This window comes from Frankia sp. R43 (genome assembly GCF_001306465.1).
Classification (GTDB): Bacteria; Actinomycetota; Actinomycetes; order Frankiales; family Frankiaceae; genus Parafrankia; species Parafrankia irregularis.
In genome coordinates this window covers 518,828-576,498 of record NZ_LFCW01000007.1, presented here as the reverse complement: position 1 = coordinate 576,498, position 57,671 = coordinate 518,828, and the positions used below count along the sequence as shown (strand labels likewise).

Below are 57,671 nucleotides of genomic sequence, written 5' to 3'. Positions count from 1 at the left end.
AGGATGTCGTCGATATTGGTCACGGCGAACAGGCCCATGGCCTGGCCGATGATGCCCAGATTCACGGACGCACCATTGCGCCCGCCGGAGAGCGGGGCGCGAATGCCGACACGGACAGCCACAGCACGACCGGCGCAGGCAGCTGCATGTTGTCGCGCGGCGGGGCCGTGACGCCGCCAGAATCCAACGCCCACGTCACGTGGCCACGGTACCGGTGCCGCGCATTCAAGGAAGGTGCCGGCCCCAGGCGCTGGGCCCCGGAGCTGGGCCAGGCGCTGGGGCCCCGGCGGTCGTTCTGCGGCGGCCCCGCCAGGCCCCGCCGGCCCCGCCGGGCCTCACCTGCTCCCGGCTGCCCGCCGTCGCAGTCTGCTCATGGCCTCCAGCGCCCGCTCCTGCCACACCGCGTCGCCGTTGTCGCTGAACACCGCGGATGCCGAGAGCAGCAGCGTCTCGGCCGTGGCGTAGTTCCCGCGATCCTCGTGGACCCGTGCGCGGGTCAGGATCACCCGCCCCCGGACCCTTCCGTCCGGCAGCCGCTCGCACAGCTCGGTGACGGTGTCCAGCATCTCGTCGGCGGCGTCCAGGTCGCCGAGGTCGACCAGGACCGCCGCGGTCGCGGCCATCACGTGCGCCTGGCCGACGGGGTCCCCCGCCGTCTGGACGATGTCCAGGGACTTGCTCAGGTAGGCGTGGGCGCCGGTCGAGTCGCCGCGGGCGACGAGGACGTTGCCGAGGCGGTACAGGGCCTGGGATTCCAGGCGCAGGTTCCCGAGGGACTCGGCCAGGTGGAGCGAGTCGGTCGAATACCGCTCCGCGCTCGCCACGTCGCCGACCTCGAGGTAGGTCTGCGCCAGGCCGCTCAGCGCGTGCGCCTCGCCGACCGGGTCGCCGGCGTCCCGGAAGCCGGCCAGGGCTGCGCGGTAGCGCTGGAAGGCGCCGTCGTGACGGCCGTGGACCCGGTCGAGGTGTGCCAGGTTCCGCAGGGTGAGCGCGCGGCCGAGGGTGTCGTCGAGGCTCTCGAACAGCGCCAGGGCGCGCAGCAGGCCGCCCTCGGCCCAGGCGCCGCCGCGGGCGATGCCCAGGGAGCCGAGCGAGCAGAGGACCGCCGCCTCGCCGCGGGTGTCGCCGTGCCGTTGGACTGCCGTCAGTGCCAGTTCGTGCGTGCTCCTCCAGTCGTCGAAGCAGCCCAGCGTCTCGAAGAAGACCACCGAGCCGACCGCGATGTTCCACGCCGCCTGCGGGCGGCCGGTGTTGGCGGCCTGGGCGACCAGGGCCGACAGGGTGGGGCGTTCGTCGGTGAACCAGCCGGTCGGGTCCCGCAGCAGCTTGTCCAGGTCGGCCTCGGCGAGCCCGCAGGGAGGGAGCGGGTCGCCGAGGGTCACGAAATCGCCGCCGTAACCGCGGCGGTGGCTCTCGCGCAGGATCGCCAGGCAGGCCGCGAGCACGTCGTCGACCGCGCGCCGCCGGTCGGCGGCGTCGTCCTCGGTCGCGCAGCGTTCGGCGGCGAACAGCCGGACCAGGCCGTGGACCCTGAACCGGACGCTGTCGGACTGCCGCAGATCGGGTTCCACCAGCCGGCATTCCACCAGCTCGTCCACCAGCGAGGCCGCGTCGTCCGCGCCGGCGCCGAGCGCCGCGGCCGCATGCCAGGCCCCGAAGTCCGGCACGTTGAGCAGGCACAGCAGCCGGAGGGTGCGGCGGGCCGGCGCCGACAACGTCTCGTAGGCGACGGCCAGCAGCGCCCTGATGTCCAGGTCGCCGTGCGTGAGCTGGTCCAGGCGCTGCTTCTCGTCGGCCATGCGCCGCACCAGTTCGGCGGCGCCCCAGTGCGGGTGCGAAGCCAGCCGCGAGCCGGCGATGCGCAGCGCGAACGGCAGGCCGTCGCAGAACCGGACGATCTCCCGCAGCGCCTCCGGGTCGGCGCGCAGCCGGTCGCCGGCCACGATCCGGCCCAGCAGGTCTTCGGCGGCGTCGGCGGGCAGCCGGTCGAGCTCGAACTGCACCACGCCGGGCAGGCCGAACAGCCGGCGCCGGCTGGTGATCACCACGGCGCAGCCGGCCAGCCCGGGCAGCAGCGGCGTCACCTGCGCCTCGGAGGCCGCGTCGTCCAGCACGATGAGGATCCGCCTGCCGCCGAGCAGGCTGCGCAGCATGTCCGCACGGCTGTCGAGGTCGTCCGGGATCTTGCGGGCGTCCACGCCGAGGCCGCGTAGGAAGCGGTCGAGCACGTTGGCCGGCTCGGCCGGCCGGGGGGTGGAGCCGTCCAGCCGGGCGAACAGCTGGCCGTCGGGGAAGTCGTTGCGCAGCAGGTGTCCGACCTCGACGGCCAGCGCCGTCTTCCCGATCCCGCACATGCCGGTGACAAGCGCGAGCGGGGTGCGGTGCGCCCTGGTGTCCCCGCTTTCCAGCAGCGTCTCGCACAGCTGCGCGACGTACTCGTCGCGGCCGGTGAAGTCGGGCGCCGCGCCGGGAAGCTGGTGGGGTACCAGGACGATGCGGTGGACGCCCGGTCCGTGCATCCGTGACAGGCTCAGCGACGAATCCTGGTTCAGGATCGACCGCTCTATCGCCTGGAGCTCGTGTCCCGGCTCGATGCCGAGCTCCTCGCGCAGGATGGAGCGGACGTTCTGGTAGGCCGCCAGCGCGTCGGCCTGCCTCCCGGCGCGATAGAGCGACACCATGAGGAAGCCGTGGAGGCGCTCGCGGAGCGGATGCTCGGCGCACAGCGCCGCGAGCTCGTCGGGGTCCTCCCTGCCGAGCTTCAGCCGGATCTCCGCCCGCTGCTCGACAGCCTTCACCCGGCGCTGCTCCAGCAGGACCGCCATCGACTCGGTGACCGGGCCGGACAGCTTGTCGTAGGCCGGCCCGCGCCACAGCCCGAGCGCCCGCTCCAGCAGCCGCAGCGCCTGCTCCGGCTCCCGACCGTGGTCCAGCGCCTTCACCTCGTCCATCAGCCGCTCGAACAGCCGGCTGTCGACGGATTCGTCCGGCACGTTGAGCGCGTAGCCGACAGGGTGGGTGTGGATGCTGTCCGGATCGCCGAGCACGGAGCGCAGCGCCGAGACGCAGATGTGGACCTGGGCCCGCGCGGTGCGTGGCGGGCTCTCGTCCCACAGCGCTGTGATCAGGCGGTCCAGCGGAACGACGCGGTTCGGCTGCGCCGCCAGCACCGCGAGCATCATCCGGTTGCGCCGCGCCGTGATCGCTATCGGGACTCCGTCGCGGACGACCTCGAAAGGCCCGAGCATGCGAAATCGCAGATCAACCACGGCTGCCCTCAAGAATCGTCCGCCGGACGGGCCGCAGTAAGGCGGTCGAGCTCCGTCGCGCCCGCGGTGCCGGCCGAACCGTCGGAACCGCGCGGCTCCTGCTCCCCATCGTCCACTCCCGTGTTCGATCGCGCGTCGAGTGAAATCCATCGTGTCTCACCCGAATCTGACAAGGGGGGTTCGGACCGAGGCCCCGGAAAGTTTGCCGATGTGTAGACAACTTTGCCGAGGCCCTGGGGTTCGAACGCGCGTCCACATACCAGGACCCTGATGCGAGGGTCGGAACCTGGAGCGTCGAACCGACGTATGCCAGAAGATGCGCTGGTGAATATCGGTGCCATGCCGCGCGGGTGATGTGGAGAACGTACGTATGAACCGCACGGTTGCGCAGGTAGGGCCCCCGGCGCCGTGCCGCGGCGATGTCCCACCGCGACTCGCGGTCTTCGGTCGATAGCGCCCCATCGCGGCGCTATCGGCGCCCGCGCCCGGACGATAGCGGCGGCCGATAGAGCCGCGGAAGCACGGCCTCCTAGCTTTCCGGACGTCAGCTCACCGGGCACCGACGTAGGGGGAATCTCATGAAAGGGCAAGGTCTGCTTCCAGCGCCTGGCCTGGTCGCGGCTCTGATGGTGGGGTCCGTCGGCGCCGCCGCCATGGTGAGCGCCTGGAGCGGGGTGGGCACGCCATGGGACTGACCGCATCGGCAGCCGAGGCCGGCAGGGCCGGCGAGGCGACCGGATCCGAGCCCGGATTCCAGGTGGTCGTGAACAGCGAGGGCCAGTACTCGATCTGGCCGGCCGACAGGGAGTGCCCGGCCGGCTGGTTCCAGGAGGGCACGAGTGGCGGCCGGCAGGAGTGTCTTGACCACATCGAGCAGGTCTGGACCGACATGCGGCCGCGGAGCCTGCGCGAGCACATGGCGCGGGTCACCGGCTCCTGAACCGGCTCTCCGAGCAGCAACGGCTCTCCGAGCAGCGATGGCTCTCCGAGCAGCGATGGCCTGACACAGCGACAGGGGTGGACGATGAGTGTGCCGGTCGGCGTCGCCCGCGGGGGCGCCATGCTGGACGAGGCGGACCAGACCGCCGGATCCGGCCCCGAGGGCGTGGAGACCACGGCCGCGACGACAGCCGCGACGACAGCCGCGACGACAGCCGCGGCGACAGCCGCGGCGTCGGGTGCCTTCCCGGCCGCCGGCCTGGACGAGGCCGCGCTGGCCCGGGTCCTGGCGCCCTTCGACCCGGCGGCGACAGCGGACGTCTATCCCCTGTCCGCCCTGCAGACCGGCATCCTGTTCCACGCCCTGCACCGGCCGGACCGCAACGACTACCTGTCCCAGAACGCCTACCGCATCGAGGGCGACCTCGACGCCGAGGTCTTCGTCCGCGCCTGGGCGCAGGTCCTGGAGCGCCATCCGGCGCTGCGCACCACCTTCGCCTGGGCCGACCTGCCGCATCCGGTCCAGATCGTCCACCGCGGCCTGGCGCCGCGGATCCGCCGGGCCGACTGGCGCGGACGGTTCGCGGACCGGGACGCCGTCGCCGCGGCCCTGGAAGACCTGCTCGCCGCTGAACGCGCACGTCCGCTGGACCTGGAGCACACGCCGCCGATGTGCTTCGACCTGATCCGCACCGGAGCCGCCGAGCACCTGCTGGCCTGGCACCAGCACCACATCCTCTTCGACGGCTGGAGCACCTCCGTCGTCCTCGACGAGGTGTACCAGACGTACGCGGCGCTGCTGCGCGGCGAGCGGCCGCGGCTGGCCGCGCCGGTCCCCTTCCGCCGGCACATCGACTGGCTCGGCGCCCGGGACAGGGAGGCGGAGCATGCCTTCTGGCGCCGCACCATGGCCGGATTCGGCGTCCCGACCCGCCTGCCGTTCGTCGGCGCGGCGGAGCCGGACGGTCTCGGCGCGGTGGTCAAGGATCTTCGCGAGGTGCCCGAGCAGCTGTTCGCCCGGGTGCGCGACTTCGGCCGGGAGCATCGGCTGACCGTCAACACGATCCTGCAGGGCGTCTGGGCACTGGTGCTGAGCCGGCACAGCGGCGGGCGCGACGTGGTGCACGGCGCCGTGATGTCCGGCCGTTCCGGCGGGCAGCCCGGCGTCGAGTCGATGGTCGGCCTGCTGGCCAACTCGGTGCCCGTCCGCGTCGACGTCGACCCCGCGGCGCGGGTCGTGCCGTGGCTGACCGCGCTGCAGCGGCATCTCAACGATCTGCGGAAGCTGGAGCACTCCGGGCTCGCCGACGTCCGGCGCTGCTCGGAGGTGATGGCCGGCGAGCAGCTGTTCGAGACCGTCGTCAACTTCACCTCCTTCGCGGCCCCCGACCCGGAGCCCGTCGCCGGACTGCGCGTGAGCCAGGTCCGGGCCTACGAGCAGGTCGGGTACCCGCTGGGTGTCACCGCTGTCTCCCGGCGCGACGGGCTGCTGCTCCAGTTCGCCTACGAGCCCGGCCGGGTGCCGCGCGCCGACGCCGAGCGCTTCTTCGACCACGTCGAGCAGGCCCTCGCCGACCTGGTGGCGGACCCCCATCGCACGCTGGGGGAGGTCTCGTTCCTCGGCGCCGAGGAGCTGCGGCTGGTGACGCGCGACTGGGCCGGCCACGGCGGCGCCTTCCCGCGCGACGCCACCGTCGGCGGCCTGTTCGAGCAGGCGGCCGACGCCCACCCGGACGCGGTGGCGCTCGCCGTCGGGGACTCCGAGCTGACCTACGCCGAGCTGGACGCCGCCGCCAACCGGATCGCTCGAACGCTGCGGCGCCACGGCGTCACCTGCGACTGCCGGGTCGGCATCGCGCTGCCGAAATCCGAGGCGCTGGCCGTCGCGGTGCTCGGCGTCGTCAAGGCCGGCGGCGCCTGCCTGGCGCTGGACCCGGCCAACCCGCCGGCCCGCAACGCGCTGCTGATCGGCGACGCCGATCCGGCCGTCGTGCTGGCGTGCCGCGAGACGGCCGCCGGGCTCGGCGATGCCGCCGCGGGGCGTACCCTGCTGCTCCTGGACGACCCGGCGACGGCCGCCGCCATCGCGGCCGAATCCGCCGAGCGCGTGCCGGGCGTCGCCTCGCCGCTGTCCTTCGTCCACGTCTGCTACACCTCGGGATCCACCGGCACGCCGAAGGGCGTCGGCCTGAACCACCGGGCCGTCGTCCGGTTCGCGTATCGGCCGGACTACCTGGCGTCCGGCCCGGGCGAGGTCTTCGGCCAGCTCCAGTCGCTGGCCTGGGACGGCTCGCTGATCGAGCTCTACGCCACCTGGCTCAACGGGGGCACGCTGGTGATGCCGCGGCCCGGCCGGCTCGACATCCCGGACATCGCCGCGCTGCTCAAGCGGCACGGCATCACCACGCTCGGGCTGACCACCGCCCTGTTCCACCAGATCGTGCAGCATGACATCGAGGCGCTGGCCAGCGTGCGGCAGATGATCACCGGCGGGGACGTGCTGCAGCCCGAGGCCTTCACCGCCCCGCTGCACAGGTACCCCGGGATCTCGGTCATCGCGTGCTACGGCCCGACCGAGAACACGACCCTCACCACCTCGATCACGGTGACCGCCCCGGAGCAGGTCGGCGCCCGCGTCCCGATCGGACGTCCGGTGCGCGGCTCGACCGTGTACGTCCTGGACGAGTCGCTGCGCCCAGTCCCCGCCGGCGTCGTCGGCGAGCTCTACACCGGCGGCGACGGTGTCGCGCGCGGCTATCTGAACCAGCCCGCCGCGACCGCCGGACGCTTCCTGCCGGATCCGTTCAGCCCGGCCCCCGGCGCGCGCATGTACAAGACCGGCGACCTGGCGCGCTGGCGCGGCGACGGGGTGCTGGACTTCGTCGGCCGCGCCGACAACCAGGTCAAGGTGCGTGGATACCGGATCGAGCTCGGCGAGATCGAGGCCCGGCTGACCCAGCACCCCGGCATCGGCGAGGCGGTGGTGGTCGCGCTGCCGGACGCCTCCGGGCACAAGCGGCTGGTCGCCTATCTGGTGGCCGCGCCCGGTGCGGCGGTCCCGGGCAGCGCGGAGACCAGGCGCTTCATCCAGCAGACGCTGCCCGTGTACATGACGCCGTCCGCGGTCGTCCCCCTGCCGCGGCTGCCGCTGACGTCCAGCGGCAAGGTCGACAGGGCGAAGCTGCCGGATCCGGCGGAGGCCGGGCCGGACGACGCGGCGGCGAGGGTCGCGCCGCGCGACGACGCCGAGCGGGCGCTCGCCGAGCTGTGGGCCCGGATCCTGGGGCGGTCGGAGATCGGCGTCCACGACAACTTCTTCGAGCTCGGCGGCGATTCGATCCTGTCCATCAAGCTCGCGTCGCAGGCGCGCAAAGCGGGGATCGCGCTGTCGTCGGCGGACGTGTTCGCCCATCAGACGATCGCGGAACTCGCGGCGGCGGTGGCCGGCGGCGCCTGCTCCGGGCCGCTCGCCACGGCCGAACAGGGCCCGGTCGTCGGCGAGCCGCCCTTCACCCCGATCCAGCGGGCGTTCCTCTCCGGCCGGGGCCCGCACGACCACTTCAACCAGTCCAGAGCCCTGCGGTGGCGTGGCTCGGCCGACGCCGACGCCCTGCGCGGCGCGCTCGCGGCGCTCGTGGCGCACCACGACGCGCTGCGGACGCGGGTGTCGCCGGACGGCGCCTCGCAGCGGATCGGCGAGCCGGGTTCGGCGGCCGGCCTGCTGGAGGGCCTGCTGGAGGTCGTCGACCTCGCGGACGGCGACCTCGCGGACGGCGACGACGCGGCGGCCGTCGAGGCCGTCGCCCAGCGGGTCCAGGCCGGGCTGAGCCTCGCGGACGGCCCGCTGCTGCGGGCCGCGCTCATGCGCGCGCCGGGACATCACGACCGGGTCCTGATAGCGGTCCACCACATGGCCGTGGACGTCGTCTCCTGGAGCTTCCTGCTGGAGGACCTGGCCACCGCGTACGCGGAACTCGCGGGCGGCGCGGATTCGGCCCTGCTCCCGCCGAAGACGTCCTCGTTCTCGGCGTGGGCGCACGAGCTCGCGGACCGGCCGTCCGTCGGGGTCGAGGAGTCCGCGCCGCTCCCCGTCGACGACGACGGGGCGAACACCTACGCGTCGATCGGCGTCGTCAGCGCCTGCCTCACCGCCCACGAGACGCAAGGCCTCCTCCGCCGGCCGCGCGGCACCGACCTCGGTACGGCGGACGTGCTCCTGGCCGCGCTCGGCCGCACGCTGTTCGGCTGGAGCACCGCGGACAGGATCCTGATCGACGTCGAGACGCACGGGCGCGACCTCCTGGACGGACGGCTCGACGTGTCCCGCACCGTCGGCTGGTTCACCGCGATCCATCCCGTGGCGCTGGCTCGTCCGGACTTCGGCGAGCCCGGCGACGTCGGGGCCGCCGACCTCGGCGCCGGTGTCCGGTCGGTTCGGGAGAGCCTGCGCGAGGCCTCAGCGCGGCGTGCGGCCGCCGAGCCGGGACACGCGCAGGTCGGTTTCAACTACCTGGGCCAACTGGGCGGGCGGTCATCCGACGCGTACGGGCCGTTCGACGTGCTGCCGCGGACCTGGGGCTCCGAGTGCGACGCGCGCATGGAGCGGCCGTACCTGCTCGACGTCGTCGCCGCGGTGCGCGACGGCGTGCTGACCGTGACGTGGATGTACTCCGAGGGGCGGCACCGGCGCGCGACGATCGAAGCCCTCGCGCGGCGCCATCTCAGCAGCCTGCGTGAGCTGGCCGCCCGCCTGGCCGCCGAGCCCGCCGTGACGGCCGAGCCCGCCGTGACGGCCGAGCCCGCCGTGACGGCCGAGGAGCGCTGGCTGGACCGGTTGGGCCCGGATCCGGCACTGCTGTCGGCGCTGATGGCGCGTTACCGCACGCCGGGAGCCGGCGTTGCCATCGCCCGCGACGGCGTGATCCAGGCCTGGGGCCGCGGCACCACCGAGGTGGGCGGGCCGGATCCGGTGACCACGCGCACGGTCTTCCAGCTCGGTTCCATCAGCAAGCACCTCACGGCGTTCGCGGTGTCCGCGCTCGTCCAGTCCGGACGGCTCGATCTCGACACCGACGTGAACCACTACCTGCGCGGCTGGGAGCTGCCGTCGGCGCACGGCCCGGTCACGCTGCGGACGCTGCTCGACCACACCTCGGGACTGAGCCAGGTCGACGTCGACACGTATGCGCCGGACGAACGGCTGCCGGCGATCTCCGACCTGCTGGCCGGGCCGGCGATCGGCCTGGTTCGGGCCCCGGGCTCGGAGTACGAGTACTCCGGTGCCAACTACGCGGTGATCGAGAAGGTCGTCGCCGATGTCACCGGCCTGCCCTACCCGGCGGCGATGGAGCAGCTCGTCCTGGCGCCGCTGGGCATGGTGGACTCGTCCTTCGACCCGGAGTTCCCGAAGCACCGCGGCGCTGACGTCGCCCTCGCGCACTCCGCCACCGGCCGGCGGTACCCGGAGGGCTGGCGGAACTTCCCGTCGATCGCGGCCGGTGGCATGTGGTCGACACCCCGCGACCTCGCCCTGGTGGCCGTCGAGATCCTCGACGCGATGGCCGGCCGGGGCAAGGTCATGACCGGCGACTCCGCGCGCGCCCTGACCGGCGACCTCGCGAACGGATACGGACTGGGCACCGTCGCCAAGACCGCCGACGGCCGCCGCTGGATCGGCCACCCGGGCGACAGCCCCGGCTTCCGCGCCCTGACCGCGCTGGACCCCGACAGCCGTACCGCGGTCGTGGTGGCCGCCAACGGCGACGGAGCGGGACTGCTGCTGGAAGAGCTGTTCGGGCAGTTGCAGCCGAGCCTGCTGATGCGGGTGCAGGGCCCCAGGAAGTTCACCTGACGTCCCGCCCGCCGTGTATCGACCCGTCCCCGACCGTCCCCGACCCGTCCCCGTTTCGTCCTCGTTCCGTCCTCGGCATGGCGGCCGGGGCCTTTCAGGAGGTGCCGATGAGCATCGACGTTCGTGCCGAGGGCCTGGCGGCGACCGGCCCCTCGGCGGCAGAACGCCGCCTCCGTGCGGCGGCCGCCCGCCGCTCCGGTGGCATCCCGTCCCGTCAGTCCGCCGACGCTCCGCTCTCCGCGGCCCAACGGGGCGTCTGGATCGCCGACGCCATGCTCGGCAACTCGGGGGTCTACAACCTGAGCCATCTGGTCTGGCTGCGCGGCGGTCTGGACCCGGTGCGGCTGCGGGCCGCGCTCGGGGCGATCGTCGAACGGCACGAGATCCTGCGCACCGTGTTCGCCGGGGTGGACGATCCGCGGCAGGTCGTGCGCGCCGCCGACGGGTTCGAGCTGCCGCTGCACGATCTCGAGGTGCTCCCGGAGGCACGGCGGCGGGCTGAGGCGATGCGCGTCGCGCAGGCGGAGTCCGGGCGGCCGTTCGATCCCGCCGAGGGCCCGCTGTTCCGCGCGGCGCTGATCCGGGTCGACGCCGGGACGCACCTGCTCGTCCTGAGCATGCACCATCTGCTGGCCGACGAGTGGGCGCTGGGCAACCTCATCGCCGAGGCGAACGCCCTCTACAACGGCGGCACCATCCCGGACCTCGCCATCCAGTACGGCGACTTCGCGGCCTGGCAGGCGGCACGCCTGGCCGACGGGCTGGCCGACCGCCAGCTCGAGTACTGGCGCGAAGCCCTCGCCGATCTGCCGCACACCCTCGACCTGCCCACGGACCGGCCGCGAGGGGCGCGGCCGTCGCATGTGGGCCATCGTCGCGCGCTCCGCCTGACCGCCGAGGAGTCGTCGGCCTTCCGGCGGCTGGCCGCGGACCACGGCGTCACCGCGTTCAGCGCCATGACCGCGGTCTTCGCCCTCGTCCTCGCCCGGCACGCCGGGCAGCGGCGTTTCGCGTTCGGCACCGCGGTGTCCGCGCGCAGCCGGGTGGAGACCGAACCGCTGATCGGGCTGTTCGCCAACACGGTGGCCATCCCGCTCGACGTCGCACCCGAGGCCCCGGCGGACCGGCTGCTGCGCGCGGTCCACGCCTCGGTGGTCGAGGCGCTCGACCACCAGGACGTGGCGTTCGACCGCGTCCTCGGCGAGCTCGGTGTGCCGCGCAGCATGGGCCGCCATCCGGTCTGCCAGGTGCTCGTCCAGTGGGCCGAGGACTCCGGCGGCGGCTGGCGGCTGGCGGACGTCGAAGCGGAGCCGGTGACGCTCGACCACGGATCGGCCAAGGCCGACGTGACGCTCGTCGGCGTCGGCGGCGCGGACGGCATCGAGTTCGAGGTCATCTGCGAGCGGGATCTGTTCGAGCCGGAGACCGCCGAGCTGCTCCTCGGTCACTTCGCCACCGCGCTGCGCCACCTGGTCGCGCGACCCGGGACCCTCGTCGGGGACGTGCCGCTGGCGAGCGCCGAAGAGCAGCGGCGTCTGGAGACCGAATGGCGCGGATCGTTGGGGGACCTCGCCCTCGACGCCACGATTCCGGAGCTCTTCGACGAGATCGTGGCGCGGCAGCCGGACGCGCCAGCTCTGACATCCGGGGATGGTGTCACCACTCTGAGCTACGCCGAGCTCGACGCCGCCGCCGACCAGCTGGCGGACCGGTTGCGGCGCCTCGGCACCACCGTGGACGAGTGCGTCGGCGTGGCCGTGGCGCGCTCGGTCGAGATGGTCGTCGCGATGGTGGCCATCGCCAAGGCCGGCGGCGCCTGCCTGCCCCTCGATCCGGCGAACCCGGTCGAGCGCAACGCGTTGCTGATCGCGGAGCGCGACCCGGCCGTCGTCATCGCCGGCCACGCCTGGCAGGCCGCCCTCGGCGACGCCGCCGCCGGCCGCGCGGTGATCGTCCTCGACGACGAGGGCGGCCGCGGGCGCGTCACCGAGGAGGCACGTCCCGCGGCCCGGACCGCCACCGCCACCGCCACTGTTGCCGGCACCGGCACCGGCACCACCGCCACCGCCACCGCCACCACCACCACCACCACCACCGCCACCACCGCCACCGCCGACACCGACGCCGACGCCGCCACTGCCACCGGCTTGAGCCTGGCCCACGTCTGCTACACCTCCGGATCGACCGGCACCCCGAAGGGCGTCGGCATCACCCACCGGGGCATCGTCCGGCTGACGCGCGGCCACCACCCCGCCGTCTACGGCCCGGGCCAGACCGCGGTGCTGCTCGCCCCGATCGCGTTCGACGTCTCGCTCATCGAGCTCTGGGGCTCACTGCTGAACGGTGCGCGGCTGGTCGTGCCCGAACCCGGGCGCCTGGACATCCCGGTGGTCGCCGACCTGCTGCGCCGCCACGGCATCACCACCCTGATCCTGATCACACCGGTGTTCCACCAGATCGTGCAGTGCGACATCGAAGCCCTCGCCGGAGTGCGCCACCTGCTGGTCGGCGGGGACTCGATGGCCGCCGCGGCCCTCACCGCCGCGCTGCGGGCTCTCCCCGACCTGCAGGTGATCGCCTGCTATGGACCTACGGAGAACACCGGGATCACGACGTCCATCGACTACGTGGACCCGGCGAGTGTCGGCACCCGGGTACCGATCGGTCGTCCGACCCCGCACAGCACCGTCCACGTGCTCGACGAGGCCCTCCGCCCGGTCCCGGCCGGGGTCGTCGGGGAGCTGTACTCCGGCGGCCACGGGCTCGCCAGGGGCTACCTGGGCCACCCGGCCGCGACCGCGCAGCGGTTCCTGCCGGACCCGTTCAGCACGGTGCCCGGCGCCCGCATGTACAAGACCGGCGACCTGGTGCGCTGGCGCACCGACGGCATGCTGGACTTCGTCGGGCGGATCGACGGGCAGGTGAAGATCCGGGGCTTCCGGATCGAGCTCGGCGAGATCGAGACCCGGCTGGCCCTGCACCCCGGCGTCGCCGAGGCCGCCGTGGTGGCCCGCCCGGACGCCGACGGGCACAAGCGGCTGATCGCGTACATCGTCGCGCCGCCCGGCGCCCGGGCGCCGGGAGCGGCCGAGGCCAAGCGCTTCATCCAGCAGGCGCTGCCCGAGTACATGACGCCCTCCGCGATCGTCGTCCTGGACCGGATGCCGCTGACCGCACACGCGAAGCTCGACCGCGACGCCCTGCCGGACCCCGCCGGACTGCCAGACTCCGCGGCCGCGGACCGGACCGCGCCGCGCACCGCGGTCGAGGAGATCCTCGCCGGGATCTGGAGCAGGGTGCTCGGCGTGCCCGAGGTCGGCGTCCACGACGGGTTCTTCGACCTGGGCGGTGACTCGATCCAGTCGATCCGCATCGCCTCCGAGGCCCGCCGGGCCGGACTCGTCCTCGCCTCGGCGGACATCTTCGACCATCCGACGATCGCCGAGCTGGCCGAGATGTCGGTCGGTTCGGGGCCGGCCGGGCCGGCCGGGCCGGCCGTCGACCCGGATCGGGGCCTGGCCGTCGACCCGGAACAGGGCCCGGTCGTCGGCGAGGTCCCGCTGACTCCGGTCCAGCACTGGTTCACCCGCCAGGACTACGTGAACGGCCGCTTCAACCAGGCCGTCCGGCTGGCCTGGGACACCGGGCCCGAGCCCGACCCGGCCGCGCTGGCCGGCGCCCTGGACGCCCTGCTCGCCCACCACGACGCGCTGCGGCTGCGTCTCACCCGTTCCGACGGTGTCTGGCAGCAGCAGGTGGCGGCCGGCGAAACCGAGAACGTGCTGGAGGTGATCGATCTCGACGACACCGCGCCGGGGGATCAGGAGGCCGTGATACTCGCCGCCGCGGCCCGCGCCCAGGACACCATCAGCGCCGCCGACGGACCGCTGGTCCGCGCGGTGCTGTTCCGCGGCGCCGAGGCCGGCCCCCAGCTCGTGCTGGCGATCCACCACCTTGCCGTCGACACGGTGTCGTGGGGGATCCTGCTGGAGGACCTCGCGACCGCCCACGCGGACCTCGCCGCGGGACGGCAGCCGTCGCTGCCCGCCAAGACGACCTCGTTCCAGCGCTGGTCGAAGGCGCTGAGCGCCCATGCCCGCAGCGCCGGTTTCGACGCCGAGGCGGCGTTCTGGGCCGACTACCTCCTCGGCGGCGACGACGAGGGCCGCCTGCCGGCCGACCGCCCGGCGGGCTCGAACACCGTCGCCGACGAGGCGATCGTGGGCGTCGACCTGACCGAGGACGAGACCTCGGCCCTGCTGCGCCGGATGCCGGCGGCGCACGGCGCGCAGGCGGTCGAGGTGCTGCTCGCCGCGCTCGCGACCACGCTGAGCGGCTGGACCGGTGCGGCCGCGCACGTCATCGACCTGGAAGGCCACGGCCGCGAGCCGGTCGTCCCCGACACCGGGCTCGACGTGTCGCGCACCGTCGGCTGGTTCACCGCGCTGCACCCGGTGCGGCTGGAGCCGCCGGCGTCGGACGACCCGGTCGAACGCCTCACCGCGGTCCGCGACCAGCTCCGCTCGATCCCGCACAAGGGCGTCGGCTACGGGATGGCGCGCTACCTGCGTGGTGACGCGGACGGCGGTGACGTGCCGCCGAGCCCGGCACACCTGGTCTTCAACTACCACGGGCAGATCGCCGCCGGCACCGCCGGCGCGGGCGGCGCCGGCGGCGAGATCAGGCGCCTGCGGGCCTCGGCGGGCCCCGAGATCCAGGGCGCCGCGCTGCGTCCCTACCGCCTGGAGGTAACCGCCGCCGTGGTCGCGGGATCCCTGCGCGTGACGTGGACGTACTCCTCGGCGCAGTACGACGCGGCCACGGTCGCGTCACTCGCCGAAGCCTGTCGCACCGAGCTTCGGGCCCTGATAGCCACCACCACGACCACCACCGAGATCAGGCGGTAGCCCCATGCGCGAGCTGCTCCGGAACCGCGAGTTCGCCTTCCTGTTCGTCGGCCAGGTCACCAGCATGATCGGTGAGTCGATCATGCTGATCGTGCTGGCTATCTGGGTCAAGGAGCTGACCGGGTCCAGCGGCCAGGCCGGCGCGGTCGTGCTGGCCGTCGCCGCCCCGGCGCTGGTCGCGCCGCTGCTCGGCTGGGCTGTGGACCGGGTGCGGCGCCGGCCGTTCCTGGTGTGGGTCAACCTCCTGTCGGCTGTCGCCCTGCTGCCGCTGCTCGCGGTGCACGATCGGCACGAAGTCTGGATCGTCTTCGCGGTCTCGGTGGCCTACGGCTTCTCCTTCAGCCTCAACACGGCCGGACTGGCCGGGCTGATCAAGGTGACGGTCGCCGGCGACCGGCTGGTCGAGGCCAACAGCCTGCTGCGCTCGGTGCGCGAGGGCTCACGGCTGCTCGGACCACTGGCCGGCGCCGGACTGTACGCCTGGGCCGGCGTCTCGGCGGTGGTCATCGTGGACGCCGCGACCTTCGTCATCGCGGCGGTGACGCTGACGGCGATGCGCGTCGCCGAGGACCGGCCACGGCCGACCGAGCTGCACTGGGCCACCGAGGCCGGCGCCGGCTTCCGCCACCTGGCGGGCGAGGCGGCGCTGCTGCGCTGCGCGATCGCGATGGGGCTGGCGTTCCTGGTGTTCGGCGCCGTGAACCCGGGGGTCTTCGCGTATGTGGACCAGGGCCTGCACAGGCCCGCCACGTTCGTCGGCGTGCTGATGACGGTGATGGGGCTCGGCGCGGTACTCGGCGCGCTCGCGGCCCCGAAGCTGGTCAAGGTGCTGGGGGAGTCCGCGGCCGTCGCGGTCGGTCTGGGCGCGCTCGGCGCAGGGCTCGCGGCGCTGGTGTATCCGCGACTGTGGCTCGGGCTCGCGGTCGCGCCGGTCGTGGGTTTCGGCGTCTCGGTTGTCGCGATCGCCTTCACGACGCTGATGCAGCGCCGCACTCCCGCGCCGTTGATGGGACGGGTGTCGACGGCCACCGACCTGTTGGTCGGGGCGCCGCAGACGGCGTCGATCGCGGCCGGGGCGGTCCTGGTGTCGATGGTCGACTTCCGGTGGTTGTTCGGCGGAGCGGCGGCGGCACTGCTGATCGCGGCGTCCGGGCTGTGGACGGTGCGCGAGCGGGTATCCGTCGGCGGCGAGGACGGCGACCGCCCGCGGGACGGCGACGGCGCTGAAAAGGGCGACGGCGCTGAAAAGAGCGACGGCGTTCGGAACGGCGACGGCGTTGAGAAAGGCGACGGCGTTGAGAAAGGCGACGACGCTGAGAGCGCCGCCTCGGGGGGCGCCGACTCGGGCTCCGTCGCCGGCAACGGGAATCAGGACCTGATCCTCCAGGACCAGACATGAGGACGGCCGCCGTCCCGGTGACGCACTCGCAGGCCTCGCTGTACTTCGCGGAGGCGATGTGCCCGGAGGAAGGCGCCTACAACATGGCCTTCGCGATCGACGTGGAGGGCCCGGTATCGGACGCGGGCCTGGTCGCGGCCGCGCACCGGGCCTACCGGGCGATCCCGGCGCTGCGGCTGCGGCTCGGTATCGACGACGTCTCCGGGGAGATCGTCTCCTGGTTCCACGACCGGCTGCCGGACGTCGAGGTCGTCGACCTGGACGGTGCCGGACCGGACGCGGTGGCAGACGCGGTGGACGCCGCGACGCGCCGCGCGATCGACATCGACGAGGGCGGGTTGGCGCGGTTCGCAGTGCTGCGGACCGGGCGGACGGCGGCGACGTTGGCGGTGGTGTTCCATCACCTGGTCGCCGACGGCCTGTGCCACGTGCCTTTCGCCGAGCGGCTGGCGCGGTGTGTGGTGGGCGATCTGCCGGAGGACGACGGCCGGGACTACGTCGGTCTCGTCCGGCGGATCCGTGAACGGGAGACGCGCGCCGCCGCCGAGCTGCGCGGTGTCTCGTTCGCGCGACTGCCCGAGGATCTCCTGGCGCGGACCCGCCTGCCGTGCCGAACGGACGGCGCCGTCTCGCGGGGCGGGCGCACGGTGGTGATCGTTGACACGGGGGCGACGCGAGGCCTGCGGGAGCAGGCCCGACGGTTGGAGACCAGCTTGTTCAAGGTTCTGATCGGTGCGGTGCACCATGCGCTGCCGGCCGACGACGGCGGCGCGAGCGTGGTGTGCACGGCGGCGTCCCAGCGTCCGGCGGGTGGGGAGGCCGACTCCCTGATCGGCTGTTTCATCAACGAGGTGCCGCTGCCGGCGGCGCGGTACGGCTCCGACACGGTGGCCGACATCGTGCTGCGGGAGAGCGCCGGCTGGCATGCCGACCTGCGCCGGCGCGACTTCCCGTTCGCCGAGCTGGCACGCCGGGCCGATCCGGCGGGGACGTCGGCGGCCCGCCTGGACAGCGTCATGGTCGGCTACCGGAAGCTGCCCCGGACGATGCGGTGGACGGATGCCGGAGTGACCTGTCGGGCGGTGCTTGAGCAGCCGTTCCCGACGCCGAAGACGGAGATCTCGCTCCGGTTCCTGGACCGGGGCGACACCTTGGAGTGCGAGGTGCAGTGGGGGCGCGGCCTCGTCGAGACGGCGGGCGCGGCGTTCACCGATGAGCTGGGACGGTCGTTGGCCGGTGCCGGTGCCGGTGCCGGTGCCGGTGTGGGCGTGGGTGCCGGTGTGGGTGTGGGTGCCGCCGCGGGTGCGGGTGCTGGTGCCGCCGCGGTCGCGGAGGTCGTGAGATGAGCCATGGGACGGGGTGGGCCCCGCACGCGGCGGGGCCGGTGGGCCGGGTGCCGATCGGTGACGGCTCGCGCTGGGCGTTGTGGGATCTGGTGGAGCTGCGGACCGCCGGGTTTCCGGCGGCCGACATCGCGGTGCTTTTCGATCCCGGACTCGCGGAGCTCGCGGCAGGCGACGATGAGGAGAAGTTCCTGGCCGCGTACGCGCAGGCTGTGGACTCGTTCGCGACGGTCGCCAGGCGCGTGGCCTCCGGTCCCCGTTTCCAGGAGGCCGTGACCTGGCAGAACCCGACGATGTTCCGCGACTGCGTGGCGAAGATCGCCGAGGGTACGCCGAGCCGTCCGGCGCATCGGCGGCGGCGCGAGCTCAAGGTGGTGAGCTATCTCCAGCGCTACGCCCTGAAGAACGACACGATCGGGTTCTTCGGGCCGGTCGGGTTCGCGCGCGTCGCCGAAGACGGACCGGCGCTGCGGCAACAGCCGGGTCCGGCGCTGCTGGCGCGGCGGCGGGTGTACTTCGAGCAGTGGGCGATCGACGCGGTGGCCCGGCGGATCAGCGCCGATCCGGAAGTGCTGCCGTGGCTGCGGCCGCGACGCTCGGCGGCGGTGTCGGTGCGTGACGGACTCGCCCGCCGGCCGCACGGTGCGCCGATCGCCCTGACCCGGCACGAGGCGGAGATCTTCGAGCTTTGCGACGGGTCGCGGACGGCGGCGGAGATCGCCGGCTTCGACGCCGTGGCCGAGGCCTGGCTGGAAGCCGGCCTGATCACGCTCGAGATCGACGCGCGGGTCGAGGACGATCCCGAGGTGCGCCTTCGCGAGGAGGTGCTGCGGATCGGGGACGCGACGGTGCGGGACCGCGTGCTGACCGGCTTGGACGAACTGATCGCCGCCCGTGACGCGGTCGCGGCCTGCGCCGGGGACGCGGCGAGGCTGGCCACGGCGGGGCAGCGGCTCGACGAGGTGTTCGAGCGACTGGCGGGGGAGGCAGCCAGCCGGCGCGGCGGGGAGGCCTATGCCGGACGTCGGGTGATCTACGAGGACACCGTCCGCGACGTGGAGGTGCGGATCGGGCCGGAGTTCCTGGCGGCGGCCGAGGCGCCGCTGGAGTTGCTGTTGGACAGCGCTCGGTGGCTGGTGGCGGAAGCCGCTCAGGCCTACCGGGAGCGTTTCGACAGGGTTTTCGACGCCTGTCTCGCGGCGGGCGGGGACTCCGGGGCCTCGGCCGCGTCCCAGGCCGGGGCCCCGGCCTCGGTCCCGACCTCGGTCGCCTTCGGCGCCTTCCTCGCTGCGGCGACCCCGGACCTGGCCTTCTCCTACCGGGAGCTCCCCGACCTGGTCGCCGCCCTGATTCCCGAGTTCCAGCGCCGCTGGGCCACGATCCTGGCCGTGCCGTCCGGCGTCCGGCGCCACGAGCTCCGGTCGGCCGATCTCCTGGCCGCGGTGCGCGCGGCGTTCCCGCTCCGGGAGCTGCCCTGGTCGTCGGCGGTGCACCACTGCCCGGACATCATGGTCGCCGCCGCGAGCACCGACGCCGTCAACCGCGGCGACTTCCTTCTCGTCCTCGGCGAACTCCACCTGACCGCGAACACCCTGGACGCCCGCGTCGTGCTCCAGCAGCACCCCGAGCCGGAGGAGCTGACCGCCGCCGACGCCCGCGACCGCCGCGGCCCGCGCATCCAGCCGGTGCCCGCGAAGGCCTCCAGCAGCGTCAACTCCCGGGTGTACCCGCCGGCGATGAGATCGTCCGACGACCTGTTCTGGACGCTGCACACCCGCCACACCGGAGCCGCCGGGCAGATCCTGCCCGGCGCCGGGTTGCGCGTGCATCGTGAGCAGGGCGTCCTGCGGGTCCGTTTCGAGGACCGCGCGTGCTGGGATCTCCTCGAGGTGCTCGGAGAGATCATCAGCGCGGCCGTGATGAACGCGTTCAAGCCGATCGGCACAGCCGGCCACCGCCCCCGCGTCACCATCGACCGGATGGTCATCGCCCGGGAGGCGTGGGGGTTCGCGCCGGGCGAGCTGCGCTGGGCGTTCGAGAAGGACGCGGCCCGCTGCTATCGCGGGGCACAGGCGTGGCGGCGTGCGGCCGGCCTGCCGCCGCGGGCGTTCTATCGGGTCGCGGTCGAGGACAAGCCGCTGTTCGTGGACTTCAGCAGCGTGGCGTTGGTGAGACTGCTCGCGACCGCGGTCAGGTCGGCGGCCGAGGAGGAACCCGACAGCCTGGTCGGGTTCACCGAGATGCTGCCGGATCTCGGCGAGCACTGGGTACGGGACGCCGCCGGCGCCGCCTACGCCTCCGAACTCCGCATGGTGGCCGTCGACCTCACCGAACGGCCTTGAAGCCGACTGGCACCGGGTAGGCGCCGGACTCCGGGAGATCGTGCGTCCTCCTCGATGATCTGGAAGCTGATTCCCCGGCCGACCGGGGTGCTGCCCGGGTCGGCGAGCTGACGGTTGAGCGCGTCCACCGCGGGCCAGCCGACCCATTCCGGGGAGAAGGCCACGCAGGCCTGCTCCGGCCCGCCGGCGCGGATCGCGTCCATGGACGCGATCTCGAGGCATTCACCGCCGGCCCCGGAAAGCCCGTCGTAGCCGACGGCCTTGAGCGCCGAGTTGCCGACCTGCTGGAAGAGCGCGTCGTTGAGGAGCTGGCCGGCGTTCGCCGAGGAGTACTTCTGCAGCGCGGCCGCTGCTTGCTTCCAAGTAAGAAAGAAAGATTTCGGCTGCCGCAGCGACCGAAATCCTTCTTTCTTGCGCTCCGCCAAGCGACCCGGCGCCCCGTTTGCCGTTATTGACATGAATTGGCGCCGCGTGGCGCCAAACGGCGCCATGCGGCGGCGTGACGGTTCACCCGGAGAAGGACGTCAGACCAGGGCGGCGGCGAGCCTTTCCACGCCCGCGGCCGCGCCCGCGACCGTCGGGTTCTCGAACAGCAGGCTCAGGGGCACGTCGAGGTCGAACAGGTCGCGCAGCCGGTTGGCGGCGCGGATCAGAAGCAGCGAGTGCCCGCCGAGGACGAAGAAGTCGTCGTCGACACCCACCTCGCCGACGCCCAGCACCTCGGCCCAGACCTCGGCGACCGCCTCCTCGACGGCGTTGCGCGGCGCCACGCGCGCGACGCCGCCTGCTGTCGGTCCCGACGAGGGCTCGGGCAGCTGCGCGCGGTCGATCTTCCCGCTCGGCCCGACCGGCAGGGCCGGCAGCATCACCACCGCGGCCGGCACCATCGCCGCCGGGAGCAGGTCGCGCAGTGCCCGGCGCAGCGCTGCGCCGTCCGCGCCGCCTGACGCGTAGGCGATCAGGCGTTGGTCGCCGGGGGTCGTCTCGCGTACGACGACCACGGCCTCGTCGACGCCCGGCTGACGACGCAGCGCGTGCTCGATCTCGCCGGGTTCGACGCGGACGCCGTTCAGCTTCACCTGGCGGTCGGCGCGGCCCAGGAAGTCGATGACGGCGGGCCTGGGCCCCGGCATCGGCCGCCAGCGGGCGAGGTCGCCGGTCCGGTACATGCGGCTGCCGGGGGTCCCGTGCGGGTCCGGGATGAACCGGTCGGCGGTGAGCCCGGGACGCAGGTGGTAGCCGCGGGCCACCGCGACGCCGCCGATGTACAGGTCGCCGACGGCCCCGGCCGGGACCGGGTTCAGCCATTCGTCGAGCACGTACATCCGCACGTTGTCGATCGGGCCGCCGATGGGGATCGCGGGCAGTGCCGCGACCGCGGCGGGGTCGCAGGTGAAGGCCGTGACCTCGATCGCGGCCTCGGTGGGGCCGTAGAGGTCGTGGACGGCGCAGTGCGGCAGGCGGGCCAGGAACGCGGTGACGGAGGCGAGGGGCAGCTCCTCACCCGAACAGAACACGTCGCGCAGGCCTGCGCAGCGTTCGATGTCCGGCAGCGTCACGAAGGCGGCCAGCATCGACGGCACGAACTGCGTCGCCGTGATCCGCTGCGCGGCGATGACGTCCCGCAGGTACTCGGCGTCCTTGTGGCCACCGGGGCGGGCCAGGACCAGGCGGGCGCCGGTCCACAACGGCCAGAAGAACTCCCAGACCGAGACGTCGAAGCTGGTCGGTGTCTTCTGCAGGACCGCGTCGTCCGGGCCGAGCGGGTGCGTGCCGCGCATCCACTCCAGCCTGTTGACGATGCCGCGGTGCGCGTTGACGACCCCCTTGGGCCGACCGGTGGAGCCGGACGTGTAGATGACGTAGGCGGCGTTGGCGGCGACGACGGGCGGCGTCGGTGTCAGGGGCTCGGCCGGCAGGTCCGCCCAGGCGGCGGCGTCGTCGAGCGGGACGACCGACATGCCGGGATCCGACGATGCGATCAGGTCGCGGAACCGCTGCTGCACGAGCACCACCGGCGGCGCCGCGTCGTGGAGCATGAAGGCCAGCCGGTCGGCCGGATAGTCGGGGTCGAGCGGCACGAAGGCGCCGCCGGCCTTGAGCACCGCGAGCAGCGCGACGACCAGCTCGACCGACCGCTCGGCGCAGATCCCGACGCGCACCTCGGGCCCGACACCGCGCTGCCGCAGCAGCCACGCCAGCCGGTTCGCGGCGGCGTCCAGGTCGGCGTACGTCACCGTGGTCGCGTCCGGCGCCACGACCGCCACCGCGCTCGGCGTCCGTGCGGCCTGCGCCTCGAACGGGCCGTGCAGGGTGGAGGCGGTGGCGGCGACCGCCGTTCCCGCCGCGTAGTCGACCGTCAGCGCCGCGAGCTCCTCGGCATCGACCATGCGCAGCTCGCTGATCCGTGTCGTCGAGCGCGCCGCGACCTCGGCGAGGATCGAGCGCAGGTGCGAGGCCAGACGCTCCATGTACTCGGCCGGGTAGAGCGCCGTGTCCCACACGACCTCGCAGTCCGCCGAGCCGTCCGGGTGGTTCTCGAACCAGACGCTCAGGTCGTACTTCGACGTCGTCCAGGTCACCGGCATCTCCTCGACCTCGACGCCGGCCAGGATCGGCGCCCGACGCGTGCCGCTGCCGGCACCCACGAGCACCTGGAACAGCGGCGTGCGCGAGGCGTCGCGAGGCACGCCGAGCCGTTCGGCCAGCCAGCCGAAGGGGGCCTCGCAGTGTTCGAACGCGTCCAGGCAGACGTCGCGGGTGCGGGCGACGAGCTCCGCGAACGACGGGTTCCCGGCGGTGTCGCAGCGCAGCACGAGCAGGTTGAGGAGCGGGCCGACCACGTGGCGTGCATCGGGCTCGGCCCGCTCGGCCCACGTCGTCCCGACCGTGATGTCGTCCCGCCCCGACCAGCGCCGCAGCAGCGCCTGGACCGCGGCGAACAGGACCATGTTCGTCGAGGCCCCGGCGTCGCGCCCGATCTCCGCCAGCCCGGCCATCACCGACGCCGGGACACCGAACACGGTGGCCGCGCCGACGCCGGCGCGGCGGGCCGGGCGCGGCCGGTCCGCGGTCAGCTCGAACGGTGTCAGGCCGGCCAGCCGCGGACGCCAGAAGCCCAGCAGCCGGTCGGCGTCCTCCGCCAGCTCCTGGTCCCGCCGCTGCGCGTACCGCGCGTAGCCGGAAGCAGGCGGGAGCGCCGCCGGACGCCCGGCACGGTGGCTTTCGTAGAGCTCTGACAACTCGTCGAACAGCAGGTACCGGGACCAGTCGTCGAACGCGGTGTGATGCACCGTCAGGCACAGCACCGCCGTGGCGTCCGGCAGCCGCAGCAGCCGGGCCCGGAACGGGATTCCCGCCGCGAGGTCGAGTGGCGCCGTGGCCTCGGACAGGCGCAGGCCGTCCAGGCCGCCGGCGGCGTCCAGCGCGGCGGCGCCGACCTGGACGACGCCGAGCTCGAACGCGGACGCGGGCCGCAGGATGGCCGCCGGCTCACCGTCCGCCGACATATCCATCGAGGTCCGCAGGGCGGTGTGGCGCCCGACGATGTCGCGCAGCGCATCGCCCAGGGCGGTCTCGTCGACGGCTCCCGTGAGCCGCAGGTGGATCGGGATCAGGTGCCCGACCGGGTTCTCGGCGACCTGCTCGCCGAACCACATGTGCCTCTGGACGCGGGAGACCGGTGCCGACATCGCAGCTTCCTCATCTTCCTTCGGGTTCTGCCGTCCGGCGGACTGCGGACTGGTCCGACTCGCGTTCCCGGGCCTGACGCTCCTCGACCAGGGCCGCCAGCTTCGCGGCGGTGCGGCACCGGTACAGGTCGGGCACGCCGAGCCGGGGGAGACCGGCCTGCGCGATCCCGTTCAGGACCCGGACCGCGGCCAGCGAGTTGCCGCCGTTGTCGAAGAAGTCGTCGTCCAGGCCGACGGGCTGTGCCAGCACCCGCCGCCAGACCCGCACGACGGTGTCCGGGATCCGATCGCCGGCCTCCGGCCGCGCGTCGCCGGGTTTGACGTCGCCGGGTTCGACGGCGCTGGGTTTGACCGCGCCGGGTTCGACGGCGCTGGGTTCCACGGCACGGGGCGGCGGCAGGCGGGTGACGTCGAGCTTCCCGTTCGCGGTCAGCGGCAGTTCGGTCAGCGGCGTGATCGACGCGGGCAGCATGTAGTCGGGGAGCAGCTCGGCGATCCGTCGCCGTACCGCGCGGGCGGCCTCGCGGGCGGCCGGACCGGTCGCGCCGTCGCGCAGGATGACGTAGGCCGCGATCCGCGCCTCGGCCGGGTCGTCGTCCGCGGCCGTCACGCACAGGGCGGCGGTCTGGACGGCATGGTCGTCCTGCAGGACCGAGCGGATCTCGTCGAGCTCGATCCGATAGCCGCGGATCTTGACCTGGCTGTCCAGCCGGCCCAGGTGGTCCAGGGAGCCGTCGGGCCGCAGCCGGCCGCGGTCGCCGGAGCGGTAGATCCGGCCGCAGCCGTACCGGTCCTCGACGAAGCGCGCCGCGGTGAGGTCGTCGCGGCCGTGGTACCCGATGGCCACGCCGGCGCCGCCGACGTGGATCTCGCCGGGGACGCCGGGCGGGACCAGACGCCCGAGGGGATCGCGCACCGACACCGACCAGCCCGGTAGCGCCGGGCCGACGGACCGCGAGCGCAGCTCGACGTCGGCCGGGGTCACGGTCCTGGCGGTGACGTGCACCGTGGTCTCGGTGATGCCGAACATGTTGACCACGCGGCAGTCGGCGGACGGGTGCCGGGCGAACCAGCCCCGCAGCATCCGCACGTCCAGTGGCTCCCCGCCGAAGACGACCAGGCGCAGCGCGAGCCGGTCGCCGCCACGCGCGTCGGCGTCCAACAGGTTGGCGAAGGCCGACGGGGTCTGGCTCAGCACCGTGACCCGCTCCCGGACCAGCAGCTCGCGGAACTCGGCCGGCGAGCGTGCGACCAGGTGGGGCACCACGACGAGCCGGCCGCCGGTGAGCAGGCAGCCCCAGATCTCCCACACCGAGAAGTCGAACGAGCTGGAGTGGAAGAGCGTCCAGACGTCCGTCTCGTCGAGCTCGAAGTCCTCGACCGCCGCGACCAGGGCGGCCACGTTGCGGTGCGGCACCACGACGCCCTTGGGGCGCCCGGTGGAGCCCGACGTGTAGATGACGTAGGCGGGATCGTCGGGTCTCGCGCCGCCGGGACGCGCCACGTAGTCGACGAGAGGCGCCCCTAACGCCAGCGACGACGGCGAGACCACCCTGGCCGGGCCGTCCGACGGGAACGCGTCCTCGTCCGCGACGACCAGGTGCAGGCCAGCGTCCTCGGTGATGAAGCGTAACCGGTCGGCCGGATTGTGCGGGTCCAACGGCACGTAGGCGGCGTCGGCGAGCAGCACCGCGAGCAGGGTGACGACCAGGTCCGAGGTCCGCTCGGCGCACACGCCGACGAAGTGGCCGGGCCGGACGCCGAGCGCGACCAGGCCCAGGGCTCTGCGCTCGGCTTCCAGCACCAGCTCGCGATAGGTCAGGACGCGCTCGGCGTCCGACACCGCCGGCCGGTTCGGGAAGCGGTCGGCGACATCGCGCAGCGCCCGGTGGATCGTGACCGACACGTCGTCCCTCGGCGCGGCCGCGGTGCCGGCGGCCAGGACCGCGGCCACCTCCGCGGCAGGCATCAGCTCGACCTCGGACAGCGGGCGGTCGGGCGCGGCGGCGGCGAGCTGCCCGGCGACGTGCAGCAGATGGCGGGCGAAGCCGCGGGCGATGGGAGTGCAGACCGCCGCCGCGGCGTGGTAGCAGGCGCCTGACACCGCGGTGTCGCCGTCGAGCTCGACGTGGAGCACGATCGGGCGGGGTGTCGTCAGATACGGCCGATAGGCCAGGTCCGGATCGTGGGCGGTGAAGACGACCTCGACGGCGGCCGGCGTGCCGTGGGGTCCGGCGTCGGCCCGCTCCACCCGCTCCAGGAACGCGCCCACCGCTTCGGTTTCATCGACCTCGATGTCGACGGAGCCATCACCGAGGGCCAGGACAGCCGACGTCGCGGCGTCGTAGCGTGCGAGGGTCAGGGCCGCCGCCGCGAGGAGCACGGCGGCGGAGAGCTTCAGCGAACCGTTGACGTCCAGGACGTCCAGCGGGATGCAGCCGTCGGTGCCGACCGGATCGGGCAGGCCCCACTCGACGGCGGTGCGGATCTCGCCGGGGCCGCGTTCGGTGACCGCGTCGACGCGGCGAGGCCCGGCGAGTGCCACGGCCGCGGGGGCCTGGCGATCGTCGCGCAGCCCCCCGCCCTCGTCGCGCAGCCCGCCCTCGTCGCGCAGTCCGGCACTGTCACGCAGTCCGCCCCCATCACGCGGCCCGCCTTCGCGCAGCCCGGCACCGATCCGCAGCATCTCGGCAAGGTCGACGACCGCCCGGTCCGCGACCAGCACCGCGTCTGCCGTGCCGTCGGCATGGCGCACAAACGTCGTCCGCAGCGCGGGCCCGTCGGGGGAAAGCCCGCGGGCGGCCTCGCGCGCGATCAGTGCCCGGGTCCGCTCGTCCGCGCGTGGGCGGCCGGTGGTCTCCTCCCAGATCCGCAGCCCGGATCCGATCCATTCCTCGGCCGACGCGGCCGACGCGGGCGGCAGGCCGACCACCAGACTGTGGCACTCCCGTCGCCGTACCCGTCCGGCGCGGCCGCCGTCCACGGACTCGGACTCCATGGCCCCTGGTGCTCCTCTCGGTTCCCCTCGATGCTCGCGGTCAGCGCGCGGTGAATCCGCCGTCGACGGTGACGACGCTGCCGGTGACCTGCGCCGAGTCGTCGGCGCCGAGCCAGACTGCGGCCCCGGCGACGTCCTCGGCCTCGATCAGCCGGTTCATCGGCTGCGCCTGGACGAACGTGGCCTCGTGGTCGGCCACGTCGGTGTCCAGGGAACGCGCGATCTCCGCGAGCATCCGGCCATCCAGCGTCGGGTCGTCGCGCACCGAGCCCGGGCACAGGGCGTTGACCCGGACCGACATCGGCGCGTAGTCCAGGGCCGTCGCCTTCGTAAGGCCGATCAGGCCGTGCTTGGCCGTGACGTAGGCGGCGAAGTGCCGGTAACCGACCAGGCCCGCCGTCGAGGCGATGTTGATGATGCTGCCCGAGCGCCGCTCCAGCATCGCCGGCACGACCTCGCGGATCATCCGCAGTGCCCCGGTCAGGTCGACGTCCAGCATCACCGCCCACTCGTGCTCGGTGATCTGGTGTGCCGGCCGGCCGGACGGCGCCGCGATGCCCGCGTTGTTCACCAGGATGTCGATGCGGCCGAAGCGGTCAAGGCCGGCGGCCACGGCCTTCGCCAGGGACGCCGCGTCGCGCAGATCGGCGGGGACGGCCAGTGCCGCCGCGCCGCGGTCCCGGCACCGGTCCGCGGTCTGGGCGAGCTGCCGCCTGGAGCCCAGCGGGTAGGGGACGTCGTCGACGTCGCGCGCGATGTCGAGCAGGATCAGGTCCGCGCCTTCCGCGGCGTAACGGACGGCGCACGCACGGCCGATGCCCCGCGCGGCTCCGGTGATGAGCGCGACCTTGTCGTGCAGCCTCAGCGAGTTCACCGCGCCACCGCCCCGGTCGGCTCGGCCAGCCGCTCGCCCATGATCCGCAGCAGCGCGGACGGGTCGTCCGCCAGATACATGTGGCCGCCGGGCAGCTCGACCGTCTCACAGCCGCTCTCCGAGGCCTCCCACCAGCCGGCGGTGTCGGCGGCTGCCACCAGCGCGTCGTCGTGGCCGCGCAGGCAGGTGATCGGCGCCCGCAGGCGCGGCCCGGGCAGCGGGACGTAGGACTCGTGCAGCTCCACGTCGGCCCGGATGGTCGGCAGCAGCATCTCGCGCAGTTCCGGGATGTCGAACGCCTCGTGGCGGAATCCGGCGAACTCCTCGACCCGGGCCAGGAAGTCGTCGTCGCTCAGACCGGTCGCGTGCCGCTCGCGCATGGCGTCCGGCGCGGGCGAGCCGCTGACGAACAGCCGCGTGACGCGGCCGCCCGCGCGGGCCTCGATCCGCCGGGCCACCTCATAGGCGAGGACGGCGCCCAGGCTGTGGCCGAACAGCGCGACCTGGGTACAACGGCCCAGCACACCGCGCACGAGATCGGCGACGACGGTGTCGACGGTCGCGCGCAGGTCGGTGGGCGGCTCCTCGTCGATCCGCTCCTCCCGGCCGGGCAGCTGCACCGGTACCAGGTCCAGGTCCGGGCAGCGGTGCTGCCACGGCCAGAAGAAGCTGGCCCCGGCGCCCGCGTGCGGCAGGCAGATCACCGGCACCGCGCCGGCGGACCCGGCCTTCGGCGCGGCGCCGCTGCGCGCCGGGATGCTCACGGCTGCACCGCCCGGGCCCGCAGAACGTCAGCCAGAGCGCCGGCGCTCCGCGCCCGGAACAGGTCCCTGATGGTGACCTTCACCGGCAGCGCCTGCCGGAGCGACGCGACCAGCTGCGCGCCGAGGACCGAGGTGCCTCCGAGCAGGAAGAAGTCGCTGGCCGGCGTCACGACGGCCCCGGAGTCCGCGAGCGACCGGACGAACGCGTCGATCACTGCTTCCTCGTACACGTCCCGGAATCCCATCGTCGTCACTGAGCTCATCCCTCTCCCTCGGGGCCCGATCCGGCACGACGACTGTGGGCGGCGGCCCTATCGCCGCGTTATCGGGCTCGGCGGCCGCCGAAGGATAGGAGCCGCATAGCCCGCCGGGAGACGTTGCGCTCGCGCCGAACGGCGCCACGGACCGTGGGAAAGGGAGGAGATCGATGGGCGAGGACGAGGCCGTCGCGCTGGTCACGACTCTGATCTGCAGGTTCCGCAAGGTCGAGGCATCGCAGGTGCCGCCGGACGCGGATCTGGCCGACACCCTGGGATTCGACTCGCTGGACGCCGCCGAGATCCTCGCGGCGGTGCACAAGGAGACCGGCCGCGAGGTGGAGGTCTGTTCGATGGCGGACCTGAGCACCGTGGCCGGCATCGCCAGGCATCTCGTCGCGGCGGGAGCGGGTTCATGATGACCACGCCGGGACGCCGTTTCGAGGAGCTGGAACCGGTCTGGGTGCTGAACCAGTACCGCGCCGCGGAGATCCACGGTGCCGGTGCCATCATGCGCATGAGCCGGCTCGCCGACGACCTGGCGCTGAGCACCGATCTGAGTCGCCACCTGCGCGACGAGGCGGTGCACGCCTGGCTGTGGACCAAGGCGCTGCGTGACATCGACGGCGAGATCTTCGATGTCGAGGAGCCCTACCAGACCCGGCTCGGCCTGCATTTCGGCATCCCGCGCACGCTCACCGACCTGTTGGCGCTGACGTGGGTGTCGGAGAGCCGCGGCGTCGAGCAGTACGAGAGCCATCTGGACCTGAAGGACGTCCCGCCGAACATCCGCAGGACGCTGCGCGCCATCCTCAAGGACGAGACCTGGCACGTCGCCTACATTCGCGAGGAGCTTGAGCGCCGCGGCCGCCTCGACCCGTCGGTTCAGTCCGTCATCGACCGGGCCCAGGACGCCGACGCCAGGGCCGTCGCCGAGCTGGCCCTCGAGGGCGACGCCGTCACCCCGCTGACCGCCGGAGCCGCGGTGTGAACGCCGCCCCGCCAAGCCGGGTCCGGCTCACCGGCCCGGCACTGCCGGCCGGCGGGCTGAGCCTGGCCGAGGCCGTACGGCCGTTCGGCGTCGCCACCCGCGGCATCACCTTCCTGGATGGCGGTGACGACCGCCGCTACTCCTACGACGAACTGGCCGGCCTGGCGGCGGCCGTGGCCGTCCGGCTGCGCTCGCACGGTGTGCGGCCGGGATCCCGCGTCGCCATGACGATCAGCAACGACCTCGAGTCGGTGCTGACCGCCATGGGTGTCTGGGCGGCCGGCGCCGCGGTGGTGTCGGTGCCGCCGGCGTCGCGGCGCGCGGTGCCCTGGTACGCCCGGCACTTCGGCGACCTCCTGCGCGCCACCGGCTGCGAGCTGGTGGTCGCGGGCCACGACGACGACCAGGCGAACCCGATCGACGGTCTCGGACTGGCGAGTCTGTCCCGGAGCCGGCTGTGCGCGGACCTGACGGCGCTGCCGGGGTCCGACGTGGCCATCGACGGCACGGCCCTGATCCAGTTCACCTCCGGCAGTGTCTCGGCGCCCAAGGGCGTGGCCGTGGAGAGCCGAACGCTGGCCGGGCACCTGGCCGCGGTCGCCGCGAGCCTGGGGTTCGACCCGGAGACCGACCGCGTCGTCTCCTGGCTGCCGCTTTACCACGACATGGGCCTGCTGGCGATGTTCATGACCGCGCTGGCGACCCGTACCGACCTGGTGCTGATGCCGCCGACCCGGTTCGCCACCGGACCGGCGCGCTGGCTGACGACGCTCGGCCGGCTCGGCGGCACCGTCACCGCCGCGCCCAACTTCGCCTACCGGATGGCCGCCGCGGTGCCGTACGAGGAGGGGCTCGACCTTTCCAGGGTGCGGGTCTCGCTCAGCGGCGGCGAGCGGGTGAACTGGCAGACCCTGACCGCCTTCCACGAGGCAGTCGGGCCGCTCGGCTTCTCCTGGGGTGCGATCATGCCCAGCTACGGCCTGGCCGAGGGCGTCGTCGGAACCACCACCGCGCGGCTGGGCCGCGGCCCGATCCAGGGACCCGGCGGACGCGTCTGCGTCGGCCGCCCGCTGCCCGGCGTCGTCCTGGAAGCCCCCGACGGGCCGCCGGGTGGTCCGGTCGAGCTCGGCGGCTCCTGGGTGTACGAGGGCTACCACACGGTCGACGGCTTCCGGCCGGCGCCGAGCGACGGCTGGTTCGACACCGGCGACGACGGCTTCGTCCACGACGGCGAGCTCTACGTGCTCGGCCGGCGTAACGAGGTGGTCGCGGTGGCGGGCCGGAACGTGTTCGCCGAGGACATCGAGATGATCGTGCTGGACGCGCAGGCCAACGGTGTCAAGGCCTGCGCGGCGTTCCGCCTCAAGGACGCCGACCAGGACTTCGGTCTCATGGTCGAGGTCCCGGTGCGGCCAAGGCGCTCGCCGGAGGAGGTCGCCGTCCTGGGCGCGCAGGTGCGCTCGGCGGTGAGCTCGACGCTCGGCATCCGCCTGAAGACCGTGCTGCTGGTGCGGCCCGGCACCATTCCGCGCACCACGTCCGGGAAGGTGCAGCGGGCCGAGTGCCGGGAGCTGCACGCCGAGGGCGGCCTGAAGCGGCGGCTGCTGACCGCGGTGCACTGACCGGAAGGACCTTCAGACATGACACCCACGCCGACCTCCATCCCGGACGCCTCCATCCCGGACGACTCAGCCCCGGACGCCTCAGCCCCGGATGTCCCCGCGCCGCCGAAGTTCGCCTGGCTGGACGGGGAGCTGGTGGACTGGTCCGACGCGACCGTCCACGTCACCACGCCGGACCGAACCCGCTCCAGGCACCGTTGCGCTGCTCGGTGACCGCGAGCGCGGCGGGCCCGCTGGTCGGGCCGCCGAAGGAGGGCGGCGTGCGGGCCCAGATCAGCGCCTTCCAGCGCTACGGCGCCAACACCCTGCCGCCGGCCGCCAAGGCCAGCGGCCAGTACCTCAACGCGTTCCTGGCGCAGCGGGCCGCGGTCCAGGCCGGCTACGGCGAGGCGATCCTCCTCAATGAGGCGGGCTTCGTCGCGGACGGCTGGGCGCACAACGTGTTCGTCGTCGCCGACGGCGAACTGGTCACACCCCCGGTCTGGAGCGGCGGCCTGCCCGGCATCACCCGCGACACGGTCCTGAAGCTGGCCGCGGAGCGGGGGATCCCGGTCGCCGAGCGTCCGCTGGTGCGCTCCGACCTGTACCTGGCCGACGAGTGCTTCCTCACCGGCACCGCCGCCGGCGTGGTCGCCGTCTCCTCCGTGGACGACCGCGTGCTGACCGGCGGCGCGCCGGGCCCGGTCACCCGCACCGTCGCAGACCTGGTGACCGCGGTCACGGCGGGCGCTACCGAGGCCCACCCCCAGTGGCGGGAGTACCTGCATTGAGCCGCCCGGACCTGCGGACGCCGTCGGCGGCGCAGGACCTCGCAGAGTTCCAGGAAGCGGAGTTCCAGGAAGCCGAGTTCCGGGAACTGGTCCGCGCCGCGGGCACGCGGAGCGTCGACGGCGCCGAGCGATGGGTGCTCGACCGGCACGTGCCGGCCTCGGCGATCGTCGAACTCGCCGACGCCGGCCTGTTCCGGCGGCGGTGGGACGGCGGTGCCACCGGCGGGCTGGCGCATCTCATCGTGCTGTCGCAGGAGCTGTTCCGCTGCGACAGCGGACTCGCGCTGGCCGCGATGGCGCACAGCGAGGCGTTCATCGGCGCGCTGCACCGCCACGCGCGCACCGACGAGCAGAGATCGCTGCTGGAGGCGGCGTTCGACGGCCGGGCGATCGGCTGCTTCGCGGCCACCGAGGCCCACGGCGGTTCGAGCCTCTCCGACCGGCTCACCGTCGCGAGCCGGCTGCCGGACGGCTGGCGGCTCACCGGGACCAAGCGCTACGTCTCCAACGTCGGCAGCGCCTCCCACGCGATCGTGACCGCCCGGGCCTCGGACTCGGCGGACGCCGACGACCTCAGCCTGTTCGTGCTGCCGCTGGACCTGCCCGGGGTGAGCGTCGACGGTTTCTTCGACACCGCCGGCGTGCAGGCCTGCGACGTCGGCCAGATCAGCTTCAACGTCGAGCTGCCGCCCAGCGCCCTGCTCGGCAGCCCCGGCATGGGGCTGCTGTACGCGTCGCACGTGCTGCAGTTCGAGCGGCTCGCGATCTGCGCGCAACTGCACAGCGCGGCGGAGACGGCGCTGAACCTGGCGTCCGCCTACGCCCGGCGGCGAAAGCTGGGCGGTGTCCGGATGATGGACAAGCAGGTGATCCGGCACCGGCTGGCGCACGGCCGCGCCGAGCTCTGGAACCTGCAGAGCCGCCTGGCCGCCCTGGTCGAGATCGCCGTGACCCAGGGACGCATGCCGGGGCACGAGATCGCCGCCCTGAAGCTGACGTCCGGCAAGGCGGTCAGCGAGATCGTCGACATGTGCATGCAGGTGTTCGGTGCTCGTGGCAACACCAGTGCGTACCCGCTGGAGAAGCTGCTGCGCGACACTCGCATCGCGCGCATCGGCGGTGGCACTGACGAAGTGCTCGCGGACGCCGTCGCGGGCGTGCTCGACCGGCCGGACCCGGACGCCGAGTCGGCGCTGGACCGCGCCGCCTCGGCCGACCTGCCGAACCTGGACCGCCGTTAGGCCCAGACTCGGAGACGACGTCGCCTGGCCGGCACCATCGTCCTCGACGGTGCCAGTCGGGGGGGCGCCAACCGCCACATGGCGGTCCTCCCGGTCGCCCCAGGCCGCACATGCTGATTCGCTCCAGAACGTCACGAGGCGGCCCGGCTGGCTCTGCGGCGGCGCCGGTTCCCGCCTGCGTGTCGCAGGGCGCTGGCCGGACACCCGGTCACGCGCCTTCTGGTATGAGTTCGCCCAGCTGCCGCTGGGCGTCGGCGTCACCTGCTTCGGCATGCGGGCGCAGGATGTCCGCGGCTCGGGTGATCTCACCATCCGCCGCCAGCAGGGCGGCCAGCCGGCGTGCGGCCGACCCGTTCCCGCGGTTGGCGCGTTCATGCAGCTCGTTGACATGCCCGCGGTCGGCGAGGACATCGGCCAGGTGCTCGGCCGCGGCCTCGTCCCCGAGATCCGCCCAGGCACGAAGCTGGTCGATCTCGCCGGCCCCCGCCAGCAGGCGGGCATGGGCTCGGCGAGCACCGACGCGTTCCGCGACGGCACGGGCTCGCAGTTCGTCATGGCGGCCGTGGTCGGCCAGCAGATCGGCTAGCGCGATCGAGCACCGGACGTCCCGATCGTGCGCACGGAGCAGCAGTACGGCCTCGTCGATGTCGCCGCGCGCGACGAGCGTGCTCGCGAGCGAACCGACGGCCGGGGCGTAGCCGTAGTTCGTCAGGCCGCGTAGCAGCTCGACCGCTCCGTCGAGGTCGCCCTGCTCGGCGAGCAGATCAGCGAGCCGCAGTCCGGCCGGTGCGCTGCCGCCCTGCGCCAGCGCGCGAAGCTCGCCGGCTTCGCCGCGCCGCGCCAGTAGCCGCGCGAGCGCCTCGGCCGCGGGCTGGTCGCCCTTGTCCGCCTGGCGACGCAGGTCGTCTGCGCGTTCCTCCGCCAGGAGCAGCTCGGCGAGCCGTTGCCGGGCCCGCTCGACCCCGCGGTCGGCGACATCCGTCAGCATGCGGATGGCTTCGTCGGTCTCGCCTCGGGCCACGAACAGATTCGCGAGTCGCAGTGCGGCATAGGGGTCCGGCCGGGGGCCACCCCCCCTCCGGTTCCGGTGTGGCAGTGCGAGCGCGCGCAGCTCCCATTCCATGCCATGCTCAGCCAGGATGTCGATCAGCTCGACGCCGCCGCTGGCCAAGCCGAAGATCGGTCGCGCGGGTCGGGCCCGCAGCATCCGCAGCGCCTCGTGGACGTCGCCATGTTCGGCGAGCAGGCGTGCAAGGCGCACCGTGTTCGGCCATTCGGGGCTGTTCGGGCGGGAACGCAGGAGGGCGAGGGCGTCGTCCGCCCGGCCCTGCCGCGTCCAGATGTCGACCAGGCGTATCGCCGCGCGCCAGTCACCGGCCTCCGCATGGGGGCGTAGCAGGTCGACCGCCTGGCCGGTCTCTCCGCGCCGATCCAGGATGTCGCTGAGCCGTGCTGTCGCGTACCAGTCCCCTGCCTGGGCTCGCGTGCGCAGATCGTCGAGGCGGCCGCACTTCGCGAGGAGGTCGGCCAGAAGCTGTGCGGCAGACCGGCTTCCGGTATCCGCCAGGGCCCGCAGCTCGTCGATCTCGCCGCGCGCGGCGAGCGCGTTGAGTGCGACGGCCGGTACGTCGAGACGCCTGCCCGGGAAGTCGGTGGAGTCGACTGCCAGGGAGCGTAGGAGGGCGCCTGCGCTTTCGGTCTCGCCCCGTGCCAGGAGGGCGGTGGCCAGCGCCACGGTGGCGTACCGGTCACCGGCCTCGCTGCGCTGGCGTAGCTCGTCGGTCCTGCCCTGTTCCGCGAGGAGGGCGACAAGGTTCCGGGAGCGGTACCCGTTATCGTCGCCAGCGCGCTGTCGCTCGCGCCCAAGCAGCACCGCGCGAGCCAGATGATCCTGGAGAACGGCGTGCCGGAACTGGTAGACGGTTCCGGCCTGCCGGAGGACACCTCGGCTGTGGGCGTCCTCCAGGAACGCCCACAGCCGCCACGGCAGCCATCCGCGGGCCGCCAGCCGCAGGTGAGCCGACCGGAAGCGAACCCATCGCCCGAGACCCGCGTCCGCTCCGGCGAGCGCGGCGAAGACGGCCGCTGCGGCGCCACCGCTCAGCGCCGGTCCGGCGCCTTCGGGGAAGATGGCGGCGGCGGCCGCGAAGATCGCCCCACCGGTAACGCCGTGCTCGACGGCGGCGGTGGCACCGGCCATCCAGGTGGCGCGCATCGTCGCGCGGGGAGACGGCCGCCGCCGCCAGGACGGCACCGACGAGCGCGGCAGGACGAGGAATACCAGCTCACTCAGAATCCCCGCCAGCACAGCCCTGTGCACGCCGCCGAGCGCCACGCCCACGAGTGCGCCCACCAGAACGCCGAACACGAGACGCCCCTTCAGCTCGTCGGCCGTCAGCGGGTGCGCTGGCAGGTAGTGCACAGCGTGGGCCGGGCGGGCAGGACGGGCACCGGAGCCGCCGTCGGCATGCTCCGGCACGAGGACCCGCGCGGACTGCAGGCAGAGGACGAGCAGCGCGATGAGAAGTCCGGCAGCGAACCCGGCCAACTCATCACGCGCGAGCGCGACGGTCACACCGGCGGCCGCACCTGGGAAGATCACGGCCGCGGGCGACTCCCGCCAGGATTTCCTGTTCTCCGTCGCGGACGAGGTGAACGCCGGGCCGAGCTGCCACCACCACAGGTCGCGGGTGCCCAGCCGGTCGAGGTGGCACGCGAGACAGCTCAGCCAGCGTGCAGCGCGCTCTGGCCTGATCCGGCGTGTGCGCCGTGCACCGGTTCGGGGCCGGGCGCGCTGCGGGTGACGGCCGCCGGGAACACCGTGGACGTCGTAGACGCTCGCGATGAAACCATCCACCAGTCTGGTCACGACGGCCTCGCGATCGGCCAGCTCGAGCAGTTCCGGTGGCGCGGTATCGGACCGCTGGTAGGCGGTGCGGGCGAGCGTTACCAGCAGCGGCGACGACAGCGCCGCTGCCAACGGGCCGTCCGGATGCTGGCGCAGATTCTCGAAGACCGGCTCCCACCGGTCAGAATCAAGCACGGACCGGGACAGATAGCTGATCACCTGATCGGCGCTGACCGGCTCCAACAGGATGACCGCCGCCCGGGCGAGCGGCTGGTCGAGGTCCCGCACCGCGCGGTCGTAGACCCGGCGCCGACAGGTCAGCACGAACGGTTGCCCGGCCGCGGCGAACCTGTTGATCGCCTCGAGCGCAGGCCCGTGCCAGTGGCCGGGCAGCTCGTCGAGCCCGTCCAGCACAGGTAACACGTGGCTGCTTTCCACCAGGCGTTTCGCGACATCGGCCGGGTGCGGGCCGTGGGCACGCAGGTCCGCTCGGTACTCCTCGACGAGCCGGCGGGCGAGGAATGCGTCCAGCGGCTCGTCGGTCGGGTTCCACGACGCCACCGGCAGCAGCACGGCCAGCGGCTCACCAGGGTCGGGCAGGCCGAGCAGACCGAGAGTGAGCACCATCGCGGCCGTCGTCTTACCCGCGCCGGGCTCACCGATCACGACAAGCTGATGATGACGAAGACCTCGGAAGGCCTCGACGATGCCTTCCACGTCGCCACTCAACGGTGACGACTGCCAGTCGGGTGCATCCCTGTCGCCGAGCACGATCTCACGGGCCGCCGACAGCTCGCCATCCGTCACCCAGTCGACCCGGAGGGGCACTGGGTCGACCTGACGCAACACGGCTTCTTCGCCCCACTGCCCGCGTATCCTGGCGCGCAGCGCGCCGACCGCACCCTCGATATCGAGGTCGCCCGCGCGGACCCGGGCCTTCTCGAACAGACCGAGCGCGAGGCTCAGTGCGCCCAGTGGCAGGCCCAGCAGACTGGCCCAGCCGACCCAGCGATCGAACACAGCGGAGTCGCCGCGGGCGGCGACCGCGAGCAGCGTCACCGCGAGGCCCAGCACGAGAACACCGACGCCGAGCAGCGCTCGGCCCATGTTCCGCACCCGCCCCGTCCAGCCCACGGGAGCATTCTGATCCGGAGGGTGGCCGGCTGGCACCGGAACCTGGAGTGCCGCAACCACCCGAGGTGCCGGGCCGTCGGCGGTTCGTGCCCCGATCTGGCGGCACAGCGCCGAGCGCTGTGCCTCTGTTGCGGTAGCGCTCAGGGCCGACGGGTCGCCCGCCTGCGTTCGTGTCAGCTCTCCCGGACCTGGATGATCTCGGTTGTGAGCGCCCACGATCGCATGCCGTCAGCCGTGGTCGATGCCGAACTCGTCGTTCTGCTCTTCGCGCCGTTGCGAGGGCCTCAGGCCGGGCCGGCCTACGAATACCTGAGAACGCTGTGGGAACGATGCGCGACCATCCTGTCGATGGGCCATGTCGTTGCCGGCCTCGGGCTGAGGGCGGACGCGCCCGTCGCCGTCGACACGACTGGCCCCGGCGGACCGATCGCTGCTCAGGAGCGTCCTGAGCAGGGCGTTTTTCAGGCTCTGCTCCGACAGGAACACGACATGATCACGCTCGCGGTGATGCTCGCGCCGGACCCCGGCAGCAGGACCGGCTGGGCGGACCTGGACGCGCAGTGGAGCGCCGTCGCGGCGGACGTCCCGGCATCACTGCTCGGCGCGGTCCGCGTGTATCAAGGCACGGTGTCGCCCCGGCCGGAGAGCGAGGCGCCTTTGGCCGCGACAGCGGAAGTCGCTGAACTGTACGGCGGGGATCTGCCGGAACTCCCGTTGTCGCGGGGGTGGGAGCGGCGTGGGACCGCAACAGCGTCGGGCTTCGCCTTGTGGGAGCCGGGGAGTTCCGCCGATGACCGTGCCCAGCGACATCTCATGCTGCTCGCACCGGCCGGTCAGGTACGCGCTCTCAGCGCGTTGACCTGGACCGACGGCAGCTTCGGCGCGCCCCCGCTGGCCCGCTATCTCGGTCATTGCGCGGCGCTGCGTCATCTGGTCCGGGCGTGGGACGGCGGTCGGGCGGTGCGCAGGTTCCGCGAGCGGGTCGACGGGCGATCAGCGGCACTCGGCGACGGTCTGGGCCGTGCCGGCCTGATCGACACGGTCGCGAGTGCGGCACACGGATCGGGCACCCGTCCTGATGAGCTCCACGGTCAGGCGAGTGGGCTTCGGGTCGATCAGTTCCACCTGGTGAACATCACGACGACGCTCGTCGACATGCGCCGCTCGGCGCGGATAGCCACGTCGAACATGCGGGCCGCCATGCCGCACGCAGTGACGTCCGGGTCGGCGGCCGCCGCGGGAGCGGGCGCCGGGGGAAGTGAGCCCCATCCCGAGAGCCCGTTCCTCGACGACCGTGCCCTCGCCATACATCTGAGCCGGCAACTGGAGGACGAGCTGGTGTTCCTCGGAACGGTGGCTCGGCGGGCCGACAGCGTCATCGCTGTCGCGGACCGGCTCGGACTCGCCGCCACGGTGACCAGCGACGTGCTCTTCGACCTTCTCGAACGGAAGGCGCTGCGGGACGCCGTCGCCGAGATGTTTCCTCCGGGGCCGAGCGCACATCAGATTCTGGAGGAGATCGGTGTCCCGAGAGGCCGACAACCCGTCGTCGGCCAGGGCACTGCCCAGCAGTGGTGGGGTGAGGTGTTCGCCGCGTTCGATCTGGGCATCGTAGCCACGCCGTACCGGCGGCTGCTGTCCGCCGCGATCGCCAACTACCCGGCGAGCGCCACCCTTGAAGCTCTCGCGGCCCGCCGGGGCATCGCCGACGCGCAGGCACCTCCCGCTGAGCGAGGTGACAAAGAGTGAGTATGGTGACACGCCATGGGGGACGGTGTTCGTGATGGAAGAGCATCCGGCGGCACTGGCGGGCTGAGCCCGGGGCAGTACAGGAGCATTGACCTTCGATCACTCCTGGCCTGGCGGCTTCCGCCCGAGGGATGGGACCTTCTGGACGTCCTCCTCGACAGCGCCACCGTCGAGGGGCGTCGCGCGGACCAGGCGACCATCGACCTGCTGTGGCGAGAACTGACGTCGATCCAGGAGGCCAGACGGCTCGGCGACGACCAGGGCTCGGAGCCTCCGCGCCGGGTACGGGAACGGCTCGGTGTACCGGTCGTCATCCGGATTCCCGAGGGCCGCGACGTACGGTCGGACGGGGACGGCGCGCCGGCACTCCGGCCGGAGCCCGACGAGTTCCGGCGGGTGCTCCCGAGGTCCGCGCGCCAGCTGCTGGGCCGGTTCACCTTCGACCGGGGAACGATCTCCTTCGCCGACACTGACGAGCCGGGCGACCACCAGGACCAGACCGAGGAGTTCGACGTCGGCGGGATTCCCGTCGTGGTCCGGACCGTCGGGCGCCGCGCGGTCTCGGTCGCCGCCGCGACCCAGACCGCCGGTCCGGGTCAGGTGCTCGAGCTTCGGATCGGAGCCGACTCGGACCCCGAGCGCTATTTCCTCCCCGTACACGTCGACCAGCCGGGCGGGCCGTGGACCGCCAGCCTTGAGGTACCGGCCGACGGCGCCGTCCTGGAATACGCCCTCATCGGCCCGTTCCCCGCCGAAGCGCTGACCGAGGCGGACGGCGACGCCGTGCGCGCCTCCGTCCGTGCCGCCACAAAGGCGGCCAAAGACGCCTGGTACCTCATCGCGCAGGCACGGCCGGTGGGAGACCCGATCCGCAATGTCGTCAGGGACGGGCTGCGGTGACGGACCCACGTCGGCGGGCCGCCTGGGCGGAGGCCGACCTGACGTCGCTGCGGGTCCGTCTGACCCGAGCGCCGCAGCAGTGGCTCGCTCTCTGCGCCGCCGGCACCGCAGACCCGGACAGGGCCCGCGCGCTGCTGGCCCCCGGCGACGACGCGACGCGGGCGCTCGCCGACTCGCCGCGCCAGTGGCCCACCAGGGCCACTGGTCGCGTCCCACCAACGGGTCGCGGCGGCGACGTCCTCGACGATCTGGACGACCTGCGACCCCGCGAGTCGTTCGACCTGTCGGCCGCGGCGGCCGTGGCCGCCGTCGCGGCATCGCTCGCCGGCGTCACAACGCCCGCACCCGCGATCCGCGCCGCCAGCACGCACTGGCAGCGTGCCTGTCTGCCGGGCTTCGACAGCAGCGCGGGTCTTCCCGAGGCGGTCGTCGCTCGCATCGCGGGTGCCAGCCCGGGCTGGCCGGACAGTCTGGGTGAGTCCGACGACGTGCCGCTGCGAGGCTTCCTCGCGCTGCTGGCGCTCCAACTGGTCGGCCATCCGCCCGCCGTGCGGCACGAGGTCGAGCTCAGTGTGCTGTTCGACCGCCGCCACGACGGCGGCAGCGGCCTGCTGCGCCTGCGGCTGCGCAGTGGCGGGCCTGCCGGGCTGTACCCGGACCCCGCCCAGATGTGCTTCCTGCTCGCCGACACGTCGTTCACGGAGGCCGTCGGCCGAGCCTGGACGGGGTCTGCGCTGCGCACCGCCGGCCACTGTGTGACATGGTCGATCACGGACATCGACGAGCCCTGCCTTGACCTGGTCGGGGGATCGCTGGGAGCGGCCTTCGCGGTCGCCCTGGACGAGCTGAACCGACGCCACACCTGGGCGCGCCGGCTGCGCCACGCGCTGTCGCGACGCCTGAGCGCCCGGTGCGCTGTCACCGGTGCCGTGGACGCCTACGCCGACCGCCTCGGCGAGGTTCACGGCCACGCCGCGAAGCTCCAGGCGGCCCGCGAGATCAAGGTGCGCCGGGTCGTCGTGCCACAGCCGTCACTCGCGGACTTCGCCAGACACCATCATGACGACGACCCGTTCGAGCTGAGGGCCGCGCAGACTGTTCGCGAAGCCGCCCATCATGCCCGAACGAGGTTGCAGACGCGGCTTGTCGTCATCGCCGCGGTAAGCGTTCTCGTCGTCGTGGCCGGCGCCGCTCTCGGGGCCTACGCCCGTGCCTGGGCCGGGGAACGGCGGGCCAGGCAGGACACCGAGCAGGCCAGGCAGGAGGCGACCAGCAGGAAGCTCCGCGCAGTCGCCGAGGACCTGCTCGCGCAGGCGGACGACCGGCGCGCCGACGACCCGCTCGGGGCGCTGCGGCGGGCCATCGTCGCAGACCGGATCGCGGCCGTTCCGGAGGCACGGGCCAGCATCGTCAACACGGTGCTGGCGACCGGCGTCGCCGGCTTGCTGACCGGGCACGAGGACGCGGTGACGACGGCGGCGTTCGCGCCAGACGGCACCGTCCTGGCGACCGGCGACTCGGACGGCACGGTTCTCCTGTGGGACGTGACCGACCCAGGCGCCGGCGGCGTCCGTCTGAGCGAACCGCTCGCGCACGACAGGTCCGTCGGGGCGATGGCGTTCTCACCCGACAGCAGAACCCTCGCCGTGTCGGACGCCGGCCAAACCGTACTGTGGGACATAACCGACCGAGACGCACCAAGACGGCTCGGTACGCCGCTGGCGAGCGGTGGCGGCTACGCGGTGCCTGTGGTCGAGTTCTCCTCCGACGGCAGGTTTCTCGTGACCGCTGACTTCTGGCCCTCCGTTGTCGGGAACGGCGTCGTCACCCCGCCCCGTTACGGCGTCCAGCTGTGGGACATGACCGACCGGGCGAGCCCCCGGCCGGTCAGTCGCCTCGACAGCGGGCACACCTCGCCTCTGGCGGTGACCGCCTTCGTGGCGGGTGGAGTGCTGCTCACCGTCTCGACCGACGCCGAGATCGTGCGCTGGGACCTGAGCGACCCTGCCAGGCCCCGTAAGCTGTCCGCGGGCCCCATCGGTCCCATCGGACGGAGCGGGATCAGGGACGGCCGGACCGCAGAGCTGGCTCTCTCCCCGGATCGCGCGACCGCCGCCGTGGCAGCCACTGACGACACGGTCACTCTCTGGGACATCAGTGACTCGGCGAATCCGCGTCGGCTGTCCGAGCCGCGAGCCGCTGAGCCGGGCAATGTCGAAACCCTGGCCTTCTCCCCGGACGGCAACACGCTTGCCCTCGGCGCTCTCGGCCGGGCGATGCTGTGGGACGTGTCCGACCCGGCCAAACCGGTCCCCGACCGAGAACTCAGCCCGGGCGCAGAGGCCGGCGTGTGGGCGGTGGTGTTCTCCCCGGACGGCTCTCTTCTCGCCACCGGGCTGGGCGGACACGAAGGGACGACCTACCTGTGGGACGTCACCGGTGGCGCCCCGTCCCGTCTCGGCGAGCCACTCGTCGGTCACACCACGTCGGCCCGGTCGGTCGCCTTCTCGCCCGACGGCACGGCCCTGGCGACTGCGGGCGACGACGGCGCCATCGAGTTGTGGGACATCCACGACCGCATGCGGCCCACGCGCACCGGCGCGCCGTTTCTCGGTCATGGAATTCTCGTCAACGACAACGTGGTTCCACGAGCAGCCGAGGACGTCGCGTTCTCGCCAGACGGCACCACCCTCGCCACCTCGGGCGACGACGGAACGGTCGCGCTGTGGGATCTGACCAGCCAGGAGCAGCCCGCCTTTCTCGGCGAACTGGCGGTGGGCGGCGAGAACTCCGTCGTGTCGGCGGTGGCCTTCTCCCCGACCGGCACCACGATCGCCGCCGCCGGACCGAACGGGCTGTGGGACGTGGCCGATCCCAGCCGTCCCACGTTTCTCGGACGCACTTTTGTGGACCAGCAGGGGCCGCTGGTGGACGTCGAGTTCTCGCCGAACGGCAGACTGCTCGCGACGGGGACCGACGCCGGTACCGGGACGGGGGCTGGCCAGCTGGTGCTGTGGGACCTGGCCGACCCCCGCCACCCCACCATCGTCGGCGAACCGGTCCTCGGCCATCTCGGACCGGTATGGACCGTCGCGTTCGCCCCGGACGGCGCGACCCTTGCCGTCGCGGACGACCTCACGACGGTCGTGCTGTGGGACGTCACCGATCCCGTCCACCCACGCCGGCTAGGGGAGCCGCTGACCGGTCACGCTGACACCGTGCACTCCATGGCGTACTCGCCAGACGGAACAGCGCTGGCCACCGCCAGCGTCGACGGCACCGTCCTGCTGTGGGACGTCACCGATCGAAGCCATCCGGTCCGCCTCGGCGAGTCGCTGCACGGTCACGACGGACCGGTATGGTCGGTGGCTTTCTCCCCAGACGGTGCGACGCTTGCGAGCGCCGGCGACGACGGCGCCACGCTCCTGTGGGACATGACCGAACTCGACGCGATCCGTGCCGGGACGGTCGAGCGGGCATGCCGGATCGTGGGTGGCGGCCTCACCCCCGAGGAATGGGCCGTCTTCGTCCCCGACCTGCCTTACCAGCCGACCTGTAACAGTTGACACACCGACAGGCGCAGGACAGCGGCGTGTGAGGGGTGCGCGGTGGGCGGCCGCGACGCGCAGTGCCTGTTGCAGGTCGTCGCTGGCGACGGCGGTGTGTGCCGATTGAGGCGATGCCGACGAGGTCGCGCCGGCGCGTGTTCGCGGTTCCTCGTTCGGCGGCGGTCGCGAGCTTCTCGGCCGCCTGGTCTATCGGTCCGGCAGGCGAATGTTCGCCCACCCATGGCTGAACGTTTGCGGCAATCGCGATGTGCCCCCAGGTCGGGTCGGGACACTTTCCTCGGCCCGCCGACAGCAGAGTCGCGGGCCAGTTTCGCACGCCGACTCAGAGGGGTTTCTTTTCGATGAAACTCAGGCTCCGCGCGCTCCTGGGGATCTTGGCCGCTGCCGCCGTGACGCTGGCGACGCTTACCATCACCCCGGCGGCGAATGCCGCCTCGGTTCCGTCGCAGGGATCGGCGACACTGCTCGACGTCGGCAACTGGAACGTCGAATGGTTCGGTGCGACGGGCTACGGCCCGACCAACGAGGCGCTTCAACAGCAGAACGTCCGCGACGTCATGGCGGGCGCCGACATGGATGTGTGGGGCCTCTCCGAGGTTGTCAGCACCTCGGCGTTCAACACACTCGTGGCCGGCATGCCCGGGTACACCGGGGTCGTGGCCAACGACCCGATCGTGACGAACGGCGCGCAGTACTACTCGGACTTCAGCAACACCGAGCAGAAGGTCGCCCTGGTCTGGCGCTCCAGCATTGCCACCCTGGTGAGCGCGAAGGTCATCCTGACCAGCCAGAACAGCAACTTCGCCGGCCGCCCGCCGGTGGAGTTCACATTGCGCGGCACGTTCGACGGTGTCACCCGTGACCTCGTCTTCATCGTCCTGCACGCGAAGGCCGGGTCCACCCAGGACGCGTGGAACCTGCGCAACCCCGCGTCGCAGGCTCTCAAGTCCTACCTCGACACGACCTACCCCACCCAGAACGTCTTCGTCATCGGTGACTGGAACGACGACGTCGACACCTCCATCACCTCCGGGAACGCTTCGCCCTACGCCAACTTCGTGAACGACACGGCGCGCTACACGTTCCCGACGCGGGCCCTTTCGCTGGCGGGCGTGGCGTCGACGGCGAGCTACTCGGACTTCATCGACCACCAGCTCAACACCAACGAGGTGCAGGCGAAGTACGTCGCCGGCTCGGCGAAGGCCTTCCAGCCCCAGGCCTATGTCTCGAACTACGCGACGACGACCAGCGACCACTACCCGGTGCTGGCTCGCTACAACTACGTCATCGGCGGTGACGGTGGCGGCGGTGGTGGCACACCCGCCGACGTCATCATCAACGAGGTGCTGGCCAACGAACCGGGCAGCGACACCGCCGGCGAGGCCGTCGAGCTCGTGAACACCGGTGGCACGGCGATCAGCATCGCCGGCTGGACCGTCCGGGACTCGTCGGCACTGCGGCACACGTTCGCCGCCGGTACGACGCTGCAGCCCGGCAAGGCGATCACCGTGTTCGGCGCGAGCTCCGCGATCCCCGGCGGGATCGTGGCGGTGGCGGCCAGCACCGGCGGCCTCAACCTGTCCAACAGCGGTGACCAGGTGATCCTGCGGGATTCGGCCGGAACGACGGTCCAGTCGCTGAGCTACACCTCGAGCCAGGTGAACTCCGACGGTGTGTCCCTCAACCGAAGCCCTGACGGCTCGGCGACCGGCGCCTGGGTCAAGCACAACACCATCAGCTCGCTGTCCAGCTCACCCGGCCAGCGCGCCGACGGAACGGTGTACTGAGCCCGGATTCTCCGGCGTGACCTCGAAATGATCGCTTAGCGGGACTGCGAGGGGCCTCGACAACGTTGTCGAGGCCCCTCTTCATGGTTCCGCTCGATCGGCCCCGTCCTCGGTCAGATCTTCCAGACCTGGCAGGCAACCGGACGCCGTCCGCCCGCCGGGCACGGGGAGCGGACGGCGTCGTTCACCGACCCTGCGGGTCAGCCGCTGACGGAGGTGAACAGGTTCCCGTACCCGAGAAACCCGTAGATGGTGGTGTTCGCCGGCGCCTCGTCGGAACACCATCCCCCGTCGGGGCCGGCCACGATCGTGCTCGTCTGCCCGTACTCGTATCCACTTGGCGTGGCGTAGGCGAAACCGTTCACCGGTGACCGGGGGACGGTGGAGATGTTCCGGAAACGGACCATCTTCGTCCCGCTGGTCGTGTTCTGCAGCACCTGTACCTGGATGCCGGCGTCCAGGACGGGATTCCCGGACCACGACCGCGGGTTCTTGGAGACGGTGACCGACCAGCCGGGGAGGCTGGCAGCCCCCGAACAGGTTCCCGACGCGTGCGCGGGAGATGTGAGCACGACGGACGACAGCGCGAAGAACAGGGCTGCGACGACGACGGCAGCACGTGGACGCATGACTTTTCCCCTCCTGCGGAGATCCTGCGCGTGCAGGGACCGGGAGCTGCGGAAACAGGCCATACGTCCGTCCGACCTCGCCCGAGGCGGCCCCGGAACCGCCTCCTGCCTCGTGGGGTCGAGGTCGCGCGCATGACATCGGATCATCACGATCCGCATCAAGCATGAACGGTCCGGGCGCCCGACGCACGCAAAGCACCACGGGCGGCACCCGCGGCACACCGTGCCCCGGGTTGACGCATTCCGATATGGGAATATGAGGTCGACCGTGGCGCGAGCAGCGACGACGTCGGACGTCTTCAACGCGATCGCCGAGCCGCAGCGCCGGCAGATCCTGGTGCTGCTGCGGGCGGGTGAGCGGCCGGTGACGGAGGTGGCCCAGGAACTGGGGATGACCCAACCGGGAGCGTCCAAGCACCTGAGGGTGCTCCGGGAGGTCGGGCTGGTGCGGGACCGCAGGGTGGGCAAGCAGCGCCTGTACGGCCTCGACGCCCGCGGGCTGCGGCCGGTCCACGAGTGGATCGGCGGGTTCGAGCGGTTCTGGAACGAGAGCTTCGACCGGCTGGACGAATACGTGCAGGACCTCAAGCAGGCAAGGCAGGAGGAGTAGCTGATGAGCACGACGGGACGAGGAGTGCCGGCGCGGTCCGCGACAGCCGACCGCGAGATCGTCATCTCCCGGGTCATCGACGCCCCACGGGAGCTGGTGTTCGAGGCGTTCACCGAGGTGCGGCACCTGTCGCGGTGGTGGGGGCCGGCGGGGTTCACCACGACCACGCGGGCGTTCGAGTTCCGCGTCGGCGCGGAGTGGGACTTCGTGATGCACGGCCCGGACGGGACGGACTACCAGGAGTGGATCTCCTGGACCGAGATCGCCCCGCCGGAGCGGATCGCGCTGCTGCACGGTGAGCGGCGCGGCGACCCGAACGCCTTCGAGTCGGTTCTGACGTTCGAGCCCGCCGGTGCGGCGACCCGGATCGAGATGCGCACGGTGTTCCCCACCAAGGAACTGCGCGACGAGGCGGTCGAGAAGTACCACGCGATCGAGGGCGGCCAGCAGACCCTGGGCAACCTGGCTGCGTACGTCACCGAGATCCTTCGGCAGGGAACGGAGCGCTGATGACCGGGAAGGTGTTCTTCAGCGTTTCGATGTCGCTGGACGGGTTCATCGCGCCCGGGTCCACCGAGGAGCTGATGGGGCAGCAGTGGATGGAACTGCAGCAGTGGGCCTTCCCGTTGCGGTTCTTCCGGGAGAACCTGAAGCTCGGAGACGGTGGTGAGGAAGGCCGCGACAACGACATCGCGCGGGAGACGTTCGAGCGCACCGGCGCGAGCGTCATGGGCAGGCGCATGTTCGATGCCGGCGAGCACGCGTGGCCGGAGGAGGCGCCGTTCCACACGCCGGTCTTCGTCCTGACGCACGAGCGGCGTGACCCCTGGGAGCGGCTGGGTGGGACCACCTTCCACTTCGTCGACGACGGCATCAGGCCCGCGCTCGACCAGGCCCGCGAGGCTGCCGGCGACCGGGATGTCCGCATCGCGGGCGGCGGCGCGGCGATCCTGGAGTATGTGAACGCCGGCCTGGTCGACGAGTTCACGATCGCGCTCTCACCCGTGCTGTTCGGTTCCGGCATCCGCCTGTTCGAGGGCGTGGACGCGGCCCGCGTCGCCCTGGAGCCGGTTCGCGCGGAGACCTCCCCGCGGGTGACGCACCTGACGTACGCAGTCCGGGAGCGGTGACTGCCCCGACCCCATCGCCCTCCCGCCGAGGCCCGCAGCGTTGCTATTGGACGTCGTGCTCGTTTCGCCGCGCCGCATCGACCGTTGGGTCTGGCGCGTGCCGGCTGCCCGCGGGAGCCGGGGTGATGAAGCCGCGGGCGAGTTCGGCCGCCTGCTGTTGCGCCGCCGTTCTCGCCGGCCCCGGGGGAGTCTGGATGACCAGTTCGTGAATGACGGCGAGTACGGCGATCACGAGGGTCCTGGCGCGCAGTTCCGGCGGGCCGGGCGTTTTCCAGCGCCGGAGGTGGATCGCCACTTCGTCGGCAAGCTCGGCGACCAGGGCCTCGGTCATTTCCTGCGTGCGGGGCAGCGGCGGCGCGTTGTTGTAGGTGACGCGGTGTACGGGCGCGTCGTTCACCTCGACCAGCAGCCGGGCGAAGGACGCGGCGAACTCGGCCGGCCCCGGGCGGTCTCGGCGCCAGGCGCGGCACGCGTCTCGAATCATCTCGCCCGCCGCGGCGAGGTGCTCTTCGACCAGCGCGGCGACCAGTGCGTCCTTGTTCGGGAAGTACTGGTACAGCGAGCCGATGGAGACGCCGGCTCGCTCGGCGACGTGGTTGGTCGTCGTCGCCCGGTAGCCCTTTGTGGCCAGAAGCTGAGCAGCGGCTTCCAGAATGGCCTCGACGGTGCGGCGCGAACGTTCCTGCGCGGGGCGTTTTCGCGCCTCCGCGTGCGAGGCCGAATGCGAGTTGTCAGATGTGAGCATTAATCACATTCTAGCTTCATGCCTTCCTCTGGAACCTCCGGAACGACGTCCGCACCCGCGCCCGCAACGGCGTCCTCCTACAGCTCCCGGGTCGTCGCCGTCGGGTACGACGTCCTCAATGGCGTCCTGTGGCTGCCCGGCGGGTCGCGCGTTCTACGACGCCGGTTCGTCGACGACATCGGGGTGAGCGACGGCATGCGTGTGCTCGAACTCGGCTGTGGGTCCGGGCTCGTCACCCGTCACCTGGTCGCCCGAGGTGCCGCGGTGACCGCGATCGACGCCGCCGAGCCGATGCTCGCGCGGGCCCGGCGCCGTGCGTCCGGCGCCGCCTTCGCCACGGCGGACCTTCTCGCCGCGGACGCCCTGCCGGCGGGGCCGTTCGACCGGATCGTGCTGGCGTTCGTGCTGCACGAACTCGACGTCGAGTCCCGGGCGCGGGTTCTGACAAGCGCCCGGGAGAGGCTGGCAGCCGACGGCCTGATCGGGATCCTCGAATGGGGGCTCCCGACGTCCGGACCCGCGGCGGCGGTGTGGCGCACCGTCGTGCGCCGCATCGAGCCTCCGGTCGCCCACGACATGCTGACCGGCGGGCTGGACGGGGCGCTGGAACGGAGCATGCTGCGTACCGTGAGCGACCGGAGATACGCCGGCGGGCGAGCCCGAGGCATCGCGGTGACGCCACACCGCGTCCCGACAGCGGATGCGAGGATCAGCGGTACCGGAGCCGTCGCCGCGATGGCGGCGCCGCCAACTCGTCTGGAGATCGCATGACCGAGACGACTCCCAGCGACAGCCCGATGGACTGGATTGCTGATCACACCCGCCGCTATCTCGACAGCGACGGTGCCGACGGGCACCTCTGGCACGGCATCGACGGCTCGTTCACCCAGGGAGCCCCGACGCTGCTGTTGACGACGCGGGGCCGTCGCAGCGGCAAGCTGCGCCGCACACCCCTGATCTACGGCCGGGACGGGAACGACTACGTCATCGTCGCGTCGAAGGCCGGCTTTCCCGAGCATCCGCTGTGGTATCTGAACCTGCTCGCCCACCCGGAGGTCGAGCTGCAGGTCGGGGCGGAACGGTTCCCAGCGAAGGCACGCGTGGCGGAGCCCGCTGAAAAAGCCCGCTTGTGGCCCACGATGACGGCGCTCTGGCCGGACTACGACGGGTACCAGAGCAGTACGGATCGCGACATCCCGATCGTGCTACTCGAACGGATCTGAGCTGAGCCAAGCCGGGGACGGGGTCCGGGGACGCCTCGACACCAGCCGTCTGGATACCGCGACCTCCGGGCCCGTCAGAGGCCCGGGACATCGACTGGTCAGCCGCAGTCAGTCCAGTCAGTCGCAGACCAGGCAGAACTCGTTGCCTTCTGGATCCGCCATGACCTGGTAGGCGCCCAGATCTGTGGTGACGGTCGTGCCGATCCTGACCGCGCCCTGGCGCACTGCTTCCGTGACGGCGGTGGCGAGTTCGTCGACCTCGATGTCGAGGTGCAGCCGGTTCTTCGCGCGCTTCACGTCGGGGTCCGGCTGAAAGGCAAGGCGGACGAAGCCGGGTGGCTCGACATGTGACCAGCCGAAGGCGCGGTCGACTGGCTCACCGCCGAGCAGCCCGGCCCAGAATCGTACGAGTGAGCTGGGGTCGCGGCAGTCCACGACGATCTGATCGAGACGCGCGTGCATGCACGCCAGCCTAGGTGCGATCCCGCACCTCACGATGAGAGGTAGCAGCAACCGCTCTCGACTCGGCCTGCGCAGGATTATGCTTTCTTGGTAGCCGTGTAGATGTTGTAGTGCCAAGCCTCCTGATGCTTCCACATTTCCACGCCACTCATTGCGTTTACGGCCTTCTCCGTCTTGCCCAACAGGCGCGCGAGGGCGTAGGGGACGCGGCCGAGGAGGGCGAACATGCGCAGCATCGGCAGCATGCGGGCCGTCACGTCATCCACCGACTCGACCTTGAATGACGCCGATTCGAGCAGATCTTCGAGGTCGCCGTGGTTGAGGCGGTGCCAGGCCGGCATCGCGCCCAGCTCGCACACGGCGTCGAACGCAGCCCGCGCGGCAGGCGTCAACCGCGCCTCCGGAGTCCGTGAGTACTCGAACATCACGAGCCGCCCGCCCGGGCGCAGGACCCGGTGGAACTCGGCCAGCACCCGCTCAGGATCAGCGGTGTGCACGAAGGTCTCCATCGTGTAGGCCCCGTCGAATTCTTCGTCCTCGAACCGGGTGAGGTCGTGATAGTCGCATTCGACGAACCTGGTGCGTTCGGTGAGCCCGGCCTTCTCGCTTCGGCGTCGGGCCTCATCGAGATTGAAATCGAGAATATCTATTCCGGTGACATCCAGGCCGAAATGGACCGCCATAGTGCGGGCGACCTCGCCCATCCCGCAGCCGGCGTCGAGCACCCGCGACCCGGTCTCGAGACCGAGGCGTCGTCCGAGTTGATGCTCCATTCGGCGCATCGCCGGTGAGAGTCGCCATCGCGCGTCCTCGGCCTCATACCAGCCGAAGTGCTTTGTGCCGCGCAGTAGATACAGGTAGCCCAGTCGTGACTCCGTGCGGTCGTAGTACCGAAGAACCGCATTTATGCTCTCGTCGCGATCTGGCACCATATGCTCCATCCTGTCGGCGTCATTGTAGCAGGAAGCCGACTACTGACCCGAGGATGGCTGTCGCGTACTGGACGATGAGACCAGTACCGTAGGGGAGGCTGGGTGCCTCGGCGAACATTTCATACGCGGCGCGCGTGCTCGGTGAGTTCTCGCTTACTCGAACTCTCTCGAGGATTTCCATGGCGCGCGCCTCGGACAGTTGGTATGTGTCGCTTCCGGTCAATGCATCCATCATGCTGAGGCGGAAGCGCCGGATGATTGTGAAGAGCATGAACTGCGTGAACGCGCCGACCCACAGAGATAGCCCGAGTAGTAGTCCGTAAAGGTAGGGCAGGTATCTGCCGAGTGTTGGTGCCTTGTCGAACAGGCCTGGTAAGGTGACGGTGAATGCCGCGAGTGCGAGGAATATGGCGGAGTATGCATAGCCTTCCGAGAGTGTCCTGACTCCCGGTGTACGTGCTGGATCGTTCCAGCGAAGACTTAGGTCGGCGCACTTCCTCATGAAGATTGCCATGATCGGTGGGACTATCAGCCAGTAGCTCACGTTACCGAGAAAGGACATGCTCCACACGAGGTTGACGGTGATTGCTATATTCCGCGCGGTGTGGCTGTCCTGTGTTAGCAGGATGATGACGGGGATCGCTGCCGCCGCGACGGGAAGAGTGGCCTGCCAGATACCGTAGCCGCGCAATACCGGGGAGACGATCCGATCGCGGTGCGCGCTGCTGCGGATCAGATCGTCAACGGTACTGAGCCGCTGGAGCGGAAAGCTCCAGGCCAGCGAGGCCGCGCCGAGCATGCCGCCGTTCACCGTGCCGAGTAATGCGAGGAGTAGCAGATCATCGCTGGACAGGCCCCAAGTCCCCCCGACCGCCGTCGACGCTACCGCGACAGTGAGGAGCCCGGGGCCATAGGACAACACCATCAAACGGAGAATGGCCCACGGACTCCGGATGGCGGTCCGGCCTGGGTCGCGATTCCCGCGGACAAGGAAGATGGCGTAGATGCGGCGAAACCCCAGGAGCCATGCGTCGGAGAACCCCGACCACGAGTCGCCGGCGTCACCCGACATGATCGCTGTCCATCGCGATCCGGTCCCTTCAAGGCAGCCCGGCGGATCACATCGGTGCCACGCTACTAGCGAGGGCCCGCGAGCGTGGTCGAAACCTTACTGTCCGCCGCCGCGAGCGACGCCGGTGCGCCGGACGCTCGCAGGAGGCGGGCCGCGCGGGCGCGGGGCCTCCAGGGATCTAGAAGTACACTTCTTAGAAGTACGGTTCTAGCTTTTCGTGAGCGGTGGTGAGGGATGTGATCGAGAAGCCTGCGCACGTGTTCGACCGCGACTTCGAGTGGGGCCACCTGGCTCGCTTCGCGGCCCGTGCGGGCGGGCCCGCGCAGCTCGGGGTGGTCAGCGGGCGGCGGCGGCAGGGTAAGACGTTCCTGCTGGAGGCACTGGCCCGCCAGAGCGGTGGGCTCTATTTCGGTGCCACCGAGGCGACCGAGACCGAGTCGAGGGCGTTGTTCGGCGAGGCGCTCGCGGAGGCGACCTGGCTGCCGGCGCCGCCGCGGTTCGCAACCTGGGACGAGGCCGTTCGGTACCTGTTCTCGGTAGGTGCGGCCCTCCCGGGTCCGGTGGTGATCGACGAGTTCCCCTACCTGAGCGCGGCGTCGCCGGCGCTGCCGTCGATCCTGCAGCGGGAGCTCGACCGCGCCGCATCGGCAGCCCAGCGAGGCGAGCCGGGACTGTCCCTGTTGCTGTGTGGCTCGGCGCTGTCGGTGATGGGCCGGCTGCTGGCCGGTAGCGCGCCGCTGCGCGGCCGGGCGAACCTGGAGATCGTGGTCCGCCCGTTCGAGTACCCGCTGGCGGCCCGCTTCTGGGGCATCACGGATCCGCGGCTGGCGGTCGCACAGCACGCCGTCGTCGGCGGTACCCCGGCGTATCGCAGGTTCGTCAACGACGACGTCCCCGCAGGTCCGGGCGACTTCGACGACTGGGTGTTGCGCACGGTTCTCAACCCGGGCAGCCCGCTGTTCCGGGAGGCACGCTACCTCCTCGACGAGGAGGCCGGCGTCCGCGATACGGCGATGTACCACTCGGTGCTCGCGGCTGTCGCCGGCGGTTCCAACACCCGCGGCGGCATCGCGAGCTACGTCGGCCGGAAGACCACCGACATCTCCCACCATCTGGGCGTCCTGGAGGACTGTGGGCTGCTCCGCCGGGAGGAGGATCTGTTCCGCCAGGGCCGTGCGGTTTACCGGATCGCCGAGCCGCTGATCGTCTTCTACCAGGTCGTCATGAGGCCCCGCTGGGGCTTCCTGGAGAGTGGGCGGGCCGCCGCGGTCTGGCGTGACGCCCGCCCTCGCTTCTCCGCGCAGGTCCTCGGCCCCCATTTCGAGCAGCTCTGCCGCGACCACGCGGCCTTCGCCCCGCCTGACCTGTTCGGCGAGCTCCCCGGAGAGGTCGGTGCCGGTGTCGTCGCCGACCCCGAGCGCAGGACCCAGATCCAGATCGACGTGGCGGTGCTGGCCCCACAGGTGCCCGGCGAACCGCGCCGCGTCCTGTCCCTCGGCGAGGCGAAATGGGGCGATGTCATGGGCTCCCGCCACGTCGATCGACTCCGCCGCGCCCGCGACCTGCTTGCCGCCCGCGGCTACGACACCCGCGACACGACCCTGACCTGCTACAGCGGCTCCGGCTTCGACCGGTCGGCCACCGCCTCCGCGGCAGACCGTACCGCGGCCATCACCCTCGACCAGCTCTACGAGGAGCCCTCCCCACCTCACGGCGCGTGACGCATGAAGCCCCGCCCACGAGCGCGCGGATGTCGGTGTGATCGTGGCAGGGCGCGCCTCGAGCGGGATGGTCATCCGGCAGACGCTGGACCATCTGTGGCACGGCTCCGGTGCCGGCGGGTGACGTCGGCCATCAGCGGAACTGGACCAAACCGCTGCATCGTGCGGAATCGTCATGCGTCGAGGCCGGGTGGCGGCGTCCTGTCGGTACCCGGTCGTACGGTGCGGCTGTGACAGTTCGGGGTGATTGCGCGGCGGCAGGCGACTCGGCTGGTGAACCCACTGTGCCCGCTGTGCCTGTGGCGCCTCCACCAGTGGCATCGGGCCAGAGTCCGGCCGCGGCACCGCCCGGGGCGCGAGGGCCGCTGCCAGCCCAGGCGCCGGGTCCGGTGGTGCCGCCGGGCCCGCGGGCGCGCCGGGTGAGGCCCGAACAGCTCAGCGCCGCGCAGGCCCGCCGGCTCGCGCTTGCCGCCCAGGGCTTCGGGCGGCCCCGGCCCGCCGGGTCGGCCGGGCGCCGCCACCTGCCCGGGCTGCTGGACCGCGTCGGCCTGCTCCAGATCGATTCGGTGAACGTGCTGGCCAGGTCGCACTACCTGCCGGGCTGGTCGCGCCTCGGGCCGTATCCGCGGGCCGCCCTGGACGACTACGTCCACCGGGAGCGTCGCGCGTTCGAGTACTGGGCGCACGAGGCGTCCGTGGTGCCGGTCGCCTGGCAGCCGCTGCTGCGGTGGCGAGCCGAGGCGGCCCTGGCAGGCGTTGGGATGTGGCGAGGCGTCGCGGCCTTCGGGCGGGAACGCGCCGACTACGTCGCGGCGGCACTCGCCGAGGTGACCCGACGTGGGCCGATCACCGCGGCCGAGCTGCCCGGCCCAGGCCGTGCCGGCGGCTCCTGGTGGGGGTGGACGGACGGCAAGCGTGCGCTGGAGTACCTGTTCTGGACCGGGCAGGTGTGCGCGGCCGGGCGCCGGGCGACCTTCGAGCGCGTCTACGACCTGCCCGAGCGGGTGCTGCCCGCCGACGTGCTCGCCGTGCCCACACCGGAGCCGGCCCAGGCGCACCGCGCTCTGCTGCTGCACGCGGCGGACCGGCTGGGCGTGGCCACCGCCGGTGACCTCGCCGACTACTTCCGGCTCCCGGCCAGGTTGGCCCGGCCTCGGCTGGCCGAGCTTGTCGAGTCGGGTGACCTGCTGCCGGTGCGGGTGGAGGGCTGGTCGTCACCGGCCTACCTGCGCCCTGGGCTCGTCATACCGCGCCGAGTCGACGCCGCCGCACTGCTGTCACCGTTCGATTCGCTGATATGGGAGCGTTCGCGGACCAGGCGGCTGTTCGGCATGGAGGTGAAGCTCGAGGTCTACACGCCGGCACCGCGCCGTCGCTACGGCTACTACGTGCTGCCGTTCCTGCTGGGTGACCGGCTCGTCGCCCGGGTCGACCTGAAAGCCGACCGGGCCGCCGGTGTCCTGCGGGTTCTCGCCGCCTGGGCACATGATCCCACCGAACCAGCCGAACTCGCCGCCGGTGCGCCGGCGGCGGCCCCTGTGGTGGCGAGCGCCCCGGCGCCGCCGGCCGGCGGGCAGCCGTCGTCGGCGGTGGTGGTCGAGGCGCTCGCCACCGAGCTGCTCGGCGTGTCGTCCTGGCTGGAACTTGGCCCGGTCGAGGTGACCGCACGGGGCACTCTCGCAGGCCCGCTGCGCCGCGCCTTGGCTGCGTCTCCGGCCGCGCGAGGTGGATGATCGGCTTGGTCAGTCGAGGCCCTGGCTGCGTGCCCACCCCGTTCCTTCACCCGCGGTCTCGAGCTTGACCACGCGGCTGTCGACGCCGCTCTCACCCTGCACCTAGGCCGGGTCGTAGAAGGGCCGCTCCAAAGCCCGCACGAGATCGGCAGCGACTCGGCTGTCAGCCGGCGGGCCGTCCGCTCCGGCCTGGATCGGCGGTTGCCGGTCGGGAGGGTTGAGTGGCCGATCAGAGGGGACAGAAGCCGGCATACCGTCGATCGGAGAGGAATCACCATGAAACTTCTGGAACGTCTCAAGGGCGACATACGGCGAGCCCGGTTGCGTCGTCGTCGGCGTACCGAGCACCCGGACCGTAACCCGCGCTACTGAGGGCGCAGACAGGTCTGAGGAGTCCGGGATCAGCCGTTCAGCCAAGCCCGGAGGCGTTTGCGGCGTGATCGCGGATGTTAGCGATGATCTCAAGGTAGTCGAGGATCTCGACCTATATGAGGTGGCGAGATGAATGGCTGACATCGTGGATCTGATCTATGCCGATCACGATTGGCTGCGGCGCCATTTTCTGTATCTGGACTATGCGACCAGCAATGCCGAGCTGAAGGCGGTGTGGGAGGTACTGGCGACCCGTCTGGACACCCATGCCGAGGCGGAGGAGACGGTGTTCTACCCGGCTCTGCTGAAGAAGGGGGAGGCCGGTGAGCCGGAAGACGAGACCGAGGACGCGATCGAGGACCACAACAAGATCCGCGCCGCTGTCGCCGACGCTCGTTCGCACGGCGTCGGAAGCAGGGCCTGGTTCGAGGCGGTGGGCAGGGCCCGGACGGAGAACGGAGAGCATCTGGACGAGGAGGAGCGCGAGGCGTTCCCGGATTTCATCAAGAGCACCGGGCCTGAGTTGCGCCACGAGTTGGCGATGCGATGGCTGCGGTTCTACGCCGAGCACCAGGCCGGGGCTGGGGTGAACACGGAAAGCAGGGATGCCGCGCGCTACATCGAGGTGAACAGCTGACCGGCCGGGGCTGTGGCGTTCGGCCGCCGACGCCGGGCGGACCTGAGGAGGAAAGGCCTCGATGCGTGAATTTCTCTGCCCCAGCTGTGGGCAGCGGCTGACGTTCGAGAACTCGCTGTGCCTGGGCTGCCGGAGCACCGTCGGCTTCGACCCCGAAACGCGCTCGTTCGCCGTCCTGACGCCGGAGGGGGTGCGTGCCGAGGGCTCCGGCGATTCCAGGTGCGCGAACCGCGAGATCGCCGTCTGTAACTGGCTCGCTCCGGTCGGGCGGTCGTCCGGGCTGTGTGTGTCGTGCGCGCTCACCCGCACGCGCCCCGCGGACGCCGATTTCCGTGCGCTGCCGGCCTTCGCAGAGGCCGAAACGGCCAAACGGAGACTGATCTTCGAGCTGATCGAGGTGGGCCTGCCGATTCGCGGGCGGGACGTCGATCCTGAGACCGGACTGTGTTTCGACCTGCTCTCCAGCAGCCATGAGCCCGTCGTCACGGGCCATGCCGGCGGGGTGATCACCCTGGATCTGGCGGAGGGCGACGACGTGCACCGCGAGCAGCTGAGGGTGTCGATGGGCGAGCCCTATCGCACTCTGCTCGGCCACTTCCGGCATGAGGTCGGTCACTACTACTTCACGATGCTGGCCGAAACCGGAGCCGGCCATGCCCGGTTTGTGGAGCTGTTCGGCGATCCTGACGCCGACTATCAGGCGGCCCTGAACCGCCACTATCAGGAAGGACCTCCGCGCGACTGGCGGCAGACCTACGTCTCCGCATACGCCACCATGCACCCGGCCGAGGACTGGGCCGAGACCTTCGCGCACTACCTGCATGTTCGCGACGCTCTCGACACCGCCGCCGCGTTCGGACTCGCTCCCGCCGCTGCCACGTTGACGACGCCGCTGCCCGGCGCGGTCGGGTTCGGCCGCATCGTCGACCTGTGGCTGCCGCTCGCGTGGTCACTCAATATGATCAACAGGTCGATGGGGCGCCCGGACCTCTATCCGTTCGTCCTCCCGGTCCCTGCGCTGGACAAGATGCGCCTCGTGCACGAGCTCGTCACCGCCGGGCGTGACGCCGGGAGTACGGCGTGAGAGATCACTGGACGGCCAGGAGGCAGAGGTCGTCCTCCCGTTTGGCTGGTTTGGCGACGCGGGTGAGGATCCGGT

Annotated in this window: 39 protein-coding genes (1 of these 39 cut by a window edge); 25 read left to right on the top strand and 14 right to left on the bottom strand. The window is 72.1% G+C overall.

The window, feature by feature from the left end:
- Positions 1 to 65, bottom strand: the 5' end (the start) of a protein-coding gene (locus ACG83_RS29805; protein WP_054569654.1) for a cadmium resistance transporter. The gene continues 535 nt to the left of window position 1, outside the view; only the first 65 of its 600 coding nucleotides appear in the window; its start codon is at positions 63 to 65; the stop codon falls past the left edge of the window.
- A gap of 270 nt (positions 66 to 335) precedes the next feature.
- Positions 336 to 3,248, bottom strand: coding sequence for a BTAD domain-containing putative transcriptional regulator (locus ACG83_RS29800; protein WP_054569546.1), 2,913 nt, complete (start codon positions 3,246 to 3,248; stop codon positions 336 to 338).
- 706 nt (positions 3,249 to 3,954) lie between these two features.
- Here ACG83_RS29800 and ACG83_RS29795 point away from each other — a divergent pair.
- The 6 genes from ACG83_RS29795 to ACG83_RS29770 all read left to right on the top strand — a co-directional run bounded on the left by ACG83_RS29795 (position 3,955) and on the right by ACG83_RS29770 (position 20,050).
- The gene (locus tag ACG83_RS29795) at positions 3,955 to 4,209 is read left to right on the top strand and encodes an MbtH family NRPS accessory protein (protein ID WP_054569545.1); all 255 of its coding nucleotides are present in this window, start codon (positions 3,955 to 3,957) and stop codon (positions 4,207 to 4,209) included.
- An 84-nt stretch (positions 4,210 to 4,293) separates the two neighbouring features.
- Positions 4,294 to 10,059, top strand: a complete 5,766-nt coding sequence (locus ACG83_RS29790; protein WP_083473668.1) for a non-ribosomal peptide synthetase — start codon at positions 4,294 to 4,296, stop codon at positions 10,057 to 10,059.
- Positions 10,060 to 10,166: 107 nt separating this feature from the next.
- Positions 10,167 to 14,966: a non-ribosomal peptide synthetase gene (locus tag ACG83_RS29785; RefSeq protein WP_054569543.1), complete on the top strand. Its 4,800-nt coding sequence runs from the start codon at positions 10,167 to 10,169 to the stop codon at positions 14,964 to 14,966.
- A gap of 4 nt (positions 14,967 to 14,970) precedes the next feature.
- A complete protein-coding gene (locus ACG83_RS29780) occupies positions 14,971 to 16,365 on the top strand; it encodes an MFS transporter (RefSeq protein WP_054569542.1) in 1,395 nt (464 codons plus the stop codon).
- The gene (locus tag ACG83_RS29775; protein ID WP_054569541.1) at positions 16,362 to 17,711 is read left to right on the top strand and encodes a condensation domain-containing protein; all 1,350 of its coding nucleotides are present in this window, start codon (positions 16,362 to 16,364) and stop codon (positions 17,709 to 17,711) included. Before ACG83_RS29780 ends, ACG83_RS29775 begins: the two co-directional genes overlap by 4 nt.
- Entirely contained in the window at positions 17,708 to 20,050 is a 2,343-nt protein-coding gene (locus ACG83_RS29770) for a lantibiotic dehydratase (RefSeq protein WP_083473666.1), read from the top strand. Before ACG83_RS29775 ends, ACG83_RS29770 begins: the two co-directional genes overlap by 4 nt.
- On the opposite strand, the gene ACG83_RS29765 is transcribed toward ACG83_RS29770, so the two are convergent.
- The 6 genes from ACG83_RS29765 to ACG83_RS29740 all read right to left on the bottom strand — a co-directional run bounded on the left by ACG83_RS29765 (position 19,999) and on the right by ACG83_RS29740 (position 28,641).
- Positions 19,999 to 20,475 (bottom strand): hypothetical protein, encoded by a 477-nt coding sequence (locus ACG83_RS29765; protein WP_054569539.1) that lies wholly within the window; start codon positions 20,473 to 20,475, stop codon positions 19,999 to 20,001. The genes ACG83_RS29770 and ACG83_RS29765 overlap by 52 nt on opposite strands.
- A gap of 99 nt (positions 20,476 to 20,574) precedes the next feature.
- Entirely contained in the window at positions 20,575 to 23,742 is a 3,168-nt protein-coding gene (locus tag ACG83_RS29760) for a non-ribosomal peptide synthetase (protein ID WP_054569538.1), read from the bottom strand.
- A gap of 10 nt (positions 23,743 to 23,752) precedes the next feature.
- Positions 23,753 to 26,740, bottom strand: a complete 2,988-nt coding sequence (locus tag ACG83_RS29755) for a non-ribosomal peptide synthetase (RefSeq protein ID WP_054569537.1) — start codon at positions 26,738 to 26,740, stop codon at positions 23,753 to 23,755.
- A 40-nt stretch (positions 26,741 to 26,780) separates the two neighbouring features.
- Entirely contained in the window at positions 26,781 to 27,605 is an 825-nt protein-coding gene (locus ACG83_RS29750) for an SDR family oxidoreductase (RefSeq protein WP_054569653.1), read from the bottom strand.
- Positions 27,606 to 27,610: 5 nt separating this feature from the next.
- Positions 27,611 to 28,378 carry a thioesterase II family protein gene (locus ACG83_RS29745; protein WP_200931399.1) on the bottom strand — a complete coding sequence of 256 codons (768 nt, stop codon included), beginning with the start codon at positions 28,376 to 28,378 and terminating at the stop codon, positions 27,611 to 27,613.
- On the bottom strand, positions 28,375 to 28,641 hold the full coding sequence (locus tag ACG83_RS29740) for an acyl carrier protein (RefSeq protein WP_083473665.1): 267 nt from the start codon (positions 28,639 to 28,641) through the stop codon (positions 28,375 to 28,377). The genes ACG83_RS29745 and ACG83_RS29740 overlap by 4 nt, the downstream gene beginning before the upstream one ends.
- A 164-nt stretch (positions 28,642 to 28,805) precedes the next feature.
- Here ACG83_RS29740 and ACG83_RS29735 point away from each other — a divergent pair, with 164 nt between their 5' ends.
- Genes ACG83_RS29735 through ACG83_RS29710 form a run of 6 tightly spaced genes read left to right on the top strand, consistent with a single transcriptional unit; the run spans position 28,806 to position 33,259 of the window.
- Complete coding sequence (locus ACG83_RS29735; RefSeq protein WP_054569535.1) at positions 28,806 to 29,054, top strand: acyl carrier protein; 249 nt, start codon at positions 28,806 to 28,808, stop codon at positions 29,052 to 29,054.
- Complete coding sequence (locus ACG83_RS29730) at positions 29,054 to 29,626, top strand: ferritin-like domain-containing protein (RefSeq protein ID WP_054569534.1); 573 nt, start codon at positions 29,054 to 29,056, stop codon at positions 29,624 to 29,626. Before ACG83_RS29735 ends, ACG83_RS29730 begins: the two co-directional genes overlap by 1 nt.
- Positions 29,623 to 31,248, top strand: a complete 1,626-nt coding sequence (locus ACG83_RS29725; protein WP_054569533.1) for an AMP-binding protein — start codon at positions 29,623 to 29,625, stop codon at positions 31,246 to 31,248. The genes ACG83_RS29730 and ACG83_RS29725 overlap by 4 nt, the downstream gene beginning before the upstream one ends.
- A gap of 18 nt (positions 31,249 to 31,266) precedes the next feature.
- Positions 31,267 to 31,461, top strand: coding sequence for a hypothetical protein (locus ACG83_RS45560; RefSeq protein WP_054569532.1), 195 nt, complete (start codon positions 31,267 to 31,269; stop codon positions 31,459 to 31,461).
- Positions 31,458 to 32,018 (top strand): aminotransferase class IV, encoded by a 561-nt coding sequence (locus ACG83_RS45555; RefSeq protein WP_054569531.1) that lies wholly within the window; start codon positions 31,458 to 31,460, stop codon positions 32,016 to 32,018. The genes ACG83_RS45560 and ACG83_RS45555 overlap by 4 nt, the downstream gene beginning before the upstream one ends.
- Complete coding sequence (locus ACG83_RS29710; RefSeq protein ID WP_054569530.1) at positions 32,015 to 33,259, top strand: acyl-CoA dehydrogenase family protein; 1,245 nt, start codon at positions 32,015 to 32,017, stop codon at positions 33,257 to 33,259. Before ACG83_RS45555 ends, ACG83_RS29710 begins: the two co-directional genes overlap by 4 nt.
- A 208-nt stretch (positions 33,260 to 33,467) precedes the next feature.
- On the opposite strand, the gene ACG83_RS29705 is transcribed toward ACG83_RS29710, so the two are convergent.
- A complete protein-coding gene (locus ACG83_RS29705; protein ID WP_152991550.1) occupies positions 33,468 to 37,214 on the bottom strand; it encodes an NACHT domain-containing protein in 3,747 nt (1,248 codons plus the stop codon).
- A gap of 231 nt (positions 37,215 to 37,445) precedes the next feature.
- Here ACG83_RS29705 and ACG83_RS29700 point away from each other — a divergent pair, with 231 nt between their 5' ends.
- From ACG83_RS29700 to ACG83_RS29685, 4 genes are all read left to right on the top strand, one after another.
- Positions 37,446 to 38,990: a CATRA conflict system CASPASE/TPR repeat-associated protein gene (locus tag ACG83_RS29700; protein WP_152991549.1), complete on the top strand. Its 1,545-nt coding sequence runs from the start codon at positions 37,446 to 37,448 to the stop codon at positions 38,988 to 38,990.
- Between the two features lie 15 nt (positions 38,991 to 39,005).
- Complete coding sequence (locus tag ACG83_RS29695; protein WP_054569527.1) at positions 39,006 to 39,890, top strand: hypothetical protein; 885 nt, start codon at positions 39,006 to 39,008, stop codon at positions 39,888 to 39,890.
- A complete protein-coding gene (locus ACG83_RS29690; RefSeq protein WP_054569526.1) occupies positions 39,887 to 43,456 on the top strand; it encodes a WD40 repeat domain-containing protein in 3,570 nt (1,189 codons plus the stop codon). The genes ACG83_RS29695 and ACG83_RS29690 overlap by 4 nt, the downstream gene beginning before the upstream one ends.
- A 344-nt stretch (positions 43,457 to 43,800) precedes the next feature.
- Complete coding sequence (locus tag ACG83_RS29685; protein ID WP_054569525.1) at positions 43,801 to 45,246, top strand: lamin tail domain-containing protein; 1,446 nt, start codon at positions 43,801 to 43,803, stop codon at positions 45,244 to 45,246.
- 200 nt (positions 45,247 to 45,446) lie between these two features.
- On the opposite strand, the gene ACG83_RS29680 is transcribed toward ACG83_RS29685, so the two are convergent.
- A complete protein-coding gene (locus ACG83_RS29680; RefSeq protein WP_054569524.1) occupies positions 45,447 to 45,875 on the bottom strand; it encodes a hypothetical protein in 429 nt (142 codons plus the stop codon).
- A gap of 268 nt (positions 45,876 to 46,143) precedes the next feature.
- Here ACG83_RS29680 and ACG83_RS29675 point away from each other — a divergent pair, with 268 nt between their 5' ends.
- The 3 genes from ACG83_RS29675 to ACG83_RS29665 are packed head-to-tail and all read left to right on the top strand — an operon-like array spanning position 46,144 to position 47,615.
- Positions 46,144 to 46,485, top strand: coding sequence for a helix-turn-helix transcriptional regulator (locus tag ACG83_RS29675; protein ID WP_054569523.1), 342 nt, complete (start codon positions 46,144 to 46,146; stop codon positions 46,483 to 46,485).
- 3 nt (positions 46,486 to 46,488) lie between these two features.
- On the top strand, positions 46,489 to 46,995 hold the full coding sequence (locus ACG83_RS29670; RefSeq protein WP_054569522.1) for an SRPBCC family protein: 507 nt from the start codon (positions 46,489 to 46,491) through the stop codon (positions 46,993 to 46,995).
- A complete protein-coding gene (locus tag ACG83_RS29665; protein ID WP_054569521.1) occupies positions 46,995 to 47,615 on the top strand; it encodes a dihydrofolate reductase family protein in 621 nt (206 codons plus the stop codon). Before ACG83_RS29670 ends, ACG83_RS29665 begins: the two co-directional genes overlap by 1 nt.
- A gap of 43 nt (positions 47,616 to 47,658) precedes the next feature.
- Here ACG83_RS29665 and ACG83_RS46205 read toward each other — a convergent pair whose 3' ends face one another.
- Positions 47,659 to 48,360, bottom strand: coding sequence for a TetR/AcrR family transcriptional regulator (locus ACG83_RS46205; protein WP_054569520.1), 702 nt, complete (start codon positions 48,358 to 48,360; stop codon positions 47,659 to 47,661).
- Positions 48,361 to 48,378: 18 nt separating this feature from the next.
- On the opposite strand from ACG83_RS46205, the gene ACG83_RS29655 reads away from it, so the two are divergent.
- Together ACG83_RS29655 and ACG83_RS29650 are read left to right on the top strand one after the other, a co-directional pair.
- A complete protein-coding gene (locus ACG83_RS29655) occupies positions 48,379 to 49,131 on the top strand; it encodes a class I SAM-dependent methyltransferase (protein WP_054569519.1) in 753 nt (250 codons plus the stop codon).
- Positions 49,128 to 49,583, top strand: a complete 456-nt coding sequence (locus ACG83_RS29650; protein WP_054569518.1) for a nitroreductase family deazaflavin-dependent oxidoreductase — start codon at positions 49,128 to 49,130, stop codon at positions 49,581 to 49,583. The genes ACG83_RS29655 and ACG83_RS29650 overlap by 4 nt, the downstream gene beginning before the upstream one ends.
- A gap of 117 nt (positions 49,584 to 49,700) precedes the next feature.
- On the opposite strand, the gene ACG83_RS29645 is transcribed toward ACG83_RS29650, so the two are convergent.
- From ACG83_RS29645 to ACG83_RS29635, 3 genes are all read right to left on the bottom strand, one after another.
- On the bottom strand, positions 49,701 to 50,045 hold the full coding sequence (locus tag ACG83_RS29645) for a VOC family protein (RefSeq protein ID WP_054569517.1): 345 nt from the start codon (positions 50,043 to 50,045) through the stop codon (positions 49,701 to 49,703).
- A gap of 77 nt (positions 50,046 to 50,122) precedes the next feature.
- Positions 50,123 to 50,974: a class I SAM-dependent methyltransferase gene (locus tag ACG83_RS29640; protein WP_083473696.1), complete on the bottom strand. Its 852-nt coding sequence runs from the start codon at positions 50,972 to 50,974 to the stop codon at positions 50,123 to 50,125.
- Between the two features lie 22 nt (positions 50,975 to 50,996).
- Positions 50,997 to 52,049, bottom strand: a complete 1,053-nt coding sequence (locus ACG83_RS29635; RefSeq protein ID WP_054569515.1) for a hypothetical protein — start codon at positions 52,047 to 52,049, stop codon at positions 50,997 to 50,999.
- A 236-nt stretch (positions 52,050 to 52,285) separates the two neighbouring features.
- Here ACG83_RS29635 and ACG83_RS29630 point away from each other — a divergent pair, with 236 nt between their 5' ends.
- The 4 genes from ACG83_RS29630 to ACG83_RS29615 all read left to right on the top strand — a co-directional run bounded on the left by ACG83_RS29630 (position 52,286) and on the right by ACG83_RS29615 (position 57,596).
- Positions 52,286 to 53,770 carry an ATP-binding protein gene (locus tag ACG83_RS29630; RefSeq protein WP_083473662.1) on the top strand — a complete coding sequence of 495 codons (1,485 nt, stop codon included), beginning with the start codon at positions 52,286 to 52,288 and terminating at the stop codon, positions 53,768 to 53,770.
- A gap of 419 nt (positions 53,771 to 54,189) precedes the next feature.
- Positions 54,190 to 55,503 (top strand): winged helix-turn-helix domain-containing protein, encoded by a 1,314-nt coding sequence (locus ACG83_RS29625; protein ID WP_054569514.1) that lies wholly within the window; start codon positions 54,190 to 54,192, stop codon positions 55,501 to 55,503.
- A gap of 505 nt (positions 55,504 to 56,008) precedes the next feature.
- Positions 56,009 to 56,512 carry a hemerythrin domain-containing protein gene (locus ACG83_RS29620; RefSeq protein ID WP_054569513.1) on the top strand — a complete coding sequence of 168 codons (504 nt, stop codon included), beginning with the start codon at positions 56,009 to 56,011 and terminating at the stop codon, positions 56,510 to 56,512.
- Positions 56,513 to 56,573: 61 nt separating this feature from the next.
- Positions 56,574 to 57,596 carry a putative zinc-binding metallopeptidase gene (locus tag ACG83_RS29615; protein ID WP_054569512.1) on the top strand — a complete coding sequence of 341 codons (1,023 nt, stop codon included), beginning with the start codon at positions 56,574 to 56,576 and terminating at the stop codon, positions 57,594 to 57,596.
- Positions 57,597 to 57,671: the final 75 nt, after the last annotated feature.

Excerpts from the sequence above, each read along its gene's own strand:
- ACG83_RS29800 (WP_054569546.1), bottom strand. The coding sequence starts at position 3,248 with ATGCTCGGGCCTTTCGAGGTCGTCCGCGACGGAGTCCCGATAGCGATC.
- ACG83_RS29795 (WP_054569545.1), top strand. The coding sequence starts at position 3,955 with ATGGGACTGACCGCATCGGCAGCCGAGGCCGGCAGGGCCGGCGAGGCG.
- ACG83_RS29790 (WP_083473668.1), top strand. The coding sequence starts at position 4,294 with ATGAGTGTGCCGGTCGGCGTCGCCCGCGGGGGCGCCATGCTGGACGAG.
- ACG83_RS29785 (WP_054569543.1), top strand. The coding sequence starts at position 10,167 with ATGAGCATCGACGTTCGTGCCGAGGGCCTGGCGGCGACCGGCCCCTCG.
- ACG83_RS29780 (WP_054569542.1), top strand. The coding sequence starts at position 14,971 with ATGCGCGAGCTGCTCCGGAACCGCGAGTTCGCCTTCCTGTTCGTCGGC.
- ACG83_RS29775 (WP_054569541.1), top strand. The coding sequence starts at position 16,362 with ATGAGGACGGCCGCCGTCCCGGTGACGCACTCGCAGGCCTCGCTGTAC.
- ACG83_RS29770 (WP_083473666.1), top strand. The coding sequence starts at position 17,708 with ATGAGCCATGGGACGGGGTGGGCCCCGCACGCGGCGGGGCCGGTGGGC.
- ACG83_RS29760 (WP_054569538.1), bottom strand. The coding sequence starts at position 23,742 with ATGTCGGCACCGGTCTCCCGCGTCCAGAGGCACATGTGGTTCGGCGAG.
- ACG83_RS29755 (WP_054569537.1), bottom strand. The coding sequence starts at position 26,740 with ATGGAGTCCGAGTCCGTGGACGGCGGCCGCGCCGGACGGGTACGGCGA.
- ACG83_RS29740 (WP_083473665.1), bottom strand. The coding sequence starts at position 28,641 with ATGAGCTCAGTGACGACGATGGGATTCCGGGACGTGTACGAGGAAGCA.
- ACG83_RS29735 (WP_054569535.1), top strand. The coding sequence starts at position 28,806 with ATGGGCGAGGACGAGGCCGTCGCGCTGGTCACGACTCTGATCTGCAGG.
- ACG83_RS29730 (WP_054569534.1), top strand. The coding sequence starts at position 29,054 with ATGACCACGCCGGGACGCCGTTTCGAGGAGCTGGAACCGGTCTGGGTG.
- ACG83_RS45560 (WP_054569532.1), top strand. The coding sequence starts at position 31,267 with ATGACACCCACGCCGACCTCCATCCCGGACGCCTCCATCCCGGACGAC.
- ACG83_RS29705 (WP_152991550.1), bottom strand. The coding sequence starts at position 37,214 with ATGGGCCGAGCGCTGCTCGGCGTCGGTGTTCTCGTGCTGGGCCTCGCG.
- ACG83_RS29695 (WP_054569527.1), top strand. The coding sequence starts at position 39,006 with ATGGGGGACGGTGTTCGTGATGGAAGAGCATCCGGCGGCACTGGCGGG.
- ACG83_RS29685 (WP_054569525.1), top strand. The coding sequence starts at position 43,801 with ATGAAACTCAGGCTCCGCGCGCTCCTGGGGATCTTGGCCGCTGCCGCC.
- ACG83_RS29680 (WP_054569524.1), bottom strand. The coding sequence starts at position 45,875 with ATGCGTCCACGTGCTGCCGTCGTCGTCGCAGCCCTGTTCTTCGCGCTG.
- ACG83_RS29670 (WP_054569522.1), top strand. The coding sequence starts at position 46,489 with ATGAGCACGACGGGACGAGGAGTGCCGGCGCGGTCCGCGACAGCCGAC.
- ACG83_RS29665 (WP_054569521.1), top strand. The coding sequence starts at position 46,995 with ATGACCGGGAAGGTGTTCTTCAGCGTTTCGATGTCGCTGGACGGGTTC.
- ACG83_RS46205 (WP_054569520.1), bottom strand. The coding sequence starts at position 48,360 with ATGCTCACATCTGACAACTCGCATTCGGCCTCGCACGCGGAGGCGCGA.
- ACG83_RS29655 (WP_054569519.1), top strand. The coding sequence starts at position 48,379 with ATGCCTTCCTCTGGAACCTCCGGAACGACGTCCGCACCCGCGCCCGCA.
- ACG83_RS29650 (WP_054569518.1), top strand. The coding sequence starts at position 49,128 with ATGACCGAGACGACTCCCAGCGACAGCCCGATGGACTGGATTGCTGAT.
- ACG83_RS29645 (WP_054569517.1), bottom strand. The coding sequence starts at position 50,045 with ATGCACGCGCGTCTCGATCAGATCGTCGTGGACTGCCGCGACCCCAGC.
- ACG83_RS29635 (WP_054569515.1), bottom strand. The coding sequence starts at position 52,049 with ATGTCGGGTGACGCCGGCGACTCGTGGTCGGGGTTCTCCGACGCATGG.
- ACG83_RS29620 (WP_054569513.1), top strand. The coding sequence starts at position 56,009 with ATGGCTGACATCGTGGATCTGATCTATGCCGATCACGATTGGCTGCGG.
- ACG83_RS29615 (WP_054569512.1), top strand. The coding sequence starts at position 56,574 with ATGCGTGAATTTCTCTGCCCCAGCTGTGGGCAGCGGCTGACGTTCGAG.